Genomic DNA, 46,881 nt, shown 5'->3' on the forward strand with positions numbered 1-46,881 from the left:
GACCGCGGCGGACCTGGCGACCGCCGCCGCTGCGGTGACGGCCGCCGTCGGAAGCGTGCGGAACCTGGGCCAGATTCCCAAGTAAGGAGCAGCTGGCGCGGTTCTGAGCCCTGAAAACGACGCGAGCTGCTACCCAGTTGGGCTGGCTAGCGGTGCCGGGCGCGCCGGAAGATCCAGTGCCGCAGCATCGTGAACCGGACGGCGGTGGCGAGGAACCCTGACAGCGTGGTGGTCAGGAGTTCGTCGGCCACGGTGGCGTCGGGCCGGAGCCAATGGAGTACGCCGAGGCTGCCGCCGGTGATGACGAGGGCCACGAGGATCAGGACCAGGCCGTTGAGGTGGTCCCGGGCCGCCCTGCGCTGATCCGTGATCTTGAACGTGAGCCGCCGGTTGAGCGCGGTGTTCATGACGGACGTGATGATCAGCGCGGCGGCGTTGGCAAGCTGCGGCCCCAGCCATGGCCGCAGCAGCGTATACAGCGCCAGCGAGGTGACCGTGCACACGACGCCCACTCCCGTGAACCGGATGAGCTGGCGGACCACAGGGAAGCGAAGCACCCCGGGGTAGTGCCGGGTGGCGGGGAATCTCGCGGCGGCCGGCGCAGGTTCCGCGCCTGGCTCCGCCTCTGCCTGCTGCGTCCGCTGCGTGGGCTCGGCAACGGGCGCGGCAGGCGATTCCATGGCCCAAGCCTTTCACATGCTTCGGCAGATCCGGCTATCGCGCCGCCGTGACCGGGTTGGTGAGCTGGCCGATTCCACCCACGCGGCACGTGACGGTGTCGCCCGGCCGTAGGGGTGCGGTGGCCGCCGGGAAGCCGGTGAGAACCAGGTCTCCGGGGTGAAGGGTCATGAACGAGCTCAGGTAAACCAGGATCTCGTCCACTTTCCACCCCAGGTCCGCGGTGCTCGCCGTGGCCAGTGCGGAGCCGTTGTGGACGATGCCAATGGGCAGGTCGGCGTCGTCAAGCCCGGTGACGATCCACGGGCCTACCGGCGTAAACGTGTCCTGGCTCTTGGCGCTGAGCCACAGCTCGTCCGATTTCTGCAGGTCCCGGGCCGTCACATCGTTGCCAATCGTGTAACCCAGCACGGCGGTCCGTGCGTTGTCGAGCGTCAGCCGCTTCGCCGCGCGGCCGACGACGACGGCCAGTTCCGCTTCCGGCTCCACCACTCCGACGTCGGCCGTCAGTTCGATCGGCTCGCCGGGGCCGATGACGCTGGTGGCGGCCTTGTGGAAGGCCTGTGCCGGCAGGTCGCGGCCAGCCTGTCCGGTGTTGTGGGCCATGCCGAGCACGTTGGCCGGCGCGCTGGGCGCCAGGAACATGAAGTCTTCCTCGCTCACGGTGTCGCCCGGTTCCCATCCGCTGCGCGGCGTGCTGTTCGCGTTGGCTGGCGAACCCCGGAACGGCGAATCGACCACGGTCCAGAGCCGGCCGGCGTCGCTGCCGAAATCAGGGGCGCTGTTGGCGACGAAGAACTGCTCAGGGACTGTGGAGAGCTGGGCGGCGGGCTCGGCAGTAGGGGCGAGCGGGCGTACGCGGGCGATCCGCTGCGGGGCAACTGGGGTCATTCAGCCATCGTATGCGCCGGCCGGGAATGCCCGGGAAAGCGTGACGTCAGTAGAGCTCGCCCACCGGGATTTCGACGGCGAGCCTGTTGGCGGGGCCGGCGAGCGGGCACGCCCAGGCCTCGTTGTACGCGCACGACGGGTTGTAGGCGAAGTTGAAGTCGAGCACGAACTGGGCGTCGGGCCCGGAACCGCGCACGCCATGGAAAGCGCCTTTAATGGTGTCCAGCAGGTACCGGCCTGCGCCGTAGCTGCCGCCGGGGCGTCCGGCGGTGGCGTCGCGGAACGGCACGAAGATACCGCCCCCGTAGCCCTGCAGTTTCCAGACCGCCAGCTGTCCCATCTCCGGCAGGTCAAACGTTCCCAGCCGCACGAACCTGACCAGTCCGTCCGTGCCCGTTTCAACGGTCATTTCCCGCCCCGCGCCTTCCTTGGTCAGGGGCACGTGGAATCGGTAGATGGGATCGTAGTCGGCCGTCTTGAGTCCGTAGAAACTCGCCTTGGCCTCGGCCGTCAGGGCCGACGCCGGATGGGTGGCGAACATGCGGTCCCGTTCCTGGCGCCAGTACGCATGGGCTTCATCCGGGCTGTCGGCGGCGATTTTACGGACGGTGTCGTAAAGGGCAAACGTACGCAGCCGCCAGTCCGCGATGTCGACGGCTGACATGCCCGCCAGGGTCTTTTCCGCCGCGTCCAGCTCGTTATCCGCCATATCCCCCAGCCTAGCCCCCTTTCCGGATCCGAAACCCCGGGTCCGGATGCGAAACGCGGAAGCGGTCAACCGGGGAGCGCGGCGTCGCGGCTAGGCTGGAGGCATGACAGGGATCACACCTTCCCGCCGGGTAGGCATTGCCGCCGTCGTGCTGCTGGCGGCGGGACTCATGGCCGGCTGCAGCAGCGACGGCAAGGGCGCGCCGGCCTGGACTGCCGAGCCGGGCGCCAGCGGCGCGACGCCCGGGGCAACGGGTGGAACGTCGACTCCCTCGGCCACCGCTACCGGTCCGTCCGAGTCTCCCGGGGCAACGGCGTCGGCGTGGAAGGTCTTTTCCGACCCCGCCAAGACAGTCAGTTTCGAACTGCCGCAGGGCTGGATCGCACAGTCGGTGGATCCGGACAAGGGAACGCTGCCCGGCGCAGTGAAGATCGAAGTCAAGGACGCGGAGGGGACGTACCTGGCCGCGCTGCAGACCGGCCTTCCGGAGGCCGCTGCGGCCACGTGCGCCACGGCCGCCCGGAAGAACTACGTGGTGGTCAGCAGCGTACCCGTTGAGCTGCCCCACAGCGGGGGCGAGGGGACCATCGCCCCGCATGTGGTGTTCCGGGTGATTCAGGGCTACCGCTACTTCGGCTCCTACGGGATCACCAACCTGGTGGGCGGGGCCGATTCCAAGGCCTGCCAGCTGCAGAACGTGGTCCGCGGACTCCCGGGCAAAGGGAACTACTCCTTCAGTGACGTGCGCTCGCTGAAGCCGTTGGCGCCGGATGAGAAAGTTGCGCCCGCCAAGGCCTTCGACACCCTTGACCAGGCCGCCGGCTACGTCAACAAAGGGTCCGAATTCGCGAATGTCCAGCGGATGCTAATGTCTCTGAAGATCAAGAACTAGTCCGGCTGCCTCGGCACACCCCCCGGGTCCGTGGCCGTGACTGGCAGACGCTACCTCACACCCCGGAGTTACATGGAACGCACTGTCGCTGCCCGCCTGGTCTTCAAGACCGTAGCCGATACGAAGGTGGCATTGGCCATTTCCGTGGCCAGGAACCGCGGCTACGCTTCCCTCGATGAAACTCTATCGGTCACCGCGGCGGACACCGCTGTTCCGTTGACGGAGCTTTCCGACCACCACGGGGGCAGGTTCCATTACATGGAGTTTGCCGAACCGACGGAGGTCACCGTCGACTACACGGCCACGGTTGCGGGCTTCGCCGAGCCGGAGCAGGCCTCCCTCATGGAGCTCATCCGCTACGTCCGGCCGAGCCGCTACGCCGAGTCCGACCGGCTGCTCCCCACGTCCTATGCGGAGTTCGGCGGCCTTCAGGGTGAAGAACTGCTCCACGCGGTGCGCAACTGGGTATTCAGCGAACTCCGCTATGTCAGCGGCTCCTCGCGCGGCATTGACGGAGCAGTGGAAACACTGCTGAACCGGCGAGGGGTGTGCAGGGACTACGCGCACCTGGCCATTTCGTTGCTGCGGGCCAAGAACGTTCCCGCGCGGCTGGCCGCGGTGTACGCTCCGGGCCTTTCGCCGATGGATTTCCACGCCGTGGCCGAGGCCCACATCAACGGGGCCTGGTACGTGATCGACCCGACGGGGCTGGCACCCCGTGAGTCGATGCTGCGGATCACCGCCGGACGCGATTCCTCAGACACCGCGTTCCTGTCCACTGTGGGTGGGAGCCTGTCCCTCCGGGAGATGCGCGTCACTGCGCTGGTCAACGGCGAGCTGCCGGCAGAGGATCCCGGCAAGCTGGCCGTGATCCACTAGCTACCGCGCGGGCAAGGAAGCGCGGAGCTTCTCCGTCAGCCTCAGCAGCTCCCTCTGCTCTGCAGCTGTGAGCGCCGGGCCGACGAGTGCGGCGATGTCCCTGACGTGCTCGCGGCCGATCTGCTTTTGCAGTTCGGCGCCCGCGTCCGTCAGCATGAGCAGCACGCCGCGGCCGTCGTTAGGTGCGGGCGTCCGCTCCACCAGGCCGCGCTTCTCCAGCCGGTCAACCAGCCTGCTGAGGCTGGACTGGCTCAGGAGCACGTTGTCGTTGAGCTCATTCAGGCGCAGCCGCCCGGACGGGCACCTGGACAGGGTGAACAGGACGTCGTATTCGTTCACTGCCAGGTCCTTGAAGGCCGGCCCGGACTGCAGCCGGCGCATCACCGCAACCTGCGCCCGGAACAGCGATTCCCAAGTTTCCGCGGCCAGGCGAACCGGAGACGCTGCCGGGGCAGTCCGGGCGGCCATTACGACTCCCGTGCTGCGGGGGCGGCAGGAGCGGCGGAGGTAGCAACCTGGCCGGCGTCCGTCTCCGCGGCGGTGTTCTCGGCGGCGATCTTTGCCGCCACGCGCGCGGCGTGCGTGGGCGGATCCGGCACGTGGGCCGGCTTCAGCGCCGCGTACTCCTTGCGCAGCACCGGCAGGACCTCTTCGCCGAACAGGTCCAGCTGCTCCAGGACGGTCTTCAGCGGCAGCCCTGCATGGTCGATCAGGAACAGCTGGCGCTGGTAGTCGCCGAAGAACTCGCGGAACGTGAGCGTCTTTTCGATGACCTCCTGCGGGCTGCCGACCGTCAGCGGCGTCTGCGAGGTGAAGTCCTCAAGGGAGGGCCCGTGGCCGTAGACGGGGGCGTTATCGAAGTACGGGCGGAACTCCTTGACGGCGTCCTGCGAGTTCTTCCGCATGAAGAACTGGCCGCCCAGGCCAACGATTGCCTGGTCTGCCTTGCCGTGCCCGTAGTGCTCGTAGCGCTCGCGGTACATGCCGATCAGCTGCTGGTAGTGCTCCTTGGGCCAGAAGATGTTGTTCGCGAAGAAGCCGTCGCCGTAGTAGGCAGCCACTTCCGCGATCTGCGGCGTCCGGATGGAGCCGTGCCAGACGAAGGGGGCAACGCCGTCGAGCGGGCGCGGCGTGGAGGTGAAGTTCTGCAGCGGCGTGCGGAACTTCCCGGACCAGTTGACCGTGTCCTCGTCCCAGAGCCGGCGCAGCAGGCTGTAGTTCTCGATCGCCAGCTCGATCCCGTCCTGGATGTTCTTGCCGAACCAGGGGTAGACCGGCGCCGTGTTGCCGCGCCCCAGAACGAGGTCCACGCGCCCGTCAGAGAGGTGCTGCAGCATGGCAAAGTCCTCGGCGATCTTCACGGGGTCGTTCGTGGTGATCAGCGTGGTGGCCGTGGAAAGCGTGATGCGCTCTGTCTGGGCGGCGATGTACGCCAGCGTGGTGGTGGGTGAGGAGGAGAAGAAGGGCCGGTTGTGGTGCTCGCCGATGGCGTAGACATCCATGCCGATTTCTTCGACCTTCTTGGCAATCGCCACCGACGCCTTAATGCGCTCGTGCTCGGTGGGGGTCCGGCCCGTGGTTGGGTCGGTGGTGATGTCGCTAACGCTGAATACGCCGATTTGCATGATGTGCCTTCCGTTCGCCGGGGTGTCCGTGCCTGTTACAACTATAACTGATTTACATGCATTTGCATCTATCGGTTGATGTAACGCTCAGCACGGCACGTTATTCCCTCGACCCAACTGGGTAGCAGCTCGCGCCGTTTTCAGGGGCTGAAAACGGCGTGAGCTGTTACCCAGTTGGGTGCCACCCGTTGGCCCGGAGCGCGGCACGAACCTTCCGGACCGCTGCCTTCGCGTCGTTTTCCATGTGCCGCCTGGAGATCCTGACCAGGACCCAGCAGGCCAAGGCGAAGTCCTCTTCCCTGGCGATATCCCTGACGATCTGGGCGGGACCCGAATGGCCTTCGCCTTCGTACTCGACAGCAACGCGGTATTCCGGGTAGGCCAGGTCCGGTTGACGAACGACGCCGGAACTCAGCACTGTGGCCACGTTCAGTTGCGCCTCCGGCAGGCCCGCGCGGTCCAGCGCCAGGCGGAGGCGCGTTTCGGGGGCGGAGTCGGCTCCGATCCGCGCCTGCTCCCGGGCCAGCCGCGCCTTGCGGATTCCCGGCGTACCTTTGTGCCGGTCCAGCATGTCGGCCAGCTCCTCCCAGGTGGCATGGGCTTCGCTCCGCCCTTCGAATTCCAGGCGGGGAAGCCGAATCAGGTGGTCAGCTACCACGGTGAGTTCATCGATACTCATCCGCCGGGCAATATCCAACCAGGTGCGGGCCCTGCTGGTGACCAGAACCCCGTTCAGCTCCACTATTTCATCCGCAAAAAACTGCCCGCGATGCCCAGTGACGCCGCGCCGTCGCGAGATGGCCACGGAATCGGGCCGGGAAATGTGAATGCTCGGGGCGTCTGCGCCCGGAAGGAAACCCGGGTACTGCAACAGCCGGAAGGCCGTGGAGTGGAGGGCCGTCGTCGTCCGTATTGCCCCCTGCCGGCACGCGGATACCGCGACTGGGCGTGATGAGCGAAACGACGTGTGCTGCTACCCAGTTGGGTGGGGGAGCAGGGGACGGGTGGGGGAGGAAGAGGTGGGGGAGGATGGGATGGGGGAGGTCGGGGAGGACGGGAGGGTCAGAGCGGGAGGCGCGGGGCCTTACTCGGGGGCGCCGGGTGCGGCGCGCCTGCCGGTGACCTTGGGGACCACGCCGGTGGTCCAGTCCACGAACTCGTCGTCGACGTCATCGGCCGGCGTCATGCCGGGACGTTCCTTCAGCTGCCGGAGCAGCGATTTCTTCTCCTTGCGCCCCTCCACCAGGCGGTACAGCACCGGGACCAGCACCAGGGTCAGAGCGGTGGAGGACACCAGGCCGCCGATCACCACGATGGCCAGCGGCTGGGAAATGAACCCGCCGCCGCCCGTCATGCCGAGGGCCATGGGCGTCAGGGCAAACACTGTCGCCAGCGCCGTCATGAGGATGGGCCGCAGGCGCTGCCGGGCCCCGTGGGTGATCGCATCGGCCACACTCATGCCGGGCCTGCCGCCGCGCGGCCTGCGGTACTGGTTGATCAGGTCGATGAGCACAATCGCGTTGGTCACCACAATGCCCACGAGCATCAGCATGCCGATCAGGGACGGCAGCCCCAGCGGCACCTTGGTGATGAGCAGCAGGGCAACGGCGCCCGTGGCCGCGAACGGCACCGAGACGAGGAGGATCAGCGGCTGGATCAGCGACTTGAACGCTGCCACCATGATCACGTAAACGATGGCGATGGCAGCGAGCAGCGCGAGCCCGAGCTGCCGGAAGGAGTCGGCCTGCTGGGTAGTGGCCCCGCCGATCTGCGCGGTGACGCCGGCCGGAAGCTCCACGGATTTGAGCCGGTTCTGCACCTCGGTGCTGACGGCGCCCAGGTTGGCGCCCGACGGCGTGACGGACACTTGCGCGGTCCGCTGGCCGTTGCTTGAGGTAATCGAGACGGGGACGTCCACCTGTTCGACGGCGGCGATCTTGCTCAGGGGCACGGGGCCGCGGGCTGTCGGCAGCGAAATGGCTCGGACCGCGGCGATGCTGGTGAAGCGGGTGCCTTCGCCGATGCGGACCGGAAAGTCGTCGGCGTCGATGCGCACGGTGCCCGCGGGAACAGGGCTGATGGTTGCGGCTAGCACGCCTGCCACCTGCTCTTCGTTCAGGCCTGCAGCCACCGCCTTGGCCCGGTCCACCTTGACCTGCACCACGGGCTGGCTCGCCGCGAGGTTGGTGGTGACCTCGGTGCTTCCGGGCACGCCCGTCATGGCCCGGACCATGGCGTCACTGGCCTTGCCGAGATCCGCCGTGGTGGCGGCCTTCAGTGTGATGTCCACCGTGGAGGAGGAGCCGAAGCCGCCCTGCTGGGCGCCCACGGAGATCTTGCCGGAACCGCTGACCTTGGCCAGTTCGGTGCGCACCGTTTCCTGGAGCTTCGCCTGGTTGGCCTTCTCCTCGGTGACCACGGTGAAGGAGGAGTTGGAGGACCCGGAGGAGGTCAGGGCCGTAAAGCCGGCCTGCGCGTTGCCCGACGTCACCTGGACGTCCCGGATGCCCTCGATGCCGAGCAGAACGGTTTCAAGCTTTTCCGCGGCGGCGCTGGTGTCCTCGAGGCTCGTTCCGGCAGGGAGTTCCTGCTTGACGGTCATGCTGTTTTCGCCGGACCGGCCGAGCAGGTCGGTGGCGAGCAGGGGCGTCATGGCCGCGGTTCCGCCCAGCACCAGGACAGCCGCAACCAACGTCACCACGGGGCGCTTCTGGGTCTTGGTGAGGACGGGCAGGTACCCGCGCTGGAGTAGGCTGCGCTGCTCCGCCTCATGCGCCTTGGCTTCTATGGCGCGGGGTGATTCGGGAGCAGTCCCGGCGGCGCCCGCATCCGTGGGTGACTTGAGGAACCAGTACGCCAGGACCGGAACAATGGTCAGGGCCACGAGCAGCGATGACAGCAGCGCAATGGTGACGGTCAGCGCGAAGGGCCGGAACAATTCACCGGCGAGGTCGCCCACGAAGGCAATGGGCAGGAAGACGGCCACGGTGGTGAGCGTCGAGGCGGTGATGGCGCCGGCCACTTCGCGGATGGACGTCAGGATGGCGGTGAGCTTGGGCTCGCCGTAGCTAAGGTGCCGCTTGATGTTTTCGATCACCACGATCGAGTCGTCCACCACCCTGCCGATCGCGATGGTGAGCGCGCCCAGCGTGAGGATGTTCAGCGAATACCCGGTGCCGGACAGGCCGATGAAGGTGATCAGCAGCGACAGCGGGATGGAGACGGCGGTGACCAGCGTGGAGCGGACCGACATCAGGAAGACGAGGATGACGGCGACGGCGAAGCCCAGCCCCAGCAGGCCCTCCGTGGTGAGATCCTTGATGGATTTCTCGATGAACGGCGCCTGGTCGAAGACCGGCGTGAACTTTGCGTTCGAGCCGAGCTCGGCCTCAAGCTGCGCCAGCGAGCCCTTGACGGCGTGGGAGATGGCCACGGTGTCGCCCTCGGGCTTCTTTGTGACGGACACGGCCAGGGTCTCCTTGCCGTTGGTCCGCGTGATGGACGTCCGGGCATCGTCCTTGATGCTGACGTCGGCGACCGAGCCGATCGTTGCGCCGCCCTTCGCTCCGCTGAGGGGCAGGGCCTTGACGGCGGCCGTCGAGTCCACCGGGCTGCCGACCTGCAGCGACAGGCTCTGGCCCTTGTCCTCAATCGTGCCGGCGGGCACCAGGTCGCCGTTATTGGTCAGGGCGTTCCGGATCGACTGGATCGTCGCCCCGCTGGCTGCCATTTTGGCCGGGTTCGGCAGGATCGCGATGTGCCGGCTGGCGCCGCCGGTCACATCGGCGCCGCGGACGCCGTCGAGCTTTTGCAGCCGGGGCACCGTCAGCCGCTGGAGGTCGGTGTTCAGCTCGCTGAGCGGCTTGTCAGAGGAAACGGCGAGGAAAACAATCGGAAAGTCGCTGATGCTGCCCGCGATGGCCTGCGGCTGGACGTCATCCGGAAGGGTCCGCTTGGCGTTGGAAATCGCGCGGTCGATCTGGTTCCGGGCGCGGTCCAGGTTGGACCCGTAGGTGAACACCATGCTGATCTGGGACACGCCGTTGCGCGAGGTGGACGACGTCGATTCCAGGCCCTCGACGCCGTTCAAGGCCGTTTCCAGCGGGCGGCTCACCTGCTTGTCCACCACCTCGGGGGAGGCGCCCGGCATGGACGTGATGACGGTGATCCGCGGGAACTCCACGGACGGGATGAGCTCCTGCTTGAGTGAGGACATGGTGATCACGCCGAACACCGAGGCAAAGATGGTGATCAGCGCGATCAGCGCACGGTTCCCGAGGGAAAGACTGGCCAGCCGGAACATCGCGTGGTCTCCTGGTGGGTCGACGGACTATTGCCTGTGGTGGAGCCTGCCGCAACCCGGACAGGGTGTTAGCGATTGACGGCCGGCGAAGCTTCCAGCTGGAGGGCCTTGGCCGTTGCCTTTTCAAGCTCCGAGGCCAGCTCAGGGTTGTCATTGAGCTTGACGCCGTAGCCGGGCATCATTTCCTTGAGCTTGGACTGCCAGCCCTTGAAGTTCTTGGGGAAGGACTTCTGCAGCACCTCGATCATGATAGGCACTGCGGTGGAAGCGCCCGGCGACGCGCCGAGGAGGGCGCCGATGGAGCCGTCGCGGGCGGCGATCACCTCGGTGCCGAACTGCAGGACACCGCCCTTCTTCGGATCCTTCTTGATGATCTGCACACGCTGTCCCGCGGTGATAAGTTCCCAGTCGCCGTCCTTGGCTTCGGGGTAGTACTCGCGGAGTGCCTCAACCTTGTCCCGGTGGCGCTTGGCCACTTCCTTGACCAGGTACGCGGTGAGGTCCATGTTGTCCTTGGCCACGGCCAGCATCGGAATGATGTTGCCGGGGCGGATGGACAGCGGGAGGTCGAGGTAGCTGCTGGTCTTCAGGAAGTTCGTGGAGAACCCGGCGTACGGGCCGAACAGGAGCGAGCGCTTGCCGCCGACGTAGCGGGTGTCCAGGTGGGGAACGGACATGGGGGGCGCGCCGACCGACGCCTGGCCGTAGACCTTGGCGTTGTGCTGGGAAGCGAGGGCCGGGTCCGTGCAGCGGAAGAACTGGCCCGAGACGGGGAACCCGCCGTAGCCCTTGCTCTCCGGAATTCCGGACGCCTGCAGCAGGCGGAGTGCGCCGCCGCCGGCCCCGACGAACACGAATTTGGCGCGGATGCTGCCGCGTTCCCCGGACGCCGGGTGCTTGAGCGAAAGGTCCCAGCCGCCGTCGGAGGCCCGCTTGACGTCGGTGACGTCATGGCCGTAGTTGATCTCGACGCCGTTGTTGCCAAGGTACGTGGTCAGCTCACGGGTCAGCGCCCCGAAGTCGACGTCGGTGCCCTCCGCGGCGCGCGTCGCGGCGATGCGCTCCTTGGGGTCGCGGCCCTTGACGATGAGCGGAGCCCACTTGCCGATCTGGGCGAAGTCCTCGGAGTATTCCATGCTGTGGAACAGTGGGTGCTGCTTGAGCGCGTCAAAACGCGTCTTGAGGAAGTTGGAGTTGTCCTGCCCGATGACGAAACTCATGTGCGGGACGGTGTTGATGAAGCCCTTGGGCGACCCGATCAGGGAGTTGGTCACCAGGTGGGACCAGAACTGGCGGGACAGCTGGAACTGCTCGTTGATGTGCAGGGCCTTGGAGGGGTCCACCGAGCCGTCTTTGGCTGCGGGGGAGTAATTAAGCTCACACAGTGCGGCATGCCCGGTGCCGGCGTTGTTCCACGGTCCGGAGCTTTCGAGGCCGGCCTCGTCAAGGCGCTCAAAGAGGGAAACAGTCCAGTTGGGTTCGAGCTGCTTGATGAACGCACCCAGCGTGGCGCTCATGATGCCGCCGCCAATCAGGACGACGTCGGCATGTTGGGTCTTGGAAATGAAGGTCACAATCAGTCTCCGATAGCAGCGGCTCTGGCTGTCACAGAATATCCCTGCACCGCCCACTAACTGAAATTGGTCCCGCCCGTCAAGGCCTTAGCTGGACCTTAGTGAAAACTTCATTTAATACCGGCGAGGCGGGATAGCTGAGGACGCGGTCGGAGAGTGCCAGCGCCGAAATGGGGAACGCGATGGGGACGGCCGGAACCGTCGCTGCGATCTGGGCATTGATGGTCTGGTACTGCTCGGTGCGGTCCTTGCCGTCGGGCAGGCCGCGGGCCCGGTCGATCTTGGAGAAGACCTGGGCGTCCTGGTATCCGAACTCGCCGTTCTTCTCGCCGAACAGCGGCGTCAGGAAGTTGTCCGCGTCCGCGTAGGAGCCGTTCCAGCCCAGCAGGTGGAAGGCGTGGTCGCCGGGGGACTGGACCTTCTGCAGGTAGCCGTCCGACCAGTCGACGGGAACCGGCCTGATATTAAAGCCCACGGCCGTGAGCTGCCGGCTGATCTCGGCAAAGACCTTCTCGGGTGTGGGCAGATACGGCCGGGTCACGTTCATGGGGTAGTAGAACTTGAGCGGCGCGCCCTTGTAGCCTGCCTCCGCCAGCAGGTCCTTGGCCTTGTCGGGGTCGTGGCCCAGTGCCGGCGCGTTGTTGTTGAACCCGCTCAGCTTCGGCGGCACGAACTGCGAGGCCTGGGTTGTGTTGTCGATGAAGAAGCGCCGGATGAGGGTGTCTTTGTCGATGGCCAGCTCGACTGCCTGCCTGACCTTCAGGTCCGCCAGGACGGGAACCGCCTGGTTCATGCCCAGGTACATCACCGAGAAGGGGTCGCGCTGGATGATCTGTTTTCCGCGCTTGACGAGCTGGTCGAAGTTGCCCACGGTCACTGCGTCGTAGCCGTCGATCTTGCCGTCGATCAGGGCCTGGAGGCGGGTCTGCGGGTGGTCGTAGGTAATGAAGTGGATGGTGCCGATCTGCCCGCGGTCGCCCCAGTAGTCCTTGTTGGTGACGAGGGTGACGCTGGTGCTGTCCCAGGCGGAGAAGCGGAACGGTCCGGTGCCCACGGGGTGGGTGGCGTAGGCGGAAAGGACCTGGCTGCCCCGGCGGAGGTTCAGGACGTCGGCCCGTCCGGTTGCCAGTGCCTTGGGGGAGGAGATGGCGAACGCGGGCAGGGTCAGGGCCTGCAGGAATCCCGTGAAGCGCTCGGTGAGGTCGATCCGCACCAGCCGGGGCGACAACGCCGTGCAGGCCCTGAAGACGGAGAGGCTGGCTTGATCGGAGTGTTCCTTGAAGACGCCCTTGAAGGTGGTTCCCGCAGCCTGCTTCCGGATGGCTTCGGAGAAGTGGAACCAGCGCTCAAAGTTGGTGCAGACGGCCTGGGCGTTGAACGGGGAACCGTCGTGGAACGTGATGCCGGGGCGCAGCGTAAAGGTATAGGAGCGTCCGTCCGCGGACTCTGTCCATTCGGTGGCGAGCAGCGGCGTGGGTTCGCCCGTGGTCTGGTCGACGCCGACGAGTCCCTCAAGGACCTGGCGGGTAACCCGCTGGGACTCAACGTCGTTCGCCAGGGCCGGGTCCAGGCCCAGGGGCTGGGAAGCCGTACCGAACGCGAAAGTCGCCGACGGGCCGGTGGGCGTGGGGGTGGTGCTGACTGCGGCGGAGGAGGGCGCCGGGTCCGGCTCGCCGGTGCAGGAAGTGAGCGTTAAGCCCAGAAGGACGGCACCGGTTTTGATGGCCGTACGGCGCGACATACTGCTGGGCACTGGATTTATCACCTCTGGGCTGCTGGACTGCTGGGCTGCGCGTGGGCGGCTGCGGTCTGCTGGCCCCGACCCTCATTCTAGTTGACGGGCAGGCTCCTCCTGACGGACCGTGGCGTCCGGACGCGCCGGCCCGGGCGGACATGACAAAGCCGTGGCCCGCACCTAAGCCGGTGCGGGCCACGGCTTTCCCTGTGCCGGATGGAATCCCAGTTCTTCCCCGGACGGGAGTCTCAGCAGGGACTACTTGGGCATCAGCACCGAGTCGACCAGGTAAACAGTGGCGTTGGCCGTCTTGACGCCGCCGCAGATCACGTTGGCGCCGTCAACCTTGAGGGCATCCTTGCTGCCGGTCACGGTCACGGAACCGCCCTGGACCGTCTTGTGGGTGCCGACGATCTTGTCGGGGGTGATCTGGCCCGGGACAACGTGGTAGGTGAGGATCTTGCTCAGCAGGGCGTCATCCTTCTTGAGCGTTTCGATCGTGGCGGCGTCGATCTTGGCGAAGGCGTCGTCCACCGGTGCGAAGACGGTGAACTCGCTGCCGTTCAGCGTGTCCACGAGGTCAACCTTCGGGTTGAGCTTGCCCGAAACAGCGGCGGTGAGCGTCTTCAGGAGCGGGTTGTTGGAGGCGGCCACTGCCACCGGGTCCAGGGCCATGCCCGAGACCGAACCTGCACCGCTGGGTACCTTCTGCGCGTATCCGGCGCAGCCGGGGCCTACGAGGTTGGCCGCGGGATCCATGGCTGCCGCGGAGGTTTCCGACGGCGACGGCGCCATGCTGGAGGCGGACGGCTCAGCTGCAGCAGAGGAGCTGGTCGCCGTCGTGGCCGAACCGCCGCACGCGGTCAGGCTGAGCAGTGCTGCGGCTGCAACACCTGCAACGGTGAAAGTTGTGCGCTTGAAAGACTGCATTTCGATTCTCCTTGGTTGTGCCGATCATTGCCTGCGGAGAACGTTTCCGTCCCCGTCCATTGGCCCTATTCCGACTGCGGGCACCGACCCTTGGTTGGTGTCTCAATGGGTATTCGGCCACTGGGCGGCAGTGGATGGGTGACCCGGAAAAACTTTTTTGTGCGGCCCTGTTTCAGTTCCGCCGCGCGGGAGGAACCGCTGCTTAAACGCCGGAATCCCGGGCCTGGTGGCCCGGGATTCCGTGCTGTGCAGTATTCGTCTGCACTGCCGTATTGCCTGGTGCGCAAGGGGGGACTTGAACCCCCACGCCCGAAGGCACAGGAACCTAAATCCTGCGTGTCTGCCAATTTCACCACTCGCGCGCGGCTCCGCCCGGCGCCTTCTGCCCTCTTGTAACGGGCAAAAAACGTACGACGGCGGATGCCAGCCTCCATTGTACCGTTAGCCGACCGGGCCTTCAGCAGGCTTCGCCGGCGGGTTCAGGAGCCGGCTTATGCCAGCTTGAGGTCCTTGCGCAGCTTCGCAACATGGCCCGTAGCCCGGACGTTGTACTGGGCCACGGCCACCTTGCCGTCCGGATCCACCACAACGGTCGAACGGATGAGGCCGTCGTAGGTGCGCCCGTAGTTCTTCTTCTCGCCCCACGCAGCGTAGGCCTCGGCCACTGCATGGCTTTCGTCGGACAGGAGGGGGAAGGTGAGACCTTCGGATTCAGCAAATGACGCCAGCTTGCTGACGGGGTCGGGCGAGATTCCCAGGACGTCGTAGCCCGCGGACTGCAGCGATGCGAGGCTGTCCCGGAAGTCGCACGCCTGCTTGGTGCATCCGGGTGTGGCGGCGGCCGGATAGAAGTAAATGATGGTGTTCCGGCCCCGGTAGTCGCTGAGGCTGACGTCGGCTCCGGCCGAGTCCTTCAGGGTAAAGGCGGGTGCGGCGTCGCCCGCGTTAAGTCTTTCAGCCAAAGTATTCTCCTTGTTTGCGTGCGGGACATTTAAGCTTAGTAAGGCATGTGGGCGGGCACTAATCCACACTTGGCTATACTTGTTTCTATGCCTGATATGGATCGCTGGCCCACCGGGCGCCTCTTGTCCACAGCGGCACGTCTCGTCGAGCACTCCTGGAACGAAAAATTGGGTGCAATCGGCCTCACCCACGCCGGTGTGATTGCCATCGAGGTTCTCTACAACAACGGTCCCATGACGCAGGCCCAGCTGGCCCAGCTGGTGCGCGTTCAGGCCCAGACCATGGGCAAAACGCTCAGCCGGCTCGAAGCACACGGACACATCGTGCGCCAGCGCAGCACCTCTGACCGCCGCAGCCACGTCGTTTCACTGACTGATCGGGGCACCGAGGCAGTGGCCGCCGCAGCCGACATGGAGCGGTCCGTGCTTGCCGCAGCGTCCATCGATCCGGACGTCCTCCGGCAGGAACTTCAGGCCGTGGTCCGGGAACTCGCCACCCGGTTCGCGTCCCCCGCGACCACCGCCATCGTGGCGAGCGGCGACTCCGGGCTCCCGGTCGAGGCCCGCTCCTTCGACTGAACCGCTTCGGCCGCCTCCCCCTTGCCCAGTTGCCCCGGTTGACGCCACGTCAGGGGAGGGCGAGACTGACCACATATCGTGAGTCCTGGAGATGGGCGGACAAGTCATGCCTGAAGACCAAACTGCCGGCAGCGGCCCCAACTCCGGACGACGCCCGAACCGGAACCCCCTCGTACGCCGTGTCATCCTCCCTGATTTCATCGTGGTGTCGCTCGCGCCGATCGCAGAGAACGTGACCTACAAGCTCGCCACCCAAGGCAGGCAAACGTGGCTCTTCCAGGATCTGGGCTACATGCTCGGCGCGGGCCTGCTCATCCTGATCACCTTCTATGGCATCTGGATCCACCAGCGGGACGACCGGAAGCTTCCGCCGGCCGAGGCGATGCGCGACGCCATTACTGCGACTGTTGTTCTCCTCTACCTGGTGCTGGTTTCGTGGGCCACCTTCTTCGCGCCGGGACCCACCCGGGATCTCCTCCCGGACCAGCTTCTTGCCTCGCTGACGACGGTCACCGGCGTCGTCATCGCGTTTTACTTCATCTCCACCGCTGCGGCCGGCAAATGGTCGCCGAAGCCGCCCTGGGCCGGAGAGCCTGCCGGTCACGAGCGGACCGCAACGGAAAACGAACAGCGCTAGTCCCTCCGGCGGGGAAGTACCAGAAGGGCATCGCCGACCGGCCGTTGGCCGGCCGCGTCGGAGGGCGAGTTGACCACCTGGCCGTTGACCACCATGGTGGTGGAGCCGCCGCCGTCGAGATTGATGGCGTCCACCATTCCGAGGGACCGGGCCACATCCGCTGATTCCTTGATGCTGAGCCCGAGCGCTGTGGTCTGGCGTCCGTCGGCGGTGACCAGCAGGGGGCGCCCCTGGGTATCGACGCCGGCAATGGTCCGGAGGTTGCGTTTGTGGACCCAGCCGTAATAGAAGCTGTTGCTCTCGCCTTGGTGGACCATGCCATCCCGTTTTGCGGTGATGTTCTCGACGCCGTTGGTCATCAGGACGGGACCTCCGTTGACAACGTCCGTCGAGGAGCCGGCCTTCAGCGCCTTGCCGTCCTCGTTGACGAGTTCTGCATCGAGGTCCAGTCGTGCGCCGACCGTGGGGAGGGAACCGATCCCGATGAGATCGTCGCCTTTACCCACGACTTCGGGCCCTCCACTCCGTCCGGCCCCGGCATGGAGGCCGTGCTGGATGAACACGGCACCGTCCAGCGGTCAACTCCTCCCGCGGCATCCCGGTAGCCTGCCGCTTTGATCTGCGCGACTGCTGGTGCGGCATCGGCCTTCGACGCGAACTGTCCGGCTCGAACCCTGAAACCCAGGTCACCGCCGGAGTCTGCCAGCTGAGGGGACTGAACGTGTTCAACGCGCGCCGGGATGCCGACGGCCTGGAGTTTGCCGGCCGAGGGTCAGGGCTGCGATGGCAGCCCTGCTGAGGCGCTTGTTGGGGATTTTCATGCTGTGACCCTAGCCGCGCACGTTCCCGTCGGACGGGCCCAAACGCCGGTGTTCGGGATGTCTTGGCGGACTGTTCATGGGGCGTTTGCCAGCCAACAAGTTGAGCCTCGTCCGGTACTACCGGACGAGGCTCATCAACGTCGGGATCCACGGCTTCGGAGATCCTATCCGTGGCCGCAGTCTCAGGCTGCAGTTGCAGCCCGCACGTGCAGCCCTTAGCTGCAGAACTTGGTGTAGGTGCTGCCGGCCTGCTCGTAGTCTGCCTTCAGGGCGGTCAGCTTTCCGGCGTCCGGGCTCTCCTTGACGGACTCGTCCGTGTAATCCAGGATCGCCTGCAGCGCCGGCTTCAGGTCATCCGAGGCCACGGCATGGATGGGCCGGATCTGGTTTGCAAGTCGCGTCATTCCTGTCTTGCCCAGACTGTTCGTGGGGTTCGACACCACGATCTTGATCCGGTCGCAGGTTTCCGCGGTGGTCAGCTGGGGTGATGCGCAGGCCGAAGCGGAGAGGAGCAGGCCGGCGGTGAGCAGGGCGGTGGTGAGTTTCTTCATTGGTTCCCTCAGTAGTTGATGACGTTCGATTGTAAGCAGACGCTCCCGCATCGGCCGTGCGCATCGGGTCTGGCACATCACGATATTCGAGGGCAAAACGAAACCCCGCCTTCACGGCTTGTGGCCTATGAAGACGGGGTTTCTCACCTGTGCACCCCCCGGGACTTGAACCCGGAACCCATTGATTAAGAGTCAATTGCTCTGCCAATTGAGCTAGAGGTGCATCTGCTGTTTCGTTCAATCGTGGGCTTTTCTTTCCCTCGTTGATCTCCGCAACGACATGAAACTCTACACGAACTTTTGGCCAGTGTGAAATCGGGCCGGCGGGAGGTCCCGCACGTCAGTTCGGAAGGCCCAAAATCAGCACGAAATCAGGGTTTTCATTGTTGCTCAGAGCCCACAATTCCCCGCTCGGGGCGAGTGAAACGCTTCGGATACGGCCGTACTGCCGTGTGAAATAGCCCACAGGGGCGCCGGCGTTTTCACCTTGGAGCGGAACGGCCCAGATTCGCTGGCCCCGGAGCGCGCCCAGATAGGCCGTGCCGCCCACGATCTCCAGTCCGCTGGGGGATGACTCGGCCGTGGACGGCCAGACAACCTTTGCGTCGATGAATCCCTCCCGGTGCGGTGCGCCGGTAACCTCCGGCCAGCCGTAGTTACCTCCGGCCTGGATCAGGTTGAGTTCATCATTGACGTCGGGACCGAACTCGCTGGCCCACAGCCTGCCCCCGCTGTCCCATGCCAGCCCCTGCACATTCCGGTGCCCCAGGCTGTACACGGGATTTCCGGGGAGCGGGTTTCCCGGCGCGGCCTCGCCGTCCCGGGTAAGGCGCAGGATTTTCCCGCCCAGCGCATTCCGGTCCTGGGGCTGTTCCCGCCGCTGGGAGTCGCCGGTCCCCACATAGAGGAAACCATCAGGGCCAAAGCGGAGCCTGCCGCCGTTATGTGTTGTGGCCTTCGGAATCCCGGAGAAGATGACGTCGGGGGCACCCAGCCTGAGCCCGGGGTCCGCCCCCGTCCCCGCTTCGTCGAGCCGCACCCGGGCAATCCGGTTGTCACCGGCCGCGGTGAAGTAGAAGTACAGGAGCCGGTCTGACGCGAAGTCCGGCGACAAAGCGAGGCCCAACAAGCCGCCCTCGCCGCCGGGAACTACGTCCGGGACCTTGCCGACGGTGCGGATTTCGCCGCCTTTCACGGACTTGAGCAAGGCGGAGTCCCGTTCCGATATCACGGCGGTCCCGTCGGGCAGGAACACCATTGACCAGGGCAGTTGCAGGCCGTCAATCCTGCTCCGGACCACCGGTGCCACCGGTGCCGCCGGTGCGCTGGAGGTGGCCGCGCCGGGGCTGGCTGATGCGCTCCCGCCCGGGCCGGTCCCGCTGCCCGGGGTGGTTGAAGCCGGCGCGCCGGGGTTGCTGGCTGTCGGTGCTCCGCCGCCGTCACCCGTGCAGCCCGCCAGCAGGAGCGCCGATGCCACTGCCAACGCTGTGGCGGCGGCTCGCCTGGACGGAGCCGGGCGCCGGACGACGGGCGCCCGGCCGCCCGGCGCGGCGGCACTCCGGGCGCCGCCCCGGCCGCCTTCGGTCCTTCTCGCTCCTGCCGCTGTCACTCTTACTCCGCCGTGTTGGTGGTGACCGTCGTCGCTGTCCGTCTGGCCACCACGGCACCTCCGTCAGTCGTTAGCCGCGCTAAGTCAGCGCCGCGTCGTTAGCGCCGCGACCGGCGCGGTGCCCGGAAGCCGGCAGCTTCGGCATGTGCCGCAGTCAGGAACCACACTTCCGCCCTGGCATCCTCATAACCGGAACTGTCTTCGTCGTAGTAAGTCATCGAGCCGACGTCGCCCTTGACGACGTAGCCCTCCGGAACGCTGCCGTCCGCCGATGGTGCGGCCGATCCTTCGCCGTAGGGCCGGCCCGGTTCCCCGCCCGGGACCCGCTCCGTGCCGAGGGCCGGCTCCTGATCCAGGCCCGGGGCGCCGCCTGTATCCTCGGCCGCGTGGCCGGACGGCTCGGCCGCATGGCTCGCTGCGGCCTCCGTGGCGGCGGAAGAAGCCATCCGCTGCTGGGTTTCCGCCTCCGCGTCGAACGCCTCGGCCGCAGCCGATTCGGCCCCCGGCAGCGTGGGGGAGTGCGGTTCCGTGTACTCGGCGTGGTGCACCGGCGAGGCGGGCCGGGCGGCCGTGCTGGATTCGGCCGCTGCCGCTGTCGTCCCGCTGGTTGGCCGCGTCGTTGCCGCCGCAGAGCCGCCGGCTCCCGTCGCCGCGTCCGGTGCGCTCCCGGCGTCGGACCACTGGGCATCCCATTCGGCTTTGTCCTCGTCATCATCCCAATCATCGACGTCGCCGCCGGGGGAGTGGCCGGCAGCCGGGGACGGGCTGTCCCATGCGTCAGCTGCCGCAGCGGCGGGTGCCTGTCCTGCCGTAGCAGAACCGGACGCACCGGCGTCCGGTTCGTCTGCCGAGGGGCGCGGAGTGGCGGCGTCCCACGATTCGATGTCCGGCTCAAGGTCCTCAGGCTCGGTCTGGGATGCCACGGGGGAACCCTGCCGTGCCGGTGCTTCGGCCGCTGCGGTGCCGGCGTCCGGCTCAGTCGCGCGGCCGGAGCCGGCGGCTATGCCGGTGGTGGCCGCGGCAGCCGACGCTGCGGCGGCGGACTCGGCGGCACCGCCGGGCTGCGGGCGTACGGAAGCCGTCACGTCAGCCTGGGTGCCGGTGGAAGCCGGGGAAGTCACCTGGTCAGTGCGGGCCGAATCCTGGGCTGCCGCCGTCTTGCCCGAATTGCGGTTCAGCAGCCACCAGACGACGGCGATGATCAATACGATGATGATGACCCAGATGATCCACTCCATAGCAAAGCCCTTCTGTCCACGAGGCGAGGTTGCCGTTGCTTGACGGTACGTCGCTGTCAATACCACTGTCTAGGTTTGTCAATGCCCTGGCGCCCGCCGGTCGGCATGGATAAGCAGCATTCAAGAGTCCTCCCTCCGTGACGTAGCCTCGCTTCATGGACTTCAAGCGGCTCCGCATACTCAGGGAATTGGCCGACCGCGGATCGGTGGGTGCCACGGCCGAGGCGCTGGGCGTCACACCGTCCGCCGTTTCGCAACAGCTGAAGACCCTGCAGGACGAACTGGGTGTCGTGCTGGTGGAGAAGTCCGGCCGGGGCGTGAGGCTCACGGAGGCCGGCGCGGCAATGGCGCGCGCGGCGGCGGAAGTCGCCGTCGCGATGGCGCGTGCCGAGGCGACGGTTGATACGTACCGGCGGGGCTGGCAGACCCAGGTCAAGGCCGCTTTCTTCCCGAGTGCCGCCGAAATGCTGCTGCCCGGGCTGCTGCACCGCGTGAAAGCCATTGACGGGCTGCACTTCGAGGCGCACCTGGAGGATCCCATGGTGGCGGGCTTCGCCGGCCTCGCCGCGGACTATGACATCGTCCTGGCCCACAGCGTCGACGGGCCCGATGTCTTCGGGCGGCGCGGGCTGGTGGTGGTGCCGCTGCTGAACGAGCCGCTGGACGTGGCTGTTCCGGCCGGTCATGTCCTGGCCGCCAAGGCGAGCCTGACGGCCCGGGACGTTGTCGGCTTTCCCTGGATGGGAGTCCCCGAAGGGTTCCCCTTCGACACCGTCCTGCAGCAGATCGAGGCACAGGCGGGCGCCACCGCCGTACGCGCCCAGCTCTTCGCCGATCTGCGTGTGCTGGAGGCCCTCGTCAGTTCGGGTCACGGGCTCTCGCTGCTCCCGCGCTACACCTCACTCGGAAACCAGGGGCACGGCTTCGTCCTCCGCCCGCTGACCGGAGTAACTGCGCGCCGCAGTATCGTGGCGCTCGCACGGCCGGAGGTGGCGGCGCGGTCCACCATCCAGCAGGTCCTGGGCATGCTGACCGAGGAGGCCAGATGCCTGACGGACAGCCTGGAACGGAAGTGATCCCGGCCACGAAAACGAGGCAATCCCGAGCCTCCGTCCACTATATGAGACAAGAGTCCACTATCTGATCGAAATATTCGTGGATTTCCGCTTAACGGGCCGGTCCCTGTCGTTGGCCCCCTCGCCGGAGTCATAGACTTTGACCCATGAGTGAGGACACCCAGATCGCAACCGACAACAAGCCTGACATCAAACCCCGGAGCCGGGTTGTCACAGACGGCATCCATGCGGCTCCGGCACGCGGGATGTTCAGGGCCGTCGGCATGGGTGATGACGACTTCGCCAAGCCGCAGATCGGCGTCGCGAGCTCCTGGAACGAAATCACCCCCTGCAACCTTTCCCTGAACCGGCTGGCACAGGGCGCCAAGGAAGGCGTCCACGCCGGCGGCGGATTCCCGATGCAGTTCGGCACCATTTCCGTCTCCGACGGTATCTCCATGGGCCACGAGGGCATGCACTTCTCCCTGGTCTCGCGTGAAGTCATTGCAGACTCCGTCGAGACCGTGATGCAGGCCGAGCGCATCGACGGCTCCGTGCTCCTGGCCGGCTGCGACAAGTCCCTGCCCGGCATGCTGATGGCGGCCGCGCGCCTGGACCTCGCGAGCGTGTTCCTCTACGCCGGCTCCATCATGCCCGGCTGGGTCAAGCTCGAGGACGGCTCCGAGAAGGAAGTCACCCTCATCGACGCCTTCGAAGCCGTGGGCGCCTGCGCCGCCGGCAAGATGAGCCTCGAAGACCTGACCCGCATCGAAAAGGCCATCTGCCCCGGCGAAGGCGCCTGCGGCGGCATGTACACGGCCAACACCATGGCCTGCATCGGCGAGGCGCTGGGCATGTCCCTGCCCGGCTCGGCCGCCCCGCCGTCGGCAGACCGCCGCCGCGACGAGTTCGCCCGCAAGTCCGGCGAAGCGGTGGTCAACCTGCTGCGCCTCGGCATCACTGCCCGCGACATCATGACCAAGAAGGCGTTCGAGAACGCCATCGCCGTGACCATGGCATTCGGCGGCTCCACCAACGCCGTGCTGCACCTGCTCGCGATCGCCCGCGAAGCCGAAGTTGAGCTGACGCTCGATGACTTCAACCGCATCGGCGACAGGATCCCGCACCTCGGCGACCTGAAGCCGTTCGGCCGCTACGTGATGACCGACGTCGACAAGATCGGCGGCGTTCCGGTCATCATGCGCGCACTGCTCGACGCCGGTCTGCTGCACGGCGACTGCCTTACCGTCACCGGCAAGACGGTTGCCGAGAACCTCGCGGCGATCAACCCGCCGGATCTGGACGGCAAGATCCTCCGCGCCCTGGACAACCCGATCCACAAGACCGGCGGCATCACCATCCTGCATGGTTCGATGGCTCCGGAAGGCGCCGTCGTGAAGAGCGCCGGTTTCGATGCCGACGTCTTCGAGGGCACCGCACGCGTCTTCGAGCGCGAACAGGGCGCCCTGGACGCACTGGACAACGGCGAGATCAAGGCCGGCGACGTCGTAGTCATCCGCTACGAAGGACCCAAGGGCGGCCCGGGCATGCGGGAGATGCTCGCGATCACCGGTGCCATCAAGGGCGCCGGCCTGGGCAAGGACGTCCTCCTGCTCACCGACGGGCGCTTCTCCGGCGGAACCACCGGGCTGTGCATCGGCCACGTTGCTCCCGAGGCCGTCGACGGCGGCCCCATCGCCTTCGTCAAGGACGGTGACCGCATCCGCGTGGACATTGCGGCCCGCACCTTCGACCTCCTGGTCGACGACGCCGAGCTCGAGTCCCGCAAGATCGGCTGGGAGCCGCTGCCGGCCAAGTTCACCAAGGGCGTGCTGGCCAAGTACGCCAAGCTGGTGCACAGCGCCTCCACTGGCGCATACTGCGGTTAATCGGTTCCGGCCAGCCCAACTAGGTAGCAGCAGGCGTCGTTTTGAGCCGTCATAGCGACACCTGCTGCTACTCAGTTGGGTGAACGGCATTATCCGATTCGTGGACAATGAAGTCCATATGGTGAGACGCGGGCCGTGCTCGTTGACACGCATCTGACCAAGAGGGAAAACTGAACGCATGATCGCATTCGTTACCGCCGGCGCCGTCGTCGTCCTTACCAAGCGCGTGGCTCAATAGCCCGACTGGTAACGAACCGTCACGCGCAACCCCTCGAAGAGCCGCCAGGCTGAGGGGTTTTTTTATTTTCCAGCGTGGCAGCACGTTCAGCTTCACCCAGCACCGCCCAATCCAAGATCCACTAAGGAAGAGTCCGATGAGCAAAGGATCGCCGATCAGCCCCTCGCTGATGGCTACTAAGTCCGCTGGAGCCCCCAAGGCTCCGGAACGCGCCGACCGGACGGCTGAAACCGCCGTCGGCGTCGACACTGCTGCAACCGCCTCTCCCGTACTTGGGCCGAACAACGTCGTACCCCCGACGGTGATGACCGGCTCGCAAGCAATTGTCCGTTCGCTCGAAGAACTCGGCGTCGACGATATTTTCGGTTTGCCCGGTGGCGCGATCCTGCCCACCTATGACCCTCTGATGGCCTCCAAAATGAACCACGTTCTGGTCCGTCACGAGCAGGGAGCCGGCCACGCCGCGCAAGGCTACGCCATGGTTACCGGGCGGGTGGGCGTCTGTATCGCCACCTCGGGCCCCGGTGCCACCAACCTCGTCACCGCCATCATGGATGCGCACATGGACTCCGTTCCGCTCGTGGCCATCACCGGCCAGGTCTCCAGCGGAGTGATCGGCACCGACGCCTTTCAGGAAGCCGACATCGTGGGCATCACCATGCCCATCACCAAGCACTCGTTCCTGGTGACGGACCCCAACGACATCCCGCACGTCATGGCCGAGGCATTCCACCTCGCCTCGACGGGCCGTCCGGGTCCTGTCCTTGTTGATGTTGCCAAGGACGCCCAGCAGGGACAGATGACGTTCTCCTGGCCGCCGAAGATCGACCTGCCCGGCTACCGGCCCGTGGTCCGCGGCCACAACAAGCAGGTCCGGGAGGCCGCCAAGCTGATCGCCGCCGCCAGCAAGCCCGTGCTGTACGTCGGCGGCGGTGTGGTCAAGGCCCACGCCGCGGCCGAGCTCCGTGAGCTGGCGGAAGTGACCGGTGCGCCCGTGGTGACCACGCTGATGGCCCGCGGCGTCTTCCCGGACTCGCACCCGCAGCACGTCGGCATGCCCGGCATGCACGGCACGGTGTCCGCGGTGACGGCGCTGCAGCAGTCGGACCTCCTCATCACGCTGGGAGCCCGGTTTGATGACCGCGTCACCGGCATCCTGAAGACGTTCGCGCCCAACGCCAAGGTGATCCACGCCGACATCGACCCCGCCGAGATTTCCAAGAACCGCACGGCGGACGTCCCGATCGTCGGATCGGTCAAGGAAATCATTCCGGAACTGACCGAAGCCGTGCGTACCCAGTTCACGGCCGCGGGCACGCCGGACCTGACCAGCTGGTGGGCCTTCCTGAACAACCTCAAGGACACCTATCCGCTGGGATGGACCGAGCCCGAAGACGGACTCAGCGCACCGCAGCGTGTCATCGAGCGCATCGGCGCCCTCACCGGCCCCGAGGGCATCTACGTTGCCGGGGTGGGCCAGCACCAGATGTGGGCCGCGCAGTTCATCAAGTACGAGCGTCCTCACGCCTGGCTGAACTCCGGCGGCGCCGGCACCATGGGCTACGCCGTTCCGGCCGCAATGGGCGCCAAGGTGGGGGAGCCGGACCGCGTGGTCTGGGCCATCGACGGCGACGGCTGCTTCCAGATGACCAACCAGGAACTGGCCACCTGCGCCATCAACAAGATTCCCATCAAGGTTGCCGTTATCAACAACTCCTCGCTGGGCATGGTGCGGCAGTGGCAGACGCTCTTCTACGAAGGGCGCTACTCGAACACCGACCTGAACACCGGCCACGACACCGTCCGCATCCCGGACTTCGTCAAGCTGGGCGAGGCCTACGGCTGCGCCTCCTTCCGCTGCGAACGCGATGAGGACATCGACGCCACCATCCAGAAGGCACTGGAAATCAACGACCGCCCCGTGGTCATTGACTTCGTTGTCAGCCCCAACTCCATGGTGTGGCCGATGGTGCCCGCCGGGGTCAGCAACGACCAGATCCAGGTTGCCCGCAACATGACCCCGGAATGGGAAGAGGAGGACTGATCATGACCCGCCACACGCTGTCCGTTCTGGTCGAAGACAAACCCGGTGTGCTGACCCGAGTCGCGAGCCTCTTCGCGCGCCGGGCCTTCAACATCAATTCCCTGGCCGTCGGCCCGACGGAAGTCCCGGGCATGTCCCGGATGACCGTCGTCGTCGACGCCGACGGTGACCTGATCGAACAGGTCACCAAGCAGTTGAACAAGCTGGTCAACGTGATCAAGATTGTTGAACTGACTTCCGAATCTTCCGTACAGCGCGACCACATCCTGGTCAAGGTGCGTGCGGATGCCGCAACTCGTCTGCAGGTGACCCAGGCTGCAGACCTGTTCCGCGCTTCAGTGGTTGACGTCTCCACCGACTCCGTGGTCATTGAAGCAACCGGCCACCCCGAAAAGCTCACGGCGCTGCTTTCAGTGCTGGAGCCCTTCGGCATCCGCGAAATTGTGCAGTCCGGCACCTTGGCCGTTGGACGGGGATCCCGCTCCATGAGTGACAGGGCTTTGCGCAGCGCCTAAGGCACAGCCTTTCCCGCATTGCAACGCCCAGGCAATACCGCACCACAGACAACCATCTACAAAGAATCCACTCAAAGGAGACACCCCAGTGACTGAAATGTTCTACGACGACGACGCCGACCTGTCGATCATCCAGGGTCGCAAGGTTGCCATTGTCGGCTACGGCTCCCAGGGCCACGCCCACGCACTGAACCTGCGCGATTCCGGCGTCGAGGTTGCCATCGCCCTCAAAGAGGGCTCGAAGTCGATCGCCAAGGCCGAGGAAGCAGGCTTCACGGTCAAGAACGTTGCCGACGCCGCCGAATGGGCCGACGTCATCATGATCCTGGCACCGGACCAGCACCAGCGCTCGATCTACAACGACTCCATCAAGGACAAGCTGACCCCCGGCAAGGCACTGGCCTTCGCCCACGGCTTCAACATCCGCTTCGGCTACATCCAGGCTCCGGAGGGCGTTGACGTCATCCTGATCGCCCCGAAGGCTCCGGGCCACACGGTACGCCGCGAGTTCGAGGCAGGCCGCGGTATCCCGGACATCATCGCCGTGGAGCAGGACGCTTCCGGTTCCGCTTGGGAACTCGCCAAGTCCTACGCCAAGGCAATCGGCGGCACCCGCGCCGGTGTCATCAAGACCACCTTCACCGAAGAGACCGAAACGGACCTCTTCGGCGAGCAGTCCGTCCTGTGCGGCGGCGTGTCCCAGCTGGTCCAGTACGGCTTCGAGACCCTGACCGAGGCCGGCTACCAGCCGCAGATCGCCTACTTCGAGGTGCTTCACGAGCTGAAACTCATCGTTGACCTCATGTGGGAAGGCGGCATCGCCAAGCAGCGCTGGAGCGTTTCCGATACCGCAGAGTACGGCGACTACGTCTCCGGCCCGCGCGTCATCACCCCCGAGGTGAAGGAAAACATGAAGGCTGTCCTCGCCGACATCCAGAACGGTGCCTTCGCCAAGCGCTTCATTGAGGACCAGGACAACGGCGGGGCCGAATTCAAGGAACTGCGTGCCAAGGCAGAGGCGCACCCGATCGAGGCTGTTGGCCGCGAGCTGCGCTCCCTGTTCTCCTGGCAGCAGCAGGACCAGGACTACGTTGAAGGCTCTGCAGCCCGCTAAGGCTGCCGCTTAGGCGCCATTCAGAGTGCGACAGTGAGGCCGGGTTCACACTTAACAATGTGAGCCCGGCCTTTCCGTCAGCCTAGACTTGATTCATCCCCAGGACTGCAACGCAGAGGATCAGCCGTGTCAAAACCCGTAGTACTGCTCGCCGAAGAACTTTCGCCCGCCACAGTCGAGGCCCTTGGCCCGGACTTCGAAATCCGCCAGACCGACGGCGCAGACCGATCCCAGCTGCTCTCTGCCATTGTGGATGTGGACGCCATCCTGGTCCGGTCCGCCACCAAGGTGGATGCCGAAGCAATCGCCGCGGCCAAGAACCTGAAGGTGATCGCACGCGCCGGCGTCGGCCTGGACAACGTTGACATCAAGGCCGCCACGCAGGCCGGCGTCATGGTGGTCAACGCCCCGACGTCGAACATTGTCTCCGCCGCCGAACTCACCGTGGGCCACATCCTGAGCCTGGCCCGCCACATCCCGCAGGCCAGTGCCGCACTCAAGGACGGCGAATGGAAGCGCTCCAAGTACACGGGCATCGAGCTGTTCGAGAAGAAGGTCGGCATCATCGGCCTGGGCCGCATCGGCGCCCTCGTGGCCGCCCGCCTGCAGGGCTTCGACACCGAGATCCTGGCCTACGATCCCTACATCACCTCCGCCCGGGCCGCACAGCTCGGCGTGAAGCTCCTGAGCCTGGACGAGCTGCTGGCCCATTCGGACTTCGTCACCATCCACATGCCCAAGACGCCGGAAACGGTTGGCATGCTCGGTGCTGACGCCTTCACCAAGATGAAGTCCAGCGCCTACGTCATCAACGTTGCCCGTGGCGGCCTCGTTGACGAGGAGGCCCTCTACACGGCGCTTCAGGACGGCCAGATCGCCGGCGCCGCCGTGGACGTCTTCGTCCAGGAGCCCAGCACGGACCTGCCCTTCTTCAAGCTGGACAACGTCGTGGTGACGCCGCACCTGGGCGCCTCCACCGACGAGGCCCAGGAAAAGGCCGGCGTGTCCGTGGCCAAGTCCGTCCGGCTCGCACTGGCCGGAGAACTGGTCCCGGACGCTGTGAACGTTGCCGGCGGCGTGATCGCCCCCGACGTCCGCCCGGGCATCCCGCTGATCGAGAAGCTGGGCCGGATCTTCACCGCCCTGACCCACGCCTCCCTGACCCAGATCGACGTTGAGGTGGCCGGCGAAATCGCCTCCCTCGACGTCAAGGTTTTGGAGCTGGCTGCCCTGAAGGGCATCTTCGCCGACGTCGTCACCGAGCAGGTCTCGTACGTCAACGCCCCCGTGATCGCCGAGCAGCGCGGCATCAACACCCGCCTGATCACCACACCCGAGGCCGAGGACTACCGCAACGTCCTTACCCTGCGCGGCGCCCTGAGCGACGGCTCGCAGATCTCCGTGGCCGGCACCTTGACCGGCCCCAAGCAGGTCCAGAAGCTGGTCGGCGTCAACGGCTACGACGTTGAAATCCCCATCAGCGAGCACCTCGTGGTGGTTTCCTATGCGGACCGGCCGGGTGTCATCGGCACCATCGGCCACATCCTCGGCATGAACAACATCAACATCGGCGGGATGCAGGTGGCACGGCAGGCTGAGGGCGGCCAGGTGCTCGCACTGCTCACCATCGACACCTCCGTTCCGCAGCAGGTGCTCGACGCCATCAAGGCCGGCATCGGCGCCGAAATGGTGCGTGAAGTGGACCTCGAAGACTAAGGGTCCTTCGCCAAGGTGAACTCCGCGTGGCTTGGAGGACACCTTGGACAAGTATGATTGGCCGGTCTGCGTACAATGGCTAGGTCCGAATTTCAGGATCTTGCCGGCAGGCCGGCCACACTTTTTGCACGCCCGCAAGGGACAACCCCACATCCACCGGTGATCGTGGCGTGCGCACGCAATCCAGGTTTCAGGGAGCTCAATGAACGCCGTCCAGAGGTTCATCAGAAGCAAAGTGCTGCTGCTGACCGCTGCCATTTTGATCGTCGCCATGTGCCTGTCCGTCCTCGTCCAGAACCAGTCGCAGGCAGCGCTGAACCGGACCGTGGACGAGAACTCGCGCGGGCTCTATGACATCCTGGTCCAGGCCAAGGCAGGGTCCGGCGGTGCCCTGGTGCAGCCGGACATCGCCACCGGCCAGGGCGGGATCAGTTTTGACCAGCTTCAGGGCATCCGGGACCTGACCGGCACTTCGGTGGCCGCGCCCATCAGCCTGGTGTCCCGTGTCACGCAGAACCTGGAAGCCCCGCGGCTCGAAGCCATGGACTACCTCGGCTTCAACGCAGGCCTCGTCGGCACTGCGACGACCGGCCAGCCCGGCGGCACCGACCCCAGCAAGTGGCCCGCCGCGCAGTCCGTGCTGAGCGATACCGCCAAGAAGTACCGCCTGACGGCCAGCGCCACGACTTCCGACGGCGCCTCCGAAAAGACCCTTTTCAAGTCGACGGCCGAAGGTACACTCGGCAAGGCCCGGCTCGTGGAGGAACAGGTCGACGGCGGCAAGAGCATCCGCATCGCCGGCCCCGACGGGGAAACGGGCATCAAATTTCCGGCACCCGCCGGAGGCTCCGAGCACAACCTCTTCAATCTTTCCGTTTCCCTGCCCATGGCGCCGGAAGTCACGGAGTCCGTGGTCGCCGTCGACCCCGTCTCCGAGCGCGCCCTCCTCGGGAGCTCCGGCGACTTCCTTGCCCCGCTGGAGAAGGCGCCGCCGGCGGATGCCCGCAGCGCCGCGGCGATTGGCCGCCACTTCGAGAGCCTGTTCACCAACGGGATCGGCATGCAGGAACTCGAAGAGGGACCCGACTTTTTGGGCGTCAAGCTCAAATACTGGGCGCCCCTCATGACCCAGTACCAGCAGGCGAAGCGCAGCGGCGAGCTGACCGAAGATTCCAAGGCCATTCCGCTGATTGTCCGCTCCGGCACGTCCCTTGACCTGAAGTACTCCGTGAAGATCGAGGAAATCGATGACTCGGGGAACGTGGTCAAGGAGGTCGGGACCGCGGACCGCTCGCTGGACAAGGACTACCTTCCGTTCGTGTCCAAGTCGCCCTTCGCGCTGTCGTGGCCCGGTTCCACGGACTATTCCAAGCTGCTCGGCAACTCCGCGAACTTCAGCCGCGGGCTCTACAGTCCCGCAACCTGGAGCACCAACTTCGCCTCCGCGCCCAAGTACACCGACGGCTCCACTGCGGGCAACGGCGCCACGGAGAAGACCGCGACCCCCGGTGAATGGGTCACCGTCAACCGCCTTCCGGAGAAGACGGCCGGCGGGGAACCCGTTGACCAGACGCAGCGCAACCCTGTGGACGAGCGCTCCTACCGGGAAAACCTCGGAACGGGCAAGAAGCTGGCGACGCCCCTCGCCATGGTCTACGGCACGTTCGATCCCGCGGCCGTGCAGGCAGCGGCCGGGGACGTCAACCGGCTTCCGCTGGGCGGCTACGACCCGACGCCGATGACCCTGACCAAGGATGCCCAAGGCAAGGACGTCCCGGACGCCGCACTCAAGCCGTCCCTCAGCGCCACCGGACTGGTGAGCCAGTCCGCCGGGGCCATCACGGACTACTACGGCCTGGCCGCTGCCCGCGGCTACGAGAAGAACGCCTCGGTCATTGACGCCGTGCGCGTCCGTGCCAGCGCCTCCGGCAGCTGGAAGCAGGCGCAGCCGGACGTGGAGAAGCTCGCCAACCAGATCCGGGACATGGGCCTGGAGGCCACGGTTGTGGCCGGTTCCGCACGCGAGGACGCCAACATCCTCGTTCCGGGTTACTCCAAGGACGACGCCGGCAAGGAGTCTGCGCTGGGCACCGTCCAGCAGTCGTGGGTCAGGCAGGATGCCGCCGACGCCGTGTCCAGCTCGCTGACCGCAACGAACCTCACGCTGCTCTTCCTGACCCTCTGCGGTGCGGCGCTGCTCACCGGCGCATCGACCGTGAGCTACATCCGGCAACGGCGCCGCGAGGCGGGAACCCTGCGCGCCATGGGCTGGACCCAGCGGCGCATCCGCTCGTGGGTGCTGGAGGAATTCGCCGTGGGCGCCGGGCTGCTGGCTGTCGCCGGCGTCGTCCTGAGCCTGCTCAGCTGGAACGTGGCCACGGTGCTTGTCTCGGCGTCCGTGCTGGTCCTGTATCTGGCCGCGGCCTTCGTCGCCGCCCAGATGCTGCGCCACCGCGAGGAAATTGACCAGGAACCGCAGCATGACGAGCGGCTCATCGCCGTCGATTCGCCGCTGACCTTCGCCAACCGGCAGCTAAGCACCAACCGGTTCAACGCGATTTCCCTGGCCGTTGCGGTCGGCGTATTCGGTGCCGCGGTGGGCGGCCTGGTCTCCCTGCTGATCGACATCCCGCGGGCCGCCGGGGCCAGCGCGCTCAGCGGCCTGGCCGCCGCCAGCGTGGCCCTGCCAAGCCTCGTGCTGGGACTCTCCGGAGTGGCGGTCGGGCTTGTGCTGACGCTGGTCACGGGCCGCTTCGAGCTGCAGGCCAAGCGCCAGTACCTCGGAACGCTGCAGGCCATGGGCTGGAACCCCGACATGCTGGGCCAGGTCCGGTTCTTCGAAAATGCCCTGGTGGGAGCGGTCGCGGTTCCCCTGGGCGTGCTCGGCGCCCTCGGCGTCGGACTTCTCCTTGCCCCCTATGCCGCACTCTGGGCCGCCGTGGCCGGGCTCGTGGCTGTACTTTGCTGGATTCCTATTGCAACGAAAGTGGTCCAATGACTAACGACCTGAACCCTCGCCGGGAGCGCGGGAACAACGACGGCGGGGGCTCGCTCCAGACGCGCGCCAACACCCTCGTCAAGGCCGCCGATCACGGTACCCCGCTCGAGCTGAGCAACATCACCATCCGCTATGGCGGCGGAAAAGGCGGAGCCGAAGCCGTGAGCGTGGTGGAGGGCTTCGACCTGACCCTCCACGCAGGCGAGATGCACTGCGTTGCCGGCCGCAGCGGCTCAGGCAAGACCAGCATCCTGACCGTGGGTGCGGGCCTTACCCTGCCGACGTCGGGCCGGGTGCTGTGGGAGGGCGAGTCCCTCGAAAGCATGGGCGACGACGAGATCGCGGACCGGCGCCGTGCCCTGATCGGCTACGTTGACCAGGGCGGGGCACTGATCGACGGCATGAGCGCCCTGGAGAATGTCCTTCTGCCCGCCGTCCCGGACGGCGAAGTGGACCAGCGCCGCGACATGGCCAAGGACCTGCTGGACCTCGTGGGCCTCGGCCGGCGGATGCGGCACCGCCCCGCCCAGCTGTCCGGCGGCGAGCGGCAGCGCGTCGCCATCGCCCGCGCCCTGATCCTCGGCACGCGCGTCCTGGTGGTTGACGAGCCCACCGCGAGCCTTGACCGGGCCTCGGCCAACCGCATCATCAGCATCCTCAAGGACACGACCAACGACGGCATTGCAGTCCTGGTGGCGTCACATGACCACGAACTGGTCCGGCTGAGCGATACCCTGACCGAACTGATCTAGCTTCATCCCTCCGTACCAAAGGTAATTTCCCGCCCGTGACTTCTTCAGAAAAGCGCCCCTTCTACATCACCACGGCCATCAGCTACCCCAACGGCGTTCCGCACATCGGCCACGCCTACGAGGTCATTGCCACCGATGCCATGGCGCGGTTCAAGCGGCTGGACGGGCACGATGTTTTCTTCATGACCGGCACTGATGAGCACGGGCTGAAGATGCAGCAGTCGGCGGAGAAGGAAGGCCTGACGGCCAAGGAACTGGCGGACCGGAACTCCGCGGCCTTCAAGCAGATGGAGCAGGACCTGGGCATTTCCCACGACCGCTTCATCCGCACCACGGACCAGGACCACTACGCCGCGTGCCAGGAAATCTGGCGCCGGATGGAAGCCAACGGCGACATCTACCTCTCCAAGTACGAGGGCTGGTACTCCGTCCGCGACGAGGCCTATTACGTGGAAGACGACACCGTGGTCAAGGAGGACGGCGCCCGCTACACCAAGGAGACCGACACCCCGGTGACCTGGACCGCCGAGGAAAGCTACTTCTTCCGGCTGTCCGCCTACCAGGACAAGCTGCTGGCGCTGTACGAGGCACAGCCTGAATTCGGCGCCCCGCAGTCCCGCTTCAACGAGGTCATCAGCTTCGTCCGGCGCGGCCTCGAAGACCTGTCCATCAGCCGCACCACGTTCGACTGGGGCGTGCCCGTCCCCGGGGACGAAAAGCACGTCATGTACGTGTGGGTCGACGCCCTGACGAACTATCTCACCGGTGCCGGCTACCCCGACGTCGAGTCGGAATCGTTCAAGAAGTACTGGCCGGCCGACGTGCACGTGATCGGCAAGGACATCTCGCGCTTCCACGCGATTTACTGGCCGGCGTTCCTGATGAGCGCCGGCCTCGAGCTGCCCAAGCGGGTCATGATCCACGGCTTCCTGCAGAACAACGGCGTCAAGATGTCCAAGTCTCTGGGCAACGTGGTGGCACCGGCCGACTTCGTGGCCCAGTACGGCCTCGATCAGGTCCGGTTCTTCTTCCTGCGCGAGGTTCCCTTCGGCGCCGACGGCAGCTACAACCACGAAGCCATTGTGGGCCGGATGAACTCGGACCTGGCCAACAATTTCGGCAACCTCGCCCAGCGTTCGCTGTCCATGGTGGCGAAGAACTGCGAAGGCCGCGTTCCTGTTCCCGGGGCGTTCACGCCGGAGGACACGGCCATCCTGGCCCAGGCGAACGCCCTCCTGGAGCAGGCGCGTGCCGCCTTCGACAAGCAGGAGTTCAGCCGGGCCCTCGAAGCGATCTGGGGCGTGCTGGGGGACACCAACGCGTACTTCGCCGAGCAGGCCCCCTGGGTCCTGCGGAAGTCCGACGTCGAACGCATGCAGACGGTGCTGTACGTGACCCTCGAGGTCCTGCGCATCGTGGCCATCCTTGCGCAGCCGGTGATGCCGACGGCGACTGCCGCCCTGCTGGGGACACTGGGCCAGCCGGAGGGTGCGGCGCGCCAGTTCGCTGCGATCCCGACGCCGATTGTGGCGGGGACTGAGCTCCCGGCACCCGCTCCGGTTTTCCCGAAGTACGAGGAACCCGCCGAAGCGTAGGACCCGGAGCTCCCGCCGGTCCTGCACCATAGCCGCCGACGCCCCCGTACGTCCGAAATGGACGTACAGGGGCGTCTCGGGTTTTAAGGCAGGACATGCGGGAGCGTCGATCCCGCGTTCGAATAATGAGACAGTTTGACCAGAATGTGGATCATTTGGCTACTCTGAAAAACATGAGCGCATCCACCATCAATCTTGCTGTCATCCCGGGCGACGGCATTGGCCCCGAGGTCATCGCAGAAGCCCTGAAGGTCCTGGAGAAGGTTGTCGCCGCCGAAGGCGTGACCCTTGAACAGCACCACTACAAGCTGGGTGCCCAGCACTGGCTGGAGACGGGCGAGACGCTCCCCGACGCAGTCCTCGAAGACTTGAGGACCCGCGACGCCATCCTCTTCGGGGCTGTCGGTGCGGCGCCGGGTGACACACGCATTCCGTCCGGAATCATCGAGCGCGAGATGCTCCTCAAGTTGCGCTTCAGCCTCGACCACTTCGTCAACCTGCGGCCCTCCCGTCTCTTCGGCGGCGTGGGCAGCCCGCTGGCCAACCCGGGAAACATCGATTTCGTTGTGGTCCGCGAAGGAACCGAGGGCCCCTACGTCGGTAACGGCGGCACCCTGCGCGGAGGAACGCGGCACGAGGTTGCCACGGAAGTATCGCTGAATACCGCACACGGCGTTGAGCGCGTTGTCCGCGACGCGTTCCGGCGCGCCAACGAACGGCCCCGCAAGAAGCTGACCCTGGTCCACAAGCACAACGTGCTCGTCTACGCGGGCCACCTGTGGAAGCGCACGGTCGAAGCTGTGGCCGCGGAGTTCCCGCAGGTCACGCACGACTACCTGCACATCGACGCCGCCACGATCTTCATGGTCACCGATCCGGCCCGCTTCGACGTGATCGTCACGGACAACCTCTTCGGGGATATCATCACGGACCTCGCCGCCGCAGTGACGGGCGGCATCGGACTGGCAGCCTCGGGCAACATCAACATGGACCGGACTTCCCCCTCCATGTTCGAGCCGGTCCACGGCTCGGCGCCGGACATTGCGGGCCAGCAGAAGGCGGACCCCACTGCCGCCATTCTGTCGGCCGCACTTCTTCTGGAGCACCTGGGCTACTCGGCCGCGGCCCGCAGGATCGAGTCCGCGGTGGTGGCCGACGTCGAAGCCCGCAACGGCGAATCGCGGAGCACAAGCGCCATTGGCGATGCCATCGCCGCGGCCGTCTAGCCCCTGCCGGCAGGCGTAAGCTTGACCTGAATCACCAATTGCTGCCGTGGTCCGACGCTGAACCACGTTCACACACCAGGCAGCCGACCGTGGAGGAACCATGACTCAGACTGCCCATGGCGTCGAATTCACCCAGCAGCCCTCGGCAACCCCGAAGTCTGCAGAAGAGCGTGCAGCCATCCTGGCGAACCCAGGTTTCGGCAACTATTTCACCGACCACACCGCGATCGTCGACTACAGCGTCGACGAGGACGGCAAGGGCGGCTGGCATGACGCGCGCATCGAGGCATACGGTCCCATCTCCCTTGACCCTTCAGCCGCAGTCCTGCACTACGGCCAGGAGATCTTCGAGGGCCTCAAGGCCTACCGCCACGCCGACGGTTCCATCTGGACCTTCCGCCCCGAAGCGAACGCCGCACGCCTGAACAACTCCGCCCGGCGCCTGGCCCTCCCCGAACTCCCGGAAGAGTACTTCCTGGGCGCCATCCGCGAACTCGTGTCCGCGGACAAGGAATGGGTTCCCTCCGGCGACGGCGAAGCGCTTTACCTGCGCCCGTTCATGATCGCCACTGAGGCCTTCCTTGGTGTCCGTGCCGCCCGTGAAGTGTCCTTCCGCGTCATTGCGTCCCCGGCTGGCAACTACTTCGGCGGCGAGCTAAAGCCTGTCTCCATCTGGATCTCCCGCGAATACGCCCGCGCCGGCCGCGGCGGAACCGGCGCCGCGAAATGCGGCGGCAACTACGCTGCGTCGCTGATTGCGCAGCAGGAAGCCGAGGCCCACGGCTGCAAGCAGGTTCTCTTCCTGGACCAGTTCAATGACAACGCCGTGGAAGAGCTCGGCGGCATGAACGTCTTCTTCGTGATGAAGGACGGCTCCCTGGTGACGCCCGCGCTTAGCGGAACCATCCTGGAGGGCATCACCCGGATGTCCATCATCCAGGTGGCCAAGGACATGGGCCGCGAGGTCACCGAACGCAAGATCACACTGGATGAATGGCGTGACGGCGTGGCCTCCGGCGAGATCGCCGAAGTCTTCGCGTGCGGTACTGCCGCTGTCATCACCCCCATTGGCGTGCTCAAGGACAGCACCGAGTTCATCGGCTCCGAGGACGCGAAGGCGGGGGAGACCACCATGGCCATCCGTGAGCAGCTGCTGGGCATCCAGACCGGAACCGTCGAGGACACGCACGGCTGGCTGACCCGGCTGGCCTGAGCAGTCCATTCCTAGTTCGACGGCGGGTGGCCGGCGGAGCTGCTGCGGCGGCCAGCCGGCCACCCTCCGTCGTGCTGGCGGAGTTGTGCTGGCGGAAATGCAAGAATAAAAGTGTGAATCCGGACACCACGCCCGCCCTGGCCGCCAGCAGCCCGCTGACCAGGTACCGCCTGGCCCCCAACCCTGGGCCGATGAGCCTGGACGGCACCAACTCCTACGTCATTGGAGAGCCCGGCCATCCGGCTGCCGTCGTAGCTGATCCGGGGCCGGCGGACGAACGGCACCTTCAGGAGCTGGCCGGCACCGGTTCGGTGGAGCTCATCCTGATCACGCACCGGCATGCGGACCACACGGCGGGGGCGGCACGGCTGCACGAACTCACCGGCGCTCCGGTCCGTGCCGCCGATCCGGCGCACTGCCTCGCGGGGGCACCGCTGCTGCCGGGGGAAACCATCGCGGCCGGCGGGACCGAAATCAGGGTGGTTGCCACCCCGGGACACACCTCCGATTCCGTCTGCTTCCATCTGCCCTTCGACGGGGCTTCCGGCTCTGTGCTGACCGGCGACACCATCCTGGGCCGCGGCACCACCGTCCTGGATCACCCGGACGGCAGGCTGAGCGACTATCTGTCCTCGCTTGACCGGCTGGAACTGCTCGGGCCAGCCACCGTCCTGCCGGCCCACGGGCCGGTCCTTCCGGCACTCGATGCCGTGGTCCGCGCCTACCGGGACCACCGGCTGGACCGGCTGGCCCAGATCAGGGCCGCGCTCTCGGACCTGGGCGGGGACCCCGGCGTTACTGAGGTCACCAACGTTGTCTATTCCGACGTCGATCCCTCAGTGCGGAGGGCGGCCGAGAACTCCGTTGCGGCCCAGCTCGAATACCTGCGCACGCTCCGTGACCGGACATGACCCGGTGCGGCAGGGGAGCCGGGCCGGGACTGTAGGCTTGGAACCATGCGTATTGCCCGGTTTGTAGTCGATTCTGATCCCCTCTACGGCATTGTGGAAGGCCAGCCCGGCAGTGAGGAAATCACTGTCATCAACGGCGACCCCTTCTTCAACGGTGTGGAGCGCACGCACGTCCGCCACAAGCTGGAGGACGTCCGCCTGCTGGCACCGATCATTCCGCGCAGCAAGGTGATTGGGGTGGGGCGGAACTTCGTCGAACACGCCCGCGAGCTCGGGAACGACGTGCCGCAGCAGCCGCTCCTGTTCCTGAAGCCGAACACCTCGGTGGTGGGCCCCAACGATCCCATCGTGCTGCCGGAGTTCTCCGACGAGGTCTCCTACGAGGCCGAGCTCTGCGTCGTGATCGGCCGTATCTGCAAGGACGTTCCCGAAGAACGCGTGGACGACGTCATCTTCGGCTACACCTGCGGCAACGACCTCACCGCCCGCGACGTCCAGAAAACCGACCTGCAGTGGGCCCGCGCCAAGGGCTTTGACACCTCGGCCCCGCTCGGCCCGTGGATTGAAACCGAACTGGACCCCGAAGACCTGTCCATCAAGGGCTGGCTCAACGGGGAACTCCGCCAGGACGGCAGCACCAACCAGATGATCCGCGGCGTCCGGGAACTCGTCTCCATCGTTTCGAGCGCGTTCACGCTCCTGCCCGGCGACGTCATCATGACGGGAACGCCGGCCGGCGTGGACCTCGTGAAGGCCGGCGACCGGTATGAGGTCGAGATCGAGGGCATCGGGCGACTCTCCAACCCGGTGGTCCGGCGCTAACAGCTCCGCTAACAAGAAGCTGCACCGATTTTGGACAGCCGCACCGTGGTTCCACGGTGCGGCTGTCCGTTTTCGCAGCGGCATTCCGGGCCGGTAGTGATGGCAGGGATTGGTAATGTTGGTACCACTATGACTACTGCTTCCGCGTCCGACGCCGTTTCCAGCTCCGCCCCGATTGCTGCCCCCACCGGTGAAGTCACCGCTGACACCCCGGTCAGGGTCCGGTTTTGCCCGTCGCCCACGGGCACCCCGCACGTGGGACTGATCCGTACGGCCCTCTTCAACTGGGCCCACGCCCGGCACACCAACGGCACCTTCGTGTTCCGGATCGAGGACACGGACGCTGCCCGCGACTCGGAGGAGAGCTACCAGCAGCTGCTGGAGGCCCTGAAGTGGCTCGGCATCACCTGGGAAGAAGGCGTGGAAGTTGGCGGCCCGCACGAGCCCTACCGCCAGTCGCAGCGCCTGGACCTCTACAAGGACGTGGTGGCCAAGCTGATCGACGCCGGCTACGCCTACGAGTGCTATTCCTCGCCGGAGGAAGTCGAAGCCCGTCACCGCGCCGCCGGCCGCGACCCCAAGCTCGGCTACGACAACTTTGACCGCGAGCTGTCCGGGGAGCAGCTTGCCGCGTTCAAGGCCGACGGTCGCCAGCCGGTGCTGCGCGTCCGCATGCCCGACGAAGACGTCACGTTTACGGACATGGTCCGCGGCGACATCACGTTCAAGGCCGGCAGCATCCCGGATTACGTCATTGTCCGCGCCGACGGGTCCCCGCTCTACACCCTGGTCAACCCGGTGGATGACGCCCTCATGGGGATCACGCACGTGCTTCGCGGCGAAGACCTGCTCTCCTCCACGCCCCGCCAGGTGGTGCTGATCCGGGCCCTGATGGACATCGGCGTCGCCAGCTACATGCCGGTCTTCGGGCACCTGCCGTACGTCATGGGGGAGGGCAACAAGAAGCTCTCCAAGCGCGACCCCCAGTCCAACCTGTTCCTGCTCCGGGACCGCGGCTTTATCCCCGAAGGCCTGCTGAACTACCTGTCCCTGCTCGGCTGGAGCCTGTCCGCCGATGAGGACATCTTCACCGTGGAGCAGCTCATCGAGCACTTCGACGTCAACAACGTCCTCGCCAACCCGGCCCGCTTCGACATCAAGAAGGCCGAGGCGATCAACGGCACCCACATCCGCATGCTTGAGCCGGAGGATTTCCGGGCACGCCTCGTACCGTACCTGCGCGCCGCCGGATTCGTGGGCGAGAGCCTCACGGCACGGCAGGAGGAGATCCTCGCCGAGGCAGCGCCGCTGATCCAGGAGCGCATCTCCCTGCTGGGCGAGGCACCCGAGATGCTCGCCTTCCTGTTCAAGAGCGACGACGCCATCGACATCGCGGACGACGCACGCAAGGGCCTGCCGGCCAACCTGGCCGAGGTGCTGGACGCCGCGCTGGCCGCCCTCGAGCCCGTCGCCGACTGGACGGCCGAGAACATCCAGACGGCCCTGAAGGAAGCCCTCGTGGAAGGCCTCGGCGTCAAGCCGCGACTGGCGTTCGGACCCGTCCGCACCGCGATTTCCGGGCGCCGGATCTCCCCGCCACTGTTCGAATCCATGGTGATCCTGGGCAAGGAATCGTCGCTGGCGCGCCTGCGCGCCTTCCGCGGCTGATGACCCGCCCGGCCGCGAAAACCGGCGGCGCGCTCCACCGCCGGCCGCCGGGTGCTGTCAGCGGGGTCCTGTTCGACATCGACGACACGCTGGTGGACCTTGCCTACGCCATGACCACGGCGTTGCGCGATGTCAGCGAACACCTCCTGCCCCGCCTGGACCAGGCGGGGTGGGAGAAATTCGGCAGGATCTTCACCCACGAAACCACGCACTACTACGACCGCTACCTCGCCGGCGAACTGACGTTCAACGAGCAGCGGCTGCTCCGAGGCCGGGCGGCGCTGGGCCATTTCGGCGTCGAACTGGGCGAAGGCGAGGAGTCCCGGCGCTGGCTCAGTTCTTATTCGATCCTCCAGCCCAGCTACGTCAGGGCGTTCGAGGACGTTGCCCCGCTCCTGGACGCACTGGACGCGGCCGGCATTCCCTACGGTGCGGTGAGCAACAATGTCCACGACTACCAGCGGGTTAAGCTGGACAGCGCCGGACTGGAACGCATCGGAATCCTGGTGGGGACGGACACCGTGGGCGTGCCCAAGCCGGACCCCGCCATCTACCTGGAGGGTGTCCGGCTTCTCGGCAGTTCCGCGGACAAAACCCTCTATGTGGGGGACAACCGGCTGCTCGATGCTGAAGGCTCGACGGCGGCCGGCCTGCTGGGCGTCTGGCTGAACCGCACCGGCGAGCCGGAGCCGGACTTTCAGGGCCACGAGATCCGCTCCCTGATGGAACTGCTCGCGTGGTTGGCGCCACCCGAGTAAGGCCGGCTCCGGCATCGTGCGGCTCAGGAGGTTTGCCGTAACGGCCGCCTTGACCGCAGTGCAAGGAACGCGCCCGCAGAGCCGAGGCCCAGCACGCCCACGAGGCCCAGGGCCAGGGCAGCGTCGGACTGCCGCACCATGCTCGTGGGAGACACGGCGGCGGCCGCCGAATACAGGGTGCCGGTGCCTTCCGCGATCCGGGCGTTGCCGTCAGCGAGTTTGTCCGCGCCGGTGGCAAGCCGCGTGGAACCGGCGGCAAGCCGGGTGTTTCCGTCCGACAGCTTGGAGGCGCCGGCCGCGAGGGCTTGGGAGCCGCTGAGCAGCCCTGGGCTGCCTGGATTAGCCGGGTCTCCCTTGATGCCGGTGTTCAGCGCCACCGTACCGTCGGCCAGGCGCTGGCTGCCCTCGGTAATCCTTGCACTGGCCTTGAGCAGTCCGGGGCGCTCCGGATTCCCGGGGACGCCGTCCATGCCCACGCGGAGTTTGGACGTACCCTCGGCCAGGAGCTCGGTGCCCATCACGACGCCGGGGCTCTGGGGATCCCTGCTGTTTAGCTTGACGGCCAGGGTGGCGAATCCTGCCGTCAGCTTCCCGGTCCCTGAGTGGAGCTGTCCGGCACCCGCCTCCAGCCGTGCCGCGCCCGCGTTGAGCAGCGCGGCACCGGACTGCAGCTGGGAGGCGCCCGCGTCCAGCTTCTGCGCGCCTTCCCTGATCTTTGCGATCTTGTCCTTAACCACGGACAAGGGAACCAAACCCTGCACGGGATCCGAGGCAGCTGCCTCCAACAGCTCCAGCGCCTGTGCGATGGCGGCCGTCCCGGTCCCTGCCGCGGGGTCGCTGTTCGCGCCGCGGTAGCCCTTGAGCTGGACTGTGCCGGCTGCCAGCCGGCTGGTGCCGGCGGCCAGATCGGAGGTTCCGTCCGCCAGCCGCGCTGCTCCGCCGTCGAGCTGGGTGGCGCCGTCCGCCAGGTTGTTCGGGGCGTTGCCCGCCGCGGTCGGCGTCAGGGCGGCGGAAAGCCGGACGGCTCCGGACGCGAGTTTGTGGGCGCCGTCGTCGACCTTGTAGACGCCGGGGGCGAGTTTGCTGTTGACATCGTTTTCGATCTTCACGGCGCCAGCAGCGAGTTTGGCGGCCCCGCTCTCAAGCTTGCCAGCCCCCGGAGCGAGTTTGCCGCTGATCCCTGAGTGGATCCTGTCCGCGCCTTCCGCGAGTTTTACTGCCCCTGTGTCCGCCAGGCTGGCACCGCTGGCCAGCTGACCGGCGCCCGTCTTCAACTTTTCTGCGCCCGTGGACGCCAGCCCGGCACCGTCCCGCAGCTTGGCCGAGCCGTCCGTGACGCGTCCGGTCACGAGCGTATAGAACGCCAGCAGTGCCACGAGCAGCAGGGCAAGGATCGCGATGGCGACCTGTTGGGCCCGGGGCCGGGTCCGCCCCGCAACGAAGGCACGGCCCATTGATTGACGCGTTTCCGGCCCGGATGGTGATGACATGGGCGATTCCGGCACAGATGGTTCCGACACAGGTGGTTCCTCTCGACGGTTCTGCCGACGGCGGCATTGCCGCCGGCCATATCCCGCAACTGTGATGCAGCTAACAACAGCGAATGCTCGCAGGTCGGCCGGCAATGACATGGGGAGGTGGGTGGTTACTCGCTAGTAACTTACCGAGAGTAAACTTATTTATGGCGGATTTGCAAGGGTTTTCCCGGTTTCGGCGCGTGCGGGGCGCCATATCCCGCCCCGCGCGGGGGGAATCCGGCGGCTGCTGGCGCCGATTTGTGCGGGGCAAAACTCTCGGGTAAAGTAATTACTCGTGCTGAGGCGCTCGGAGCGAAGGTTTAGGCCTTTCCGACCGGCCCGAAAGTTCCATTGGGATATGGTGTAATTGGCAACACTACGGTTTCTGGTACCGTCATTCTAGGTTCGAGTCCTGGTATCCCAGCTCTGAAAATCCGCGGAATTCCGCTGATTATCGGAAGTTTCAAGTCAGGCTTTTCGATTTGAAACGCTTGCTGAGTGTATGAAATAATCACTTAGCTTGACCGGCGCAATTGCTGGTTTGGAGAGTACGCGGCCCCATCGTATAGCGGCCTAGTACGCTGCCCTCTCACGGCGGTAACGCGGGTTCGAATCCCGCTGGGGTCACCAAGGAACCGGCTCCGGGCATCTGCCCGGGGCCGGTTTTTCTTTGTCCGGTCGCCACGGCCTGCCTGAGCTTCAGCAGATCCTGAACTGGCATGATGATGCTGTGATCTCCTCCAACGAGCCCCCGGCGGCCAACGGCCAGAATAAGGAAGCGCATTCCGCTGCCGCCGTCGCCCTCCTGGAAGCCGTTCGGCGGGACCTGTCCTCGGCGTCCCTGCCGCTGGAGCTTCCCGGCGTCGAGCGGGCCCGGCTGGACATCCGCAACAGCGTGGCCCAACTCGACGACTACATTCTTCCGCGGTACCGCAGCCTGGACGCTCCGCTGCTGGCCGTCGTCGGGGGCTCCACCGGGGCCGGCAAGTCAACACTCGTGAACGCGCTCGTGGGCCATCCGGTGACCCGGGCAGGTGCCATCCGGCCCACCACCCGCCAGCCCATCCTCCTGCACCACCCCGCGGATGCCCCGTGGTTCGAGGATCAACGCGTCCTGCCGAGCCTCAGCCGGATCCGCGGCACCGTGGTTGCCGGGCCTTTGCCGGCCAGCAAGTCCGGACTCGCTCCGGATGCGGCGCCGGTTTCGTCGTTGGTGCTGGTGGGGGAACCGGCCGTGCCGGAAGGAATTGCCCTCTTGGATGCCCCGGACGTCGACTCCATCTCCGATGACAACCGGAAGCTTGCCGGCCAGCTCCTGGCGGCCGCCGACCTCTGGGTTTTTGTCACGACCGCCAACCGCTACGCGGATGCCGTTCCCTGGAAGCTGCTGCTCGACGCGGCCTCGAGGGACATCCTGGTTGCTGTGGTGCTGGACCGGGTCCCGCCCGCGGCGGAAGCCGAGGTGAGTGAGGACCTCCGGGCCATGCTGGAGAGGGAAGGCCTTGGCAGCGCCGCCCTGTTCGTCATTCCGGAGGTAGCCCTCGACAGGCTTGGCATGCTGCCCGCTGAGGCCACCGATGCCTTGGGAACGTGGCTGCGGAACCTCGCCGCGGACGCCGCCGGAAGGGCGGTTATCGCGCGGCGGACGCTCAACGGGACGGTCAAGGGACTGAGTCAGACGGTGCAGCTCGTGGCCGCGTCTTCGGAGGAACAGCGGCGGGCCGCCGGGCTCCTGGGCGACGACGCCCGGAGCGCATATCAGGACGCCGTCGCCAGAATCCTCGACGCCACCAAGGACGGCGCCCTGCTGCGGGGCGAGGTACTGGCCCGCTGGCAGGACTTCGTCGGCACGGGTGAGTTCTTCCGGAGCCTGGAGCAGAACATCGGCCGCTTTCGGGACCGTGCGGGCGCCTTTTTCCGCGGTGAACCGACGCCGGCGGTCAGGGTGGAAACCGCCATGGAAACGGGACTGCAGGCAGTCATCGTCGATGAAGCTGCCAACGCGGCCGAGGACGCGGACCAGCGCTGGCGCTCCGACCCTGCGGGCCGCCATCTCCTGGGCACGGATGACCTTTCAGGAACCAGCCCGGGGTTTGGCGATGCCGTGGCCGCGGAAATCCGTGCCTGGCAAGGGAGCCTGATGGAGCTCATCCGGACCGAGGGGCAGGCCAAACGGACGCAGGCCAGGTGGCTGTCCTTCGGCGTAAACGGCCTCGGTGCCGCGCTCATGATCGTGGTGTTTTCCATGACTGCAGGACTGACGGGCCTGGAGATCGGCGTCGCAGGAGGCACCGCCGTCGTCGGCCAAAAACTGCTTGAGGCGGTGTTCGGCGAAGACGCCGTGCGGCGCCTTGCGCGGACCGCCCGGGAAGACCTGCACACTCGCTGCCAGAATCTGCTCCAGGCCGAGCAGCGGCGCTTCCTGGACCGGCTGGACCCGGACACGGGCGCCGGAGCCGCGGTCCTCGCAGGGCACGCAGAGGCGCTGAAGCGGCTGGCAGGCGCCGCATGAGCCGGCACGGCGGAAACCGGGAGGCCTCCCGGCTGCAGCGCCGCCTCGAGGCGCTCAACGACGCCCGGGAACTGGCCGAAGGTGTGCTGCCGGACGCCGCCCTGGACGAGGTCCTTCAGGTGCTGGAGCGGGCCAGTTCGCGCCGGTCCCTGTCCGCGGACCACACGGTGGTGGGCTTTTTCGGCGCCACCGGAAGCGGCAAATCCACCCTGTTCAACGCGGTCAATGGAGCTGAAATTGCGACGGTGGCCGCCCGCCGGCCCACGACGTCGGAACCATTGGCGAGCGTCTGGGGAGCGGACGGCAGCGAAGCGCTGCTGGACTGGCTGGACGTAGACCGGCGCCATCATGCCGGCGCCGTGGAGGGATTCGCCGACGAATCCAGCGGACTGATCCTCCTGGACCTGCCCGATTTTGATTCGACCCGGGCCGCGAACCGCCAAATCGTTGAGCGCTTGGTGGGGATGGTGGACGTCCTGGTGTGGGTGCTGGATCCGCAGAAATATGCCGACGCCGCCGTCCACAATGACTTCCTGGCGCCACTGGCATCCCACGGTGCCGTGACCTTGGTGGTGCTCAACCAGATCGACCGGCTCCCCGAAGCCGACGTCAAGCCTGTCATGGAGTCGCTCAGGGGAATCCTTGCCCGGGACGGACTCGGCAAGGTGCAGGTTTTGGCGGCCTCGGCGCTGACCGGGGCCGGTGTGGACAAGGTCCGCGCAGCCATCCGCGAGGTGGTTGCCCGGCGCGAAGCCCTGGCCCTGCGGCTTTCGGCGGATGTGTCCCAGGCAGCCGGGCGGCTGATGGACGCTTCAGGGCCCGGCGAGCCCGCAGGCGTGAGGGGCGGGACCGGGGCGCGGCTCGCGGAGGAACTCTCCCGTGCGGCCAACGTGCCGCTGGTGGTTGATGCCGTGGCGCGGTCGTACAAGCAGGAGTCCGCCCGGCGCACCGGCTGGCCCGTCACCAGATGGCTGGTTCGTTTCCGGCCCGATCCGCTCCGCCGGCTCAACCTCCGCAGCGCGTCCAATGCCGCAGTCAGCCGGACTTCGCTGCCTCCCGCCGGAGCGCAGGAGCGGGCCCGGACCGATGCTGCCGTCCGGGACTTCGCCGATGCCGCGAGCGACGGCGCTCCCGGTCCGTGGCGGGCTTCCATCCGCGGGGCAGCCCGTGAGGGCAGGGAGCGCCTGCCGGACGCCTTGGACCAGGCCATTGCCGGTGCCGACCTGAAAGCCGGGCAGAAATCGTGGTGGTGGGCGGTTTTCAACGTGGTCCAGTGGCTTGCGCTGCTCACCGCCGTGGGCGGACTGGGATGGCTGGGGGTGTTGGCCGGCCTCGGCTATCTCCAGCTTCCGGTGCCCGAGGTGCCGCGGGTGGAGGGCTGGCCGGTTCCCACACTCATGATTGCCGGGGGAGCGGTGCTGGGCATATTCCTCGCGATCACCGCAAAGTTCGTTACGGCCGCCGCGGCACGCTTGCGTGCTGCCGCCGCGCGGAAACGGCTCAGATCCGCGGTCGCCGGCGTCGCCGGGAAGCTTGTGGTGGAGCCCGTGGAGGTCGAAATCAGCCGCCTGAAGTCCTTCAACGCCGCGGTGAAGGCCGCCGCAGCGGCCTAGCTGTACCCGGCCATTAGGTTAGTGACACTCGCGTGATCGGGGTGCTGTTGATGGCGGCGTGGATGCGTTCAGTGTTGTAGTAGTTCAGCCACGGGTCAAGCGCCGCAGCTCG

At 66.4% G+C, this 46,881-nt stretch carries 39 protein-coding genes and 4 tRNA genes (1 of these 43 only partly in view); 25 read left to right on the plus strand and 18 right to left on the minus strand.

Annotation, left to right across the window (positions count from 1 at the left end):
- On the plus strand, positions 1-85 hold the end of the coding sequence (locus ABFP37_RS04850; RefSeq protein ID WP_347032879.1) for a cysteine desulfurase family protein. 1,079 nt of this gene lie to the left of the window's left edge; the window shows 85 of its 1,164 coding nt (coding positions 1,080-1,164); its start codon lies off the left edge, out of view; the stop codon is at positions 83-85.
- Positions 86-146: 61 nt separating this feature from the next.
- Here ABFP37_RS04850 and ABFP37_RS04855 read toward each other — a convergent pair whose 3' ends face one another.
- Genes ABFP37_RS04855 through ABFP37_RS04865 form a run of 3 tightly spaced genes read right to left on the minus strand, consistent with a single transcriptional unit; the run spans position 147 to position 2,278 of the window.
- Positions 147-680 carry a GtrA family protein gene (locus ABFP37_RS04855; protein ID WP_347032880.1) on the minus strand — a complete coding sequence of 178 codons (534 nt, stop codon included), beginning with the start codon at positions 678-680 and terminating at the stop codon, positions 147-149.
- A 34-nt stretch (positions 681-714) separates the two neighbouring features.
- The gene (locus ABFP37_RS04860; RefSeq protein WP_347032881.1) at positions 715-1,569 is read right to left on the minus strand and encodes a fumarylacetoacetate hydrolase family protein; all 855 of its coding nucleotides are present in this window, start codon (positions 1,567-1,569) and stop codon (positions 715-717) included.
- A gap of 46 nt (positions 1,570-1,615) precedes the next feature.
- On the minus strand, positions 1,616-2,278 hold the full coding sequence (locus tag ABFP37_RS04865) for a DUF1684 domain-containing protein (RefSeq protein WP_078026657.1): 663 nt from the start codon (positions 2,276-2,278) through the stop codon (positions 1,616-1,618).
- A gap of 103 nt (positions 2,279-2,381) precedes the next feature.
- On the opposite strand from ABFP37_RS04865, the gene ABFP37_RS04870 reads away from it, so the two are divergent.
- Both ABFP37_RS04870 and ABFP37_RS04875 read left to right on the plus strand, forming a co-directional pair.
- Positions 2,382-3,170, plus strand: a complete 789-nt coding sequence (locus tag ABFP37_RS04870; RefSeq protein WP_078026656.1) for a hypothetical protein — start codon at positions 2,382-2,384, stop codon at positions 3,168-3,170.
- Between the two features lie 72 nt (positions 3,171-3,242).
- On the plus strand, positions 3,243-4,049 hold the full coding sequence (locus tag ABFP37_RS04875; protein WP_347032882.1) for a transglutaminase family protein: 807 nt from the start codon (positions 3,243-3,245) through the stop codon (positions 4,047-4,049).
- Here ABFP37_RS04875 and ABFP37_RS04880 read toward each other — a convergent pair whose 3' ends face one another.
- From ABFP37_RS04880 to bcp, 9 genes are all read right to left on the minus strand, one after another.
- Positions 4,050-4,517, minus strand: coding sequence for a MarR family transcriptional regulator (locus tag ABFP37_RS04880; RefSeq protein ID WP_347032883.1), 468 nt, complete (start codon positions 4,515-4,517; stop codon positions 4,050-4,052).
- The gene (locus ABFP37_RS04885) at positions 4,517-5,674 is read right to left on the minus strand and encodes an LLM class flavin-dependent oxidoreductase (RefSeq protein ID WP_347032884.1); all 1,158 of its coding nucleotides are present in this window, start codon (positions 5,672-5,674) and stop codon (positions 4,517-4,519) included. The genes ABFP37_RS04880 and ABFP37_RS04885 overlap by 1 nt, the downstream gene beginning before the upstream one ends.
- Positions 5,675-5,840: 166 nt before the next feature.
- The gene (locus ABFP37_RS04890) at positions 5,841-6,353 is read right to left on the minus strand and encodes a hypothetical protein (RefSeq protein WP_347032885.1); all 513 of its coding nucleotides are present in this window, start codon (positions 6,351-6,353) and stop codon (positions 5,841-5,843) included.
- 405 nt (positions 6,354-6,758) lie between these two features.
- Complete coding sequence (locus ABFP37_RS04895) at positions 6,759-9,977, minus strand: efflux RND transporter permease subunit (protein ID WP_347032886.1); 3,219 nt, start codon at positions 9,975-9,977, stop codon at positions 6,759-6,761.
- A 68-nt stretch (positions 9,978-10,045) separates the two neighbouring features.
- Positions 10,046-11,551, minus strand: a complete 1,506-nt coding sequence (locus ABFP37_RS04900; protein ID WP_347032887.1) for a malate:quinone oxidoreductase — start codon at positions 11,549-11,551, stop codon at positions 10,046-10,048.
- Positions 11,552-11,630: 79 nt separating this feature from the next.
- Positions 11,631-13,304 carry an ABC transporter substrate-binding protein gene (locus tag ABFP37_RS04905; RefSeq protein WP_347032888.1) on the minus strand — a complete coding sequence of 558 codons (1,674 nt, stop codon included), beginning with the start codon at positions 13,302-13,304 and terminating at the stop codon, positions 11,631-11,633.
- A gap of 240 nt (positions 13,305-13,544) precedes the next feature.
- The gene (locus ABFP37_RS04910; RefSeq protein WP_078026649.1) at positions 13,545-14,216 is read right to left on the minus strand and encodes a fasciclin domain-containing protein; all 672 of its coding nucleotides are present in this window, start codon (positions 14,214-14,216) and stop codon (positions 13,545-13,547) included.
- A 277-nt stretch (positions 14,217-14,493) separates the two neighbouring features.
- Positions 14,494-14,578 (minus strand) — tRNA-Leu (locus tag ABFP37_RS04915).
- A gap of 129 nt (positions 14,579-14,707) precedes the next feature.
- Positions 14,708-15,178: a thioredoxin-dependent thiol peroxidase gene (gene bcp, locus ABFP37_RS04920; RefSeq protein ID WP_347032889.1), complete on the minus strand. Its 471-nt coding sequence runs from the start codon at positions 15,176-15,178 to the stop codon at positions 14,708-14,710.
- Between the two features lie 87 nt (positions 15,179-15,265).
- Between bcp and ABFP37_RS04925 the strand changes: the two genes are divergently transcribed.
- Together ABFP37_RS04925 and ABFP37_RS04930 are read left to right on the plus strand one after the other, a co-directional pair.
- Positions 15,266-15,757, plus strand: a complete 492-nt coding sequence (locus ABFP37_RS04925) for a MarR family transcriptional regulator (RefSeq protein ID WP_347032890.1) — start codon at positions 15,266-15,268, stop codon at positions 15,755-15,757.
- A 106-nt stretch (positions 15,758-15,863) separates the two neighbouring features.
- Positions 15,864-16,394 (plus strand): hypothetical protein, encoded by a 531-nt coding sequence (locus ABFP37_RS04930; RefSeq protein ID WP_347032891.1) that lies wholly within the window; start codon positions 15,864-15,866, stop codon positions 16,392-16,394.
- Here the strand turns inward: ABFP37_RS04930 and ABFP37_RS04935 are convergent.
- From ABFP37_RS04935 to ABFP37_RS04955, 5 genes are all read right to left on the minus strand, one after another.
- The gene (locus ABFP37_RS04935) at positions 16,391-16,957 is read right to left on the minus strand and encodes a phosphodiester glycosidase family protein (protein ID WP_347032892.1); all 567 of its coding nucleotides are present in this window, start codon (positions 16,955-16,957) and stop codon (positions 16,391-16,393) included. The genes ABFP37_RS04930 and ABFP37_RS04935 overlap by 4 nt on opposite strands.
- 473 nt (positions 16,958-17,430) lie before the next feature.
- On the minus strand, positions 17,431-17,766 hold the full coding sequence (locus tag ABFP37_RS04940; RefSeq protein WP_078026645.1) for a hypothetical protein: 336 nt from the start codon (positions 17,764-17,766) through the stop codon (positions 17,431-17,433).
- Positions 17,767-17,916: 150 nt separating this feature from the next.
- A tRNA-Lys gene (locus tag ABFP37_RS04945) sits at positions 17,917-17,989 on the minus strand.
- 117 nt (positions 17,990-18,106) lie between these two features.
- A complete protein-coding gene (locus ABFP37_RS04950) occupies positions 18,107-19,375 on the minus strand; it encodes a PQQ-dependent sugar dehydrogenase (protein ID WP_347032893.1) in 1,269 nt (422 codons plus the stop codon).
- 98 nt (positions 19,376-19,473) lie between these two features.
- Positions 19,474-20,613: a hypothetical protein gene (locus tag ABFP37_RS04955; RefSeq protein WP_347032894.1), complete on the minus strand. Its 1,140-nt coding sequence runs from the start codon at positions 20,611-20,613 to the stop codon at positions 19,474-19,476.
- 155 nt (positions 20,614-20,768) lie between these two features.
- Here ABFP37_RS04955 and ABFP37_RS04960 point away from each other — a divergent pair, with 155 nt between their 5' ends.
- From ABFP37_RS04960 to ABFP37_RS05030, 15 genes are all read left to right on the plus strand, one after another.
- Entirely contained in the window at positions 20,769-21,689 is a 921-nt protein-coding gene (locus ABFP37_RS04960) for a LysR family transcriptional regulator (RefSeq protein WP_078026643.1), read from the plus strand.
- A gap of 146 nt (positions 21,690-21,835) precedes the next feature.
- A complete protein-coding gene (gene ilvD, locus ABFP37_RS04965; RefSeq protein ID WP_078026642.1) occupies positions 21,836-23,557 on the plus strand; it encodes a dihydroxy-acid dehydratase in 1,722 nt (573 codons plus the stop codon).
- Positions 23,558-23,931: 374 nt separating this feature from the next.
- Positions 23,932-25,839 carry an acetolactate synthase large subunit gene (locus tag ABFP37_RS04970; RefSeq protein ID WP_078026641.1) on the plus strand — a complete coding sequence of 636 codons (1,908 nt, stop codon included), beginning with the start codon at positions 23,932-23,934 and terminating at the stop codon, positions 25,837-25,839.
- Between the two features lie 2 nt (positions 25,840-25,841).
- Positions 25,842-26,354: an acetolactate synthase small subunit gene (gene ilvN / locus ABFP37_RS04975; protein WP_028271611.1), complete on the plus strand. Its 513-nt coding sequence runs from the start codon at positions 25,842-25,844 to the stop codon at positions 26,352-26,354.
- A gap of 97 nt (positions 26,355-26,451) precedes the next feature.
- Positions 26,452-27,468 (plus strand): ketol-acid reductoisomerase, encoded by a 1,017-nt coding sequence (gene ilvC / locus ABFP37_RS04980; RefSeq protein ID WP_347032908.1) that lies wholly within the window; start codon positions 26,452-26,454, stop codon positions 27,466-27,468.
- 126 nt (positions 27,469-27,594) lie between these two features.
- Positions 27,595-29,184 (plus strand): phosphoglycerate dehydrogenase, encoded by a 1,590-nt coding sequence (serA, locus tag ABFP37_RS04985; protein ID WP_347032895.1) that lies wholly within the window; start codon positions 27,595-27,597, stop codon positions 29,182-29,184.
- Positions 29,185-29,386: 202 nt separating this feature from the next.
- Entirely contained in the window at positions 29,387-32,182 is a 2,796-nt protein-coding gene (locus ABFP37_RS04990) for an FtsX-like permease family protein (protein ID WP_347032896.1), read from the plus strand.
- Positions 32,179-32,934 carry an ATP-binding cassette domain-containing protein gene (locus tag ABFP37_RS04995; protein WP_078026637.1) on the plus strand — a complete coding sequence of 252 codons (756 nt, stop codon included), beginning with the start codon at positions 32,179-32,181 and terminating at the stop codon, positions 32,932-32,934. The genes ABFP37_RS04990 and ABFP37_RS04995 overlap by 4 nt, the downstream gene beginning before the upstream one ends.
- A 35-nt stretch (positions 32,935-32,969) precedes the next feature.
- Positions 32,970-34,529, plus strand: coding sequence for a methionine--tRNA ligase (metG, locus tag ABFP37_RS05000; RefSeq protein WP_078026636.1), 1,560 nt, complete (start codon positions 32,970-32,972; stop codon positions 34,527-34,529).
- Positions 34,530-34,702: 173 nt separating this feature from the next.
- Positions 34,703-35,755: a 3-isopropylmalate dehydrogenase gene (locus tag ABFP37_RS05005; protein WP_078026635.1), complete on the plus strand. Its 1,053-nt coding sequence runs from the start codon at positions 34,703-34,705 to the stop codon at positions 35,753-35,755.
- A gap of 100 nt (positions 35,756-35,855) precedes the next feature.
- The gene (locus tag ABFP37_RS05010) at positions 35,856-36,968 is read left to right on the plus strand and encodes a branched-chain amino acid aminotransferase (protein ID WP_078026634.1); all 1,113 of its coding nucleotides are present in this window, start codon (positions 35,856-35,858) and stop codon (positions 36,966-36,968) included.
- Between the two features lie 113 nt (positions 36,969-37,081).
- Positions 37,082-37,879, plus strand: a complete 798-nt coding sequence (locus ABFP37_RS05015) for an MBL fold metallo-hydrolase (RefSeq protein ID WP_347032897.1) — start codon at positions 37,082-37,084, stop codon at positions 37,877-37,879.
- A gap of 45 nt (positions 37,880-37,924) precedes the next feature.
- The gene (locus ABFP37_RS05020) at positions 37,925-38,701 is read left to right on the plus strand and encodes a fumarylacetoacetate hydrolase family protein (RefSeq protein ID WP_347032898.1); all 777 of its coding nucleotides are present in this window, start codon (positions 37,925-37,927) and stop codon (positions 38,699-38,701) included.
- Between the two features lie 129 nt (positions 38,702-38,830).
- Positions 38,831-40,369 carry a glutamate--tRNA ligase gene (gene gltX / locus ABFP37_RS05025; protein ID WP_347032899.1) on the plus strand — a complete coding sequence of 513 codons (1,539 nt, stop codon included), beginning with the start codon at positions 38,831-38,833 and terminating at the stop codon, positions 40,367-40,369.
- On the plus strand, positions 40,369-41,127 hold the full coding sequence (locus ABFP37_RS05030) for an HAD family hydrolase (RefSeq protein ID WP_078026630.1): 759 nt from the start codon (positions 40,369-40,371) through the stop codon (positions 41,125-41,127). The genes gltX and ABFP37_RS05030 overlap by 1 nt, the downstream gene beginning before the upstream one ends.
- Before the next feature lie 23 nt (positions 41,128-41,150).
- On the opposite strand, the gene ABFP37_RS05035 is transcribed toward ABFP37_RS05030, so the two are convergent.
- Positions 41,151-42,581 (minus strand): hypothetical protein, encoded by a 1,431-nt coding sequence (locus ABFP37_RS05035; RefSeq protein WP_347032900.1) that lies wholly within the window; start codon positions 42,579-42,581, stop codon positions 41,151-41,153.
- Between ABFP37_RS05035 and ABFP37_RS05040 the strand changes: the two genes are divergently transcribed.
- The 5 genes from ABFP37_RS05040 (at position 42,581) to ABFP37_RS05060 (ending at position 46,769) form a co-directional block, all read left to right on the plus strand.
- Complete coding sequence (locus ABFP37_RS05040; RefSeq protein ID WP_347032901.1) at positions 42,581-42,712, plus strand: hypothetical protein; 132 nt, start codon at positions 42,581-42,583, stop codon at positions 42,710-42,712. The genes ABFP37_RS05035 and ABFP37_RS05040 overlap by 1 nt on opposite strands.
- A 284-nt stretch (positions 42,713-42,996) precedes the next feature.
- A tRNA-Gln gene (locus tag ABFP37_RS05045) sits at positions 42,997-43,068 on the plus strand.
- A 130-nt stretch (positions 43,069-43,198) separates the two neighbouring features.
- A tRNA-Glu gene (locus ABFP37_RS05050) sits at positions 43,199-43,274 on the plus strand.
- Positions 43,275-43,374: 100 nt separating this feature from the next.
- Positions 43,375-45,156 carry a dynamin family protein gene (locus ABFP37_RS05055; RefSeq protein ID WP_347032902.1) on the plus strand — a complete coding sequence of 594 codons (1,782 nt, stop codon included), beginning with the start codon at positions 43,375-43,377 and terminating at the stop codon, positions 45,154-45,156.
- Entirely contained in the window at positions 45,153-46,769 is a 1,617-nt protein-coding gene (locus tag ABFP37_RS05060; protein ID WP_347032903.1) for a GTPase, read from the plus strand. The genes ABFP37_RS05055 and ABFP37_RS05060 overlap by 4 nt, the downstream gene beginning before the upstream one ends.
- The last annotated feature ends 112 nt before the right edge of the window (positions 46,770-46,881 follow it).

Origin of the sequence: Burkholderia sp. RS01 (genome assembly GCF_039748055.1) — a bacterium.
In the GTDB taxonomy this organism is placed as follows: Bacteria; Actinomycetota; Actinomycetes; order Actinomycetales; family Micrococcaceae; genus Arthrobacter.

Bases quoted from the DNA above. Each gene is read 5' to 3' on its own strand.
- ABFP37_RS04855 (WP_347032880.1), bottom strand. From the start codon at position 680: ATGGAATCGCCTGCCGCGCCCGTTGCCGAGCCCACGCAGCGGACGCAG.
- ABFP37_RS04860 (WP_347032881.1), bottom strand. From the start codon at position 1,569: ATGACCCCAGTTGCCCCGCAGCGGATCGCCCGCGTACGCCCGCTCGCC.
- ABFP37_RS04865 (WP_078026657.1), bottom strand. From the start codon at position 2,278: ATGGCGGATAACGAGCTGGACGCGGCGGAAAAGACCCTGGCGGGCATG.
- ABFP37_RS04870 (WP_078026656.1), top strand. From the start codon at position 2,382: ATGACAGGGATCACACCTTCCCGCCGGGTAGGCATTGCCGCCGTCGTG.
- ABFP37_RS04875 (WP_347032882.1), top strand. From the start codon at position 3,243: ATGGAACGCACTGTCGCTGCCCGCCTGGTCTTCAAGACCGTAGCCGAT.
- ABFP37_RS04880 (WP_347032883.1), bottom strand. From the start codon at position 4,517: ATGGCCGCCCGGACTGCCCCGGCAGCGTCTCCGGTTCGCCTGGCCGCG.
- ABFP37_RS04885 (WP_347032884.1), bottom strand. From the start codon at position 5,674: ATGCAAATCGGCGTATTCAGCGTTAGCGACATCACCACCGACCCAACC.
- ABFP37_RS04890 (WP_347032885.1), bottom strand. From the start codon at position 6,353: ATGAGTATCGATGAACTCACCGTGGTAGCTGACCACCTGATTCGGCTT.
- ABFP37_RS04895 (WP_347032886.1), bottom strand. From the start codon at position 9,977: ATGTTCCGGCTGGCCAGTCTTTCCCTCGGGAACCGTGCGCTGATCGCG.
- ABFP37_RS04910 (WP_078026649.1), bottom strand. From the start codon at position 14,216: ATGCAGTCTTTCAAGCGCACAACTTTCACCGTTGCAGGTGTTGCAGCC.
- ABFP37_RS04925 (WP_347032890.1), top strand. From the start codon at position 15,266: ATGCCTGATATGGATCGCTGGCCCACCGGGCGCCTCTTGTCCACAGCG.
- ABFP37_RS04930 (WP_347032891.1), top strand. From the start codon at position 15,864: ATGCCTGAAGACCAAACTGCCGGCAGCGGCCCCAACTCCGGACGACGC.
- ABFP37_RS04940 (WP_078026645.1), bottom strand. From the start codon at position 17,766: ATGAAGAAACTCACCACCGCCCTGCTCACCGCCGGCCTGCTCCTCTCC.
- ABFP37_RS04955 (WP_347032894.1), bottom strand. From the start codon at position 20,613: ATGGAGTGGATCATCTGGGTCATCATCATCGTATTGATCATCGCCGTC.
- ABFP37_RS04960 (WP_078026643.1), top strand. From the start codon at position 20,769: ATGGACTTCAAGCGGCTCCGCATACTCAGGGAATTGGCCGACCGCGGA.
- ilvD (WP_078026642.1), top strand. From the start codon at position 21,836: ATGAGTGAGGACACCCAGATCGCAACCGACAACAAGCCTGACATCAAA.
- ABFP37_RS04970 (WP_078026641.1), top strand. From the start codon at position 23,932: ATGAGCAAAGGATCGCCGATCAGCCCCTCGCTGATGGCTACTAAGTCC.
- ilvN (WP_028271611.1), top strand. From the start codon at position 25,842: ATGACCCGCCACACGCTGTCCGTTCTGGTCGAAGACAAACCCGGTGTG.
- ilvC (WP_347032908.1), top strand. From the start codon at position 26,452: ATGTTCTACGACGACGACGCCGACCTGTCGATCATCCAGGGTCGCAAG.
- ABFP37_RS04990 (WP_347032896.1), top strand. From the start codon at position 29,387: ATGAACGCCGTCCAGAGGTTCATCAGAAGCAAAGTGCTGCTGCTGACC.
- ABFP37_RS04995 (WP_078026637.1), top strand. From the start codon at position 32,179: ATGACTAACGACCTGAACCCTCGCCGGGAGCGCGGGAACAACGACGGC.
- ABFP37_RS05005 (WP_078026635.1), top strand. From the start codon at position 34,703: ATGAGCGCATCCACCATCAATCTTGCTGTCATCCCGGGCGACGGCATT.
- ABFP37_RS05010 (WP_078026634.1), top strand. From the start codon at position 35,856: ATGACTCAGACTGCCCATGGCGTCGAATTCACCCAGCAGCCCTCGGCA.
- ABFP37_RS05020 (WP_347032898.1), top strand. From the start codon at position 37,925: ATGCGTATTGCCCGGTTTGTAGTCGATTCTGATCCCCTCTACGGCATT.
- gltX (WP_347032899.1), top strand. From the start codon at position 38,831: ATGACTACTGCTTCCGCGTCCGACGCCGTTTCCAGCTCCGCCCCGATT.
- ABFP37_RS05030 (WP_078026630.1), top strand. From the start codon at position 40,369: ATGACCCGCCCGGCCGCGAAAACCGGCGGCGCGCTCCACCGCCGGCCG.
- ABFP37_RS05035 (WP_347032900.1), bottom strand. From the start codon at position 42,581: ATGGGCCGTGCCTTCGTTGCGGGGCGGACCCGGCCCCGGGCCCAACAG.
- ABFP37_RS05060 (WP_347032903.1), top strand. From the start codon at position 45,153: ATGAGCCGGCACGGCGGAAACCGGGAGGCCTCCCGGCTGCAGCGCCGC.